The sequence below is a fragment of the Affinundibacterium baiyunense genome, assembly GCF_018139645.1.
Taxonomy (GTDB): Bacteria; Pseudomonadota; Gammaproteobacteria; order Burkholderiales; family Burkholderiaceae_D; genus Undibacterium; species Undibacterium baiyunense.
On record NZ_JAGSPM010000008.1, the window covers coordinates 173,015 to 223,832 of the forward strand.

The window sequence follows — 50,818 nt, forward strand, 5'->3', positions numbered from 1 at the left end:
GGAAAAAACGCGTGTATTCCACTCTGCTGATCGTGGTCAGACATGGACCTTCGCGGAGACCGCAGTAGCCGCAGGTGCGCCACCGAAAGGCTTATTTTCGGTAGCATTTAATCAGCATGGATTGGGATTTGCGGTTGGTGGTGATTACCAAAAAGCCAAAGGCGAAGGTTTGAACGCGGTGATTAGTCGCGATAAAGCAAAAACTTGGAACGCTGCTCCCGCATTACCATCGGGCTTCTTGTCGGTTGTAGTTGCCGTGCCAGCACAGGCGAAAACCTTCGTGGTTGGTGGCCTCGCTGGATCGGGTGTCACGCGTAATGCGGGGCTGTCATGGGAAGTCTTGAGTGATACTCCTTTGAATGCAATTGGATTTGCTGACCCCTTGCATGGTTGGGCAGTTGGCCCCAAAGGTTTGGTGATGAAATACGCGGGGAAACGCTTAGTTGACGAGTAATTTTGCTGGCTAAGTTTAGACGCTCTAGCGCATTGGCGCTCGATGCTGAATTCGATTCGTACGGTTTGTCAGGCGAGTTAGCGTTCGCGCTGACGTTTTGATCGCTCACGTTCGGATCAACTATTTTCCATGCTTTATCTTTATCTCCATGAATAAACCAGTCAACGCAGGGCAATCAAATAAGCATCCGCAATCGAAACAAGTGCGACTTAAGCCGAATGAAGATTCACTTTATGCTGATCCTGAATTTTCTGCGGAACTAATTGCTTGGCAAAAGCAGCATGGTCGTCATCGATTGCCTTGGCAAAATACCGGTGATGCGTATCGGGTATGGTTATCTGAAATCATGCTGCAACAAACGCAAGTGACGGCGGTGATTCCTTACTATTTACGGTTTTTAGAAAAATTTCCAAGCGTACAGGATTTAGCTGCTGCACCTGTGGAAGAAGTGATGGCCTTGTGGGCTGGACTGGGTTACTACACCCGCGCTCGGAATTTGCATCAATGCGCCAAGCAAGTTGTCGCCCAATATCAAGGTGTCTTTCCAAGCGATCCGTCTCTGTTGAATGCCTTGCCAGGGATTGGGCGATCGACCGCCGCTGCGGTCGCTGCATTTTCTTATGGCACCATCGCGGCAATTCTGGATGGCAATGTGAAGCGCGTATTTGCGCGTGTATTTGGGATTGATGCCTATCCCGGCATTAAGTCCGTGGAAGATGATTTATGGTTGCGCGCGGAAGCTTTGTTACCGCAAACTGAGATTGCTGCATATACCCAAGGCTTGATGGATTTGGGCGCGACACTATGCACGCGAAGTAAACCCGATTGTGCGCGCTGCCCATTTCAACATCGTTGCGTCGCGTTTGCCGAAGGTCGAACTGCCGAGTTACCAGTGCGCAAGCCTAAGAGCAAGCAAAAAGAAAAGCAGACCACTATGTTGTTGCTAGAACATGATGGTGCGGTTTTGCTAGAACAGCGTTCGATGACTGGAATTTGGGGCGGCTTACTGTCTTTGCCTGAGCTTGATGGGATGACAGAGCTAGAGGTGATGCCTGGTGATAAGTCTGATTCAAGCAGAATTTTTGAACAGATTTCAGCGACCGATCAAACTCGTGCGACAGACATTGTGAATCGTTTCGGTGATATTCAATCAGCGAATAGGCTGGCACCATTTACACATACTTTTACGCATTTCAAATTGCATATTCATGTAATTCATTTCATAATTTCGCGCAAGTTTGAATTTGTTGGTGAGGATAATTTACGTTGGACGGATCTTGAGCAAGTTGAGCAACTTGCGCTACCTGCACCAATAAAAATGCTCTTGCAAACTTTGAGTTCTCGATTGATTTAGGTCATTCGATCATGATGAAATTTCATCCGCGTTGATTCGTGTTTCGTCGCGGCGCATCGGTTTTTCATCACATCGCGGTTTACATCGTTTCTGATGCGAGCCACACTCACTTCATCATCAGTTTTCACAGTCAGTTGTTGTTGCCATGATGTCGCCGATTTTGTGTCGGTGGAGATTGTGGGTGTACATAAATCTAATGAAAGGAGTTCATTTTGATTCGTCCTACTCTCGTTCGTCTGCTTGGAATTGCGGCTTTTAGTATGCCGGCAATTGCTCTTGCGGATACCAAACCCTGTCGTATCGCCAGCTTTCCACAAGAGGTGAAGTGTGGTCAGATTCAAAGAGCGCTCGATCCTGCCAAACCAGATGGCAAAAAAATTGATGTGCATTACGTGATTCTTCCATCGAAAGATAGAAATAAATTACCTGATGCGGTTTTCTTATTGGCTGGTGGCCCTGGGCAAAGTGCGGTAGAAGCTGCCGGATTTGGTGATTCGATTTTAGGCAAACTGAATCGTCGTCGCGATCTGGTTTTTGTCGATCAACGCGGTACCGGAAAAAGTGCTTCATTAAAATGTGATGAACTCGAGATCAATGACAAGATTCTCGATAATGAAGGTGCTTATAAGGCGACTGCCGACTGTATGCAGAGTTTGCAGAAATTACCGCACGGTGATTTGAAATTCTATAGCACCAGCATTGTTGTTCAAGATTTAGAGGCAATACGGATCGCGCAAAACTATAGCGCAGTGAATTTGGTCGGTGTTTCGTATGGAACGCGGGTTGGCTTGGAATATTTACGTCAATATCCACAATCAGTGCGTCGCTTGGTGATTGATGGTGTTGTTCCGCCTGACCTAAGCTTGCTTGGAACAAATGCACAAGCAGCGTTAGAAGGCGTATTTGCTGATTGTGCAAAAAATACTCGTTGTAACACTGCGTATCCTGATTTGGCAGGTACTTGGAAACGCCTGTTAGATAGCACCCCACGTCAATTTACCTATACCAATTCACGCCTGTTAACGAGTGTGACTACCAAGATCGCTCGTGAAGACATGATCGGCATGATCTTGAAGGCTTTGTATTCGCCAGCAATGACTTCTGTGTTGCCGTATGCGATCACGCAAGCAGATAAAGGTAAGTTAGATGCCTTGTTGACGATGACGGGAAGTTTTAATCAACCTGGCCCAGGTGGTTTGACCTTAGGTATGCATTACTCAGTGTGGTGTGGTGAAGCTTATACCAATCCGCGTCCAGCCAACGCGATTACTGATCAGTTCACAGCGCGAAGTGCTGAGATGTACGACAGAATTTGCGCGACTTGGCCGCGTGCTGATATTCCTAAAGAGTTTTATACCGTGCCTACAGCGAAATCTCCGGTCTTATTGCTCAGTGGTGGGATTGATCCTGTAACGCCGATTCGTAATGGTGATCAAGTTGCCAAAGCCTTGGGTACAAAAGCGCGTCATATTACGATCGAAAATGTTGGTCATGGTGTGTTAGGTCAGGGCTGTGTGCGTGATTTAGTCAATAAATTCCTCGCCGCGAAGACTGATGATGAGGCATTGGCCTTAGATGTGAGTTGCGTACGTCAAATTCCACGTCCTTTGGTATGGCTACCACCGATCAAGAATACGGATGTGACTGCGACAGCAAACTCGAAGAAAGCAGGAGAATAAGATGATTATTGTTGAAGACCTACATAAAGAATTTGTCAAACTAGGCAAGCCGAAATTTGGTATCGGAATGCGCAAGGCTGAAAAAGTAAAAGCGGTGAATGGCGTCAGTTTTACGGCGCAAGACGGTGCGATTTTGGGTTTGCTTGGTGCCAATGGCGCTGGTAAAACAACCAGTTTGCGTATGGTCGCATCGATGCTGAAGATGGATAGTGGTTCGATCAAAATTGATGGCGTGGAAGTGAAAGAAGGTCAAACTACTACTCAAGCGCACTTGGGCATTTTGTCCGATGCGCGTGGATTGTATCCACGTTTGACCTCGCGTGAAAATATTCAATACTACGGAAAACTACATGGCATGGATAAAGCCAAGATTGAACAACGTATCGATCAATTAGCGCACTGGTTAGAAATCCAAAAATTATTGGATCGTCGCACCGAGGGGTTTAGTCAAGGTGAGCGTATGAAAATTGCCTTAGCACGTGCCTTAATTCACGATCCCAAAAATATTATTTTGGATGAGCCGACTAATGGTTTAGACGTGGTGGCAACCCGCGCATTGCGTGAGTTTTTACGATGGTTGCGTAGCCCTGAAGGTGGCGGCAAGTGCATCGTTTTTTCCACACACATTATGCAAGAAGTGGAACGCCTTTGCGATACCGTAGTCATTGTTGCGCAGGGTCGTACTGTCGCCAAAGGTAGTGTTGCTGAGCTAATGCAACAAGCACAAGAGTCTGACTTTGAAGACGCGTTTGTGAAGCTGGCATTTTTGGATAAGAGCAGCATGTTAGATCACCGTCATCACTCAACATTGAATCAAGGGAGTGTCGCATGAGAGAAGTATTGGCAATTTATTGGAAAGAAATTTCAGATGCGATGCGCGATCGTCGTACCTTATTGATGGTCTTAGCTAGTTCGCTGCTGTTGGTTCCGGTTTTGTTGTTTGTGTTTTCGACCGTGATGTCGCAGGTCGAATCACAAGCGGTGGATCGCAGCGTGATGGCGGTTAACATTAAAGACGCGCCTAGTTTGGAAAACTATATTCTGCGTCAGGGTTACGAGATAAAAACTGCGCCAGCAGATTATGAAGAAAAATCACGCAGCAAAGAATTGATTAAACCTGTCCTGTTAGTACCTGAAAATTTTGAACAAGATTTGCAGTCTGCTAAGCGAGTCGAATTAGAAATTGCTTACGACACCTCGAATCGTCAGGCTGAAATGGGATTGGGGCCATTGCGTCAATTATTGAATGGCTATGCACGTGAAAGATCGAGTTTAGAATTGATGATGCGCGGTGTTTCACCAGATTTGTTGCAGTCGATTTCTGTGAAAGAGCGCCATATCAGCCGCCCTGATGAACGTCGCGTTACGATTACCGCTGCCTTACCGATGGTTTTAATTATGGCGATTGTAATGGGCGGTATGTTTGCTGCAATTGACAGCACTGCTGGTGAACGCGAACGCGGTTCTTTAGAACCATTGATGATGAACCCGGTTTCGGGTTTCCAGTTAGCGATAGGGAAAACGGCGGCGGTTGCTACGGTGAGTGTACTGATTGTGATTTTGACCGTGAGTAGCTTTTTCCCCGCTCAATTACTGATTGCGAATGAGGCTTTACGTGCAGAATTTCAGTTCGGAATTAAAGATGCGCTTGCTTTCATGATTGTCTTGATTCCTTTGGCTGCCGCTCTGTCTTCTTTACAAGTTGCCTTGTCATTGACTTGTAAGTCATTCAAAGAAGCGAACGTACGTAATCAATTATTGAGCTTAGCCGTGTCGTTTATGCCGATGTTCTTTATCGTTAATCCCGGGAAAGAGCCGGCGTGGCTGGGATGGGTTCCTGTCATGGCGCAAACGCAAATGATGAATCAAGTGCTTAAAGGTGAGTTGGTTGCACTCAATGCGATTGGACTTGCGCTACTGGTTTGCTCTGTGATCGTTGCTGGAAGCTTACTGTTTGTTTCTCGTAAGATGCGTGAAGTTGTCATGGAATAATCCCATAAACAAATTTAAGCTTGAAAATCGCCCCACGTTGGGGCGATTTTTTTATTTGAAAGCTTTATTGGCGTGCCTGTGTCAACAATTCTTGCACCAAAGCCCACAGAATAATTTACAGCAGCAAAAGTTTGCATTGTCTATTTTATTTGTAATTTTAATTACAGTAGTAGTTGTTAATACCTTTGGTGATATTTAACAAAGCTTTCTTTGCCTAGCTGGAATCCTTTTCTGCGATGAATAGTATGCCCACGTTTTCTCTTCCGGTGACGACTGGGTGAGAGGGCGTGTCATTTCAAACTCACTACATCATCGCATCGAGGATCAAAGATATGCAACACAACTTAAAGCTCCCTTTTCTCTATTTACTCATTTTTTTGTTGACCGCATGTGGCGGAGAGCAGTGGGAGAAGAAAAGAACATCAAACTCCGCAAACTCGGCAATGGATAGCGCTAAATTGGCGCAAATTGATCAATATGTTCAGGCGCAGATGCGCAGACAAAGTATCCCCGGCTTATCGTTAGCGGTAAATCTGGATGGTAAGTCCGTATTGCAGAAAGCGTACGGGACGAGGGATGTTGGGACCAAGGCATTGGTTACACCCCACACGATTTTTCAAATCGGCTCGGTAACAAAACAGTTTACCGCCGCTTCGATCATGTTATTGGTGCAAGACGGGCGACTTAACTTGGATCAGTCGATAAAAATATTTTTCCCAGAGTTACCGACAGAATGGGCGGGGATCACAGTTCGGCATTTATTGCAGCACACAGCCGGACTATATCGGGGTGAAGAACATCTTGAGGTATTTGACGCAGAAAAAAATTATAGTGCGAATGAGTTGGTTCTTGCGATCAGTAAAATTCCTTTAAGAGCTGCGCCTGGAGTTTCTTTTGAATACAGTAACATTGGTTATATGGTGCTGGGAGCGTTGATAGAGAAGCTTAGTGGGAAACCGTATTTTGTCTTTTTACGTGAGCGCATTTTTACACCATTAAAAATGGATAGTGCTGCTGCAATTTTGAGTTCATCAGCTAACGCCGATATTGCGACGGGCTACACCATGAATGAAGGTTCGTTGATACCTATCGATTATTCACCTACTTTGCGCTTCTGGTTGAGTTTGATTTCTGGTACGGGTGGTCTGCAAATGAGTGCTCCAGATCTAGCTAAATGGGATCTTGCGTTAAATAGTGAGCAAATTTTAAGTAAAGCCAGTTTGACGCAAATGTGGACACCCGCAAAATTGCAAGACGGTAGCAGTGTTCCTTATGGATTTGCGTGGCTATTAGGCGAAATCAATAATCAGGCTTTTGTCTCGCACAATGGCAGTATTTTTGGCTTTACTAGTCATTTTGAAAGACATGCAGCGCAGCGTTTATCTGTGATCGTGTTAGTGAATGGTGAAGTTCAGTCTTTGGATAAATTGACGGCAAAGATCGCCGCGATTATTGATCCAAGTTTGGACTGGGTTCCTGCCAATGATTCAAATACGCAAAGAGGCGTGTTAGTGCGCCAATTGATGGATGAATTGGTACTTGGTAAATTGCTGGTTGATCATCGCTTCACCGCAGAAATGCAGGCGATCTTGGATCAGGAGACGGTAAGCACATTCAATGAACGCTTTAAAACGTTTGGAAAAGTTGAGCGATTTTTTTATGTAAAACAAACCAAGATAGGTGAGATGGATCTGGCGATTTATCTGGCTGAATCTGCATTCGATCGCGTGATGCTGGTTGCACAAGTAGATGCGAATGGAAAAATTAGTTTTCTGGGTATTAACTAAGGCGCCATTGGAATCTACCTGAAGCAACTTGACGCTACTCACTCAAAAATCGGCGCTACTGTAACGCGTGCTTGTAGTAGGAACTAAATCTGTTGGACGCAATGCTTAAGTTCTGCGTGAGTGAGTTGTTTCGAGTGAGGACTTCATACTGAACAAGTGGACGCGCAATTGCATGTGACTGCATGTGGTCGCCATATGATTGCGCGTTCCAACAAAACTCAAAGTGACTTAATGATTTTGCCGATGGCGAATCAACACACGTTCTTGTTGCTGAAAATGTTTGGCTAGTTTTTCGACCATATAAACGGAACGATGTTGTCCGCCAGTACAACCGATACCAATCGTTAGGTAGCTACGATTATCTCGCTTGAATGATGGTAGCCATTTGTCGATAAAATTTTTAATATCATCAAATAGTTCGAGTGCCATCGCTTGTGCCTCGAGAAAATCCACAACGGCTTGATCTCGTCCAGTTAAAGGGCGTAGGGCATGGTCGTAGTGTGGGTTAGGTAGGATGCGCACGTCAAACACAAAATCGACATCAAGCGGTACACCGACTTTAAATGCAAATGACTCAAACATTAAAATCAACGAAGCATGTTCAACTGCAATTTCATCTTTAATCCAATTGCGCAAATGGTTTGCACTCAGATTGGAGGTATCTATGACGTGCCCAAGAAATTGCAATGGAGCGAGCAATTCGCGTTCTGCTTGTATGCATTCGGTGAGACTTAGTGTGCAATCGGAAATGCGCTCTGCTTGTAGATGATGCGATAGCGGATGACTGCGTCGTGTTTCTGAAAAGCGTGCGATTAATGTTTCTGAGCTCGCGGTTAGAAATAAGACTTTTACTTCGTGTCCCAATGCACGTAATTGATCAATGGTGGGAGCAACACTTTGTAGTTGATGCGCGCTGCGTGAATCGATAGCCAAAGCTGCGTTCTTGACGCCCTCGAGTTCTAGTGTTTTGACTAGCTCAAGCAATAAACTGGGTGGCAAATTATCGACGCAATAGTAACCTGCATCTTCGATTACATTAAGGGCGACCGATTTACCTGAGCCTGAAATACCTGATATGAGTAGAATCCGCATGATGTCTTATCCCAGCGTTTCATCCATTGCACAGCGCTGTCTTTCCATGAATTCTTCTAAGGTATTGATGCCGCGTAGTTGTAAGATAGTATTGCGTACCGCTGCTTCCAATAGCACCGCAATATTGCGACCCGCTGCCACTGGAATCACTACCTTTTTGATTTGCAAACCTAATACGTCTTCCGATTGAGAATCGATGGGTAGACGTTCGTAGTTTTCTTCCAAAGTACTACGGCGCACCAAATGCACAATTAACTTCAAACGCATTTTGCGGCGCACAGAGGTTTCGCCAAAGATGGCTTTGATATCGAGTAGACCAAGACCACGGACTTCTAATAAATTTTGCAAAATCGGTGGGCATCGACCTTCGATCATATTTGGCGCGATACGCGAAAATTCGACCGCATCGTCAGCCACCAAGCCATGACTACGTGAAATCAATTCCAAACCAAGCTCACTTTTTCCTAAGCCAGATTCACCAGTAATTAAAACCCCAACCCCAAGTACATCCATAAAGACACCATGCATCGTGACTTGTGGCGCTAGTTTTTTGGACAGGTAAACGCGCAAGTAATCAATGACTTGCGCTGCTGGTAATGGAGTAGAAAAAAGAGGGATGTTATTGTCATCGCAAACGCTCAAGAAGCTTTGCGGCGATTCTAGACCTTGCGCAACGATTAATGCGGGCGGATTGCCTGCGACTAATTCACGGATCAGATTGGCACGTGAACCCGGTGACAAACGATGGAAATAATCAAGTTCTTGATGCCCTAGGACTTGTATGCGTCCAGGGTGAATTAAGTTAAGATGGCCAACTTGATCGGATGAGGCGGTTGCATCATCGGTAATCTGTTTATCGCCACCAGAAAATCCAGCGAACCAACCAAGCTGCAAGGTGTCGCGATTATCATCAAAAATCTTCTGTATGGTTAATTCTGTGGTCAGCGGCATGAAGGTAGTTCCGATCTTGGTAAGCTAGGAGACAGAAATCTCGCGATCACTGCATTCGATAAGGTCTATCTTAGCGCATTACTGTACAGAATTTAAGTACATGTCTAATCGGTACTACTTACATCTGTATGACCGCAATTAAATAACGGAGGGTTCCCAGCTGGTGAGGTGTTTGTGTACCAGATTGGCATCTGTTTCGATTTGCAGATTGCTACGAAACTCGTCATCAGAAAGCATTTCGGCGATTTCAGACAAAATCTCTAAATGCTGTTGCGTGACATTATCTGGCATTAATAAAAAAATCAGCAGACTAACGGCTTGACCATCTGGCGACTCAAAAGGGATAGCTTCTTGCAAGCGTACGAAGGCTGCAATTGGATTCTTCAATCCTTTAATACGTCCATGTGGAACCGCGACGCCATGTCCAAGGCCGGTTGAACCAAGACGTTCGCGGGCAAATAGATTTTCAGATACGGTGGAGCGGGCAATGCCGCAATTGTTTTCAAACAAAAGTCCTGCTTGTTCGAATGCCCGCTTTTTACTCGATACATCTAAATCTAATAAAACATTTTCTTTGGGCAGAATTTTTGCAATATTGGTCATATGGCGGAAAGGCCTGTGCTCGTTGACTAAATTTCTTACAACAGGGGCTTTTGATACTGAAGTGATGTGCTAGTTCCCTGTTGCGGTCGATCTCAGAGCGCGATTATAGGCTTCTTTTGGCAGCGATGCGAATTTCCGTGTCGCATTGTGTTTATTTCAAAAGATATGCAATTAGTGTAAGGCTTGGCTGATTGCGTGTTGTTTGAGTAATTGTGAGAAATACTCAACTGAAATCGGTTTGCTAAAATAAAATCCCTGAATTTCATCGCATCCAGCGTCTTTCAAGAAATCCATTTGTTCAAGGTTCTCGACACCTTCCGCGGTTACGCTCATGCCAAGTGCGCTAGACATCGCAATAATCGCCTTGGTCAGCACAACGGAATCTTGGTTCTCAGGAATCTCGCGAATAAATGAGCGATCAATCTTCAAATTATCAATCGGGAATCGTTGCAGATACGATAGCGAGGAGAAACCCGTACCAAAATCATCGAGAGAGATACTAATTCCAAGCGTTTTAATCGCGTCAAAAACGGAGCTTAAGTGTTCCGCTTCTACCATCAAAAGACCTTCGGTAATTTCTAACTGTAAGGCATGCGCTGGCAATCCAGATTCCAATAAAACTTCTAAGATAAATTGCGGTAGCTTAGGGTCTTGAAATTGTTTCGGTGAAATATTGACACTGATTTTGAAATCAATATCAAATTCTTGACGCCATCGCTGAGCTTGTTCACAGGCTTTGGCCAAGACCCAGCGACCCATTGGTACGATTAAGCCAATTTCTTCGGCGAATGGAATAAATTCATTTGGCGCAATGATTCCCATTTCTGGCATTTGCCAACGAATCAAGGCTTCCGCGCCAACTATACTACCGTCAATTAAGCTCAGTTTTGGTTGGTAGTAGAGTAAAAACTCATCATCGACCAAGGCACGCCGTAGATTGCGCTCTAAAGTGTAGCGATGCTGTGCGCGAATCATTAGGTCGGATGTAAAGAATTGATAGTTATTTCGTCCCAGTTCTTTTGCTAAATACATCGCAGAATCTGCGCAACGTAATAAGGTTGGGCCATCAGTGCCATCATGTGGAAACACACTAATACCTATCGATGTGCCCAAATGGTATTGATGCTGATCGATCACAAACGGTTCGCGCATTTTGGTCAGAATACGGTCGGCGAGTTCTTTTAAGTGTTGCGCGGTTTCAAATTCTTCGACCACGATCACAAATTCATCTCCGCCCAAACGTGCCAACATATCGGTAGCGCGAATACAAGAGCTCAAGCGTTTTGCTACGTCGCATAGCAAACCATCGCCTGCTGCATGGCCAGCTGTATCGTTCACATTTTTAAAGTGATCGAGATCTAAAAAAATCACTGCCACTTTTTGATCATAAGCTTGCGCCAAGGCACTCGCTAATCGATGTTGTAATTGATGTCGATTGGCGAGGCCCGTTAATGCATCATGTGTTGCAATGTATTGCAATTGACGCTCGGTTTCTCTCACTTCGGTGGTGTCGGTGAATGAAATCAATACAGCTTCGGTTTTACTATGACGCGAGTGTTGAATTGGCTGCACATTGACTAACAACCAGACAGTTGAATTGTCGTGCAATTGCATACCGATCGATAAATTCGAAATTGCCTCACCAGTTCTTAATACGATAGAAGCTGGATCATCACCAATTTGGATTTCACTACTGTCTTCACGGAAAATGCGTTTGAAGTAACGATGACGGCGACCAGTCGCTTCGATATCTTGAATTTTCAAAATACGTTTTGCGCTAGGGTTGCAGGTGAGAATTTTTCCACCCGGTGCAATCACCATAATACCTTCGGTCAAATTATTCACGACGGAGCGATAGCGATCTTCACTAGTCGCTAAGCTATGCTCCATATTTTTCTTGTCAATCGCCAACGCAATCACATGCATTGCATCCATGATCAGCGTTTGTTCATCATCACTAGGATGACGTTGATCACGGTGATATAAATCGACGGTACCTAACAAGGTATTAAATGCGGTTTTGATTGGTACCGACCAACAAGAGTGCATGCCGTAGCGCAAAGGTGTCTGACGGTGTGATTGCCACACATCGCTGTGGGCAATATCCTCAACGACGATGATTTTTTGAGTTTTCAGGGCAACACCGCAGGACCAACTTCCTAGACCAATTTCTAAATGATCCATTTCATTTAGAAATTCTGCTTCCATACTTGGTGCTGCTGCTATCCGTAATTTTTGTGCATCTTGATCGTAAAGCATGATCGCGCAGACCGAGCCATTGTCGAGCAAACGCTCCATCCGATCACACACATCTTGCAATATCTGCGTTAGTGGATTGTCGAGTGCGATCATTTCTAGAATTTCTTTTTCATGATGTAAAGCTTCATGACTAAGACTATTTTTAGGAATGCCGCTATGACTTAACTGCGTTTGAAATGACTTGGCAAAGGCTTGGGTTTGCATGTCGCGCATGCATAAAACATAGGCGGTATTACGCAGTACGGGGAAACTATGCAGTCTGAGCTCAATATTGACCAACTCGCCTTGTCGATTGCGCAGCTGGCAAAACTCGGCAATCGCATTGGGTATTAAACTGCTACCCGCTTGTAAGTGGGTTTTGATTTGATTTGGATGACTAAATTCGAGGAAGGCATTCCATCGTAGCCCACTAATTTCATGCAGATCTTTTGCGCGTAATAAGCTGATCCCCATGTGATTTGCATGAACGATGGTTCCATCAACTAAAACAATGACAGCATCTTGTGCGTGCTGTTCGATGAGCATTTGCCAATTTACAGAATACATAAGGCTAATAAAATTTATACATCAATCCAGCAGTTAGAAGGCAAAAGATCTCAGATAGACTAATTAAAAAAACAAGTAAATGTACTCTATGCAAAGGCACGGGGCAAGCTTGAATTTGTATCTCTATCCAACCGAAATGCACTTGCGGTTTATTTTTGTTAGTGTAGACCCGTGTTTTAATAAAACATTGTTTTATCTCAGTGTTTTTCTGTAATGAAATTAGTAGTCTTCCTCATTGACGCGCATTGCGGTGATTGGAAGGCATTTTCCCAGTCGTAAAATTGCTGCGCCAAGGATTGATGTCTAAACCGCCACGGCGTGTATAGCGCGCATACACCGATAATTTTTGTGGCTTGCAATACTGCATGATGTCGCAAAAAATACGTTCGACACATTGCTCATGAAACTCGTTGTGATTTCGAAAGCTAATCAAATAGCGCAAAAGCGCTTCTTGATCTATCGGCGCACCAATGTACTGAATTTGCACGCTGGCCCAGTCCGGTTGTCCAGTCACTAAGCAGTTGGATTTTAATAAGTGTGAAACCAAAGTTTCTTCAATTGCTGGCTGGTTATGATCCGCATGTAAAATCGTAGGCACAGGCGAGTATTGATCAACTTCGATGTCTAATCTGTCTAATAATTGTCCTTCGAATTCTTGAAAAACTGCTTTGCCGAATTGCTCTTGTGGCGTGAGTGTGATTTGAACTGGCGCGCCAAAACCATTCGACAAATCGGTTTGTAGCAAACTAATCAGTGCATCAGTGCCAGCTAACTTGGTTTGATTAAATGCGTTTAAATAAAGTTTGAATGATTTTGACTCGATGATATTCGGTGAATCCGCTGGCGCAAACACGCTCAAAATCGCAACTTGTGGCTTGCCTCGTAAATTCAACCAAGATACTTCATAAGCGTTCCAAAAATCCATACCGAAAAAAGGCAAATTAACTGCTTTACCATCAACAATCTTGAGTCCAATTTCTGCACGCTTTTCTGCTCTAGGAATTGGGAAAAGCAAGCTAGGATCGTACTCAGTTTGATACGCAGATGTTTTGCCTAATTGTGATTGTTCGGGCGTATTGCTAGAAGTGCTCATAATGTATTTTGCTTTGTTGAAAAATAAAGCTGGATAAGGCTGATCGTGATCGGCCTTGTCCAGCTCGTGTAGCTTAACCTAAGAAAAGTTTATAAACCGGATTATTACTTTCGTCCCAATAGCGATAGCCAAGACCATTTAAAAATTCTTTAAATGCCTTCATCTCTTTTTTCGGTACCTGTAATCCGACCAAGGTGCGACCATAGTCGGCACCGTGGTTACGGTAATGGAATAAACTGATATTCCAATTTGGCGCCATACTATTTAAAAAGCGCATTAATGCACCGGGGCGCTCTGGGAACTCAAAGCGATATAGCAATTCATTCTCTGCCAATTCGCTCTTACCGCCGACTAAATGACGGATGTGCAGTTTGGCTAATTCGTCGTCAGTCAAATCCAAAGTGGGGAAACCATGTTTGACAAAATTCTTTGCAATCTTGCTGGATTCTTCTCGGTTAGCGACTTGAACACCGACAAAAATATGCGCTTCTTTTTTATCGCTAATCCGATAGTTAAATTCAGTCACATTACGTGGGCCTACCAATTCGCAGAAGCGTTTAAAACTGCCTTGGATTTCTGGGATGGTCACCGCAAATACTGCCTCACGCGCTTCACCAACTTCGGCACGTTCTGCGACAAAGCGCAGACGATCAAAGTTCATATTGGCGCCGCAAGCGATGGTCACCATGGTTTCATTTTTTAGCGGCTTCTTGTTCGCTTTTGCGCGTTCGATATAAGCTTTGCAGCCAGCGACCGCGAGCGCACCAGCGGGTTCTAAAATGGAACGCGTATCTTGGAACACATCTTTGATTGCCGCACAGACTGCATCGGTATCGACTAAGATGACTTCATCAACATATTGCTTGGCTAAGCGAAAGGTTTCTTCCCCGACCAATTTGACAGCGGTACCATCGGAGAATAAACCAACATCGGATAAGGTCACGCGCTTGCCTGCTTTCAAGCTGCGATACATGCCATCGGAATCGACTGTTTGTACACCGATAATTTTGATATCAGGGCGCACCGCTTTGACATAGGCAGAGACGCCTGCAATCAAACCACCACCACCAATAGCGACAAAGATCGCATGAATCGGCCCCGCATGCTGACGCAAAATTTCCATGCCGACCGTGCCTTGCCCCGCGATCACATCAGGATCATCGAATGGATGAACGAAAGTGAGTTTGCGTTTTTTTTCTAAGGTTAACGCATGGTCGTAGGCATCACTATATGATTCACCATGTAAGACGATCTCGACCGCATCTCCACCATGGGCACGAACAGCATCAATTTTGACGGGTGGAGTGGTAGTTGGCATTACGATCACGGCCTTACATCCTACCCGTTTAGCACTCAATGCCACGCCTTGTGCATGATTGCCAGCTGATGCACAAATCACGCCGTGCTTAAGTTGGCTTGGCGTTAAGTGGGCAATTTTGTTATAGGCGCCACGTAGTTTGAAACTAAACACGCTCTGCATGTCTTCACGTTTAAAGTGAATTTGATTGTCCATGCGCTTGGAAAGCGTTGGAGCCAGTTCTAGTGGAGTTTCAAATGCCACGTCATAGACGCGTGCGGTCAGGATTTTTTTCAGATAATCGGTAGCCATGGATGCAATCTTTTCAAAATACAAAAGTTAAATGCGGACATCATGCAAGTCCCATGGTGTGTGGGATGGCGTCATTCTGAACGGATGGATTCAGAATCGACCTCGATACCGGCGCGGTGGCGCTGGTTTTGTTTCGTATTTCATGTTGCAGGCACGGGTAATGCCTAGTGAATACAATGAAATAAGTGCAAAATATTTAAGTCCTGTCTCAAGCATTATAATGTATCCCTTCCTGACCTTTACGAAAAAGCCATGATAGAAGCGGCTATTGCTTGGTTGTTTAGTGTTTTCGCTATTTCTGAAATTGGTTTGACAGCGGTGTTTGTCATTAGCTTTGTTTCGGCAACTTTATTGCCTATGGGATCTGAGCCAGCAGTATTCGCCATGATCAAGGCCAATCCCGAATCGTTTTGGCTGACCATTCTGATTGCGACGACAGGCAACACTTTGGGCGGGATGCTCAATTATTTCATCGGCTATGAAGCCAAGCAGACTTTCGCCAAAGAGCGTGAAAGTCGCTGGTTCGGCTGGTTGGAACGCTACGGTGCAAAGACGATGCTATTAGCGTGGCTGCCGGTGATAGGCGACCCGATTTGCGCCTTGGGTGGCTGGCTCAAGCTACCAGCCCTGCCTTGCATGATGTATATGGCAATCGGTAAATTGTTGCGTTATCTCACCATGACGTATTTGCTTCTCAGGGTTCCAGATGGATTTTGGCATGGGGTTTCTGCTTGGTTTCGCTGAGGTGCTTGAGCTGAGGCGTTTTAGCTTACAGCGCGATTGTTATGTCGTGTAGGAATTCGGTGAGCTACAAATGGAAATCGCGTCGCATGAAGTTGCGGATTGCCAGTGTTAAAGCATTTGAAGTTGCATGTAGATTTTGCCTGTCGTTGAAAATATGCGACTTAAATTCAAAGTTAGGTTCTGAGCACTCAGCTAATTAAGCAAATGCATTGTTTAGTATTCGACTTTTGACGTAGGATGCTGAGAGTGTATTTCTTAACTTGGCAAATGGCTTTGTTGGTCAATTTTAAATTGGAGTCCTAACGATGTATTCCCGTCTTTTTTCTCTGTCTACTTTGTTGTACGTATTAACTGCGCCGGTTTGTCCAAACAGTGTTGCTGCTCCCGCAGTCCCCGCAGCCGTCGGCAAACAAGGCTTTCATGCGGTACGCTTGCCAGCTAGCTTTTTTGCGGAAAATCGCGCTCGTTTGCTGAGCGAACTGAAAAAAATGGGGCCCGGCACAATCGCTGTGATCAAGTCGATGCCAGAACAGCATCGCAATGGCGATAGTACGCACATGTATCGACAAGACTCCGATTTCTACTATTTAACAGGTGTCGAAGAAGCCGAATCGGTGGCGGTATTGGATGCGGATAGTAATCAAGCCTACACCTTGTATGTACGCAAACGCGACCAACGTCGCGAAGCCTATGATGGCGCGCGACTCGGCGTCGAAGGTGCATTAAAACTTGGTGCTGACAAAGCAGAAGCCTTTCCCGCGGCGGAAGACAGTTTAAAAAAACTTGTGAACAAAGCGCAGCGGGTTGTGCTGGTATCCAATTTTGATGAAGACTTCCGTAGAAAGATACTCGATTGGATTTACCCTCTTGGCAGCGACAATAATCATTCTTCTCATAAGCGTATTTTGGTTGATGGTCGTCATCTCGTTGCGGAAATGCGCCTGATCAAACAGGCTGCAGAAATCGATATGCTACAACGCGCAGTTGACGTCACCATTGCCGGGCATTTGGCCGCAATGAAAGCGTCTCTCACTGCGACGAATGAGGGTGAAGTAGCAGGCGGATTTCAAGGCACCGTACGCAGCTTGGGCGCTCGATTTACTGGCTACGATACGATTGCTGGCGCGGGGCGAAATAGCTGTGTTCTACATTATTTGACCAACGATCACGATATCGAAACAGGGTCATTGATGCTGTTAGATGCCGGTGCGGAAGTCGGTTATTACACCGCTGATGTCACGCGTACATGGCCGGTGTCGGGGCAGTTTTCTAAGGAACAAAAAGCCATCTACGAATTAGTGTTGAAAGCGCAAAATGCGGCAATCGATTTAGTCAAACCTGGTCGCGTTCATCATGAAGGCTTCGACGCCGCGATGCGCATCTTGAGCGACGGCCTAGTCGATCTTGGCTTACTCAAAGGCGATAAAGACAGCGTCTTCAAAAGCGGTGCCTATAGCCGTTTCACTATGCACGGCATTAGCCATTGGATCGGTCTCGACGTGCATGATACCGGCGACTATCAGATGGAAGCCGGCAAACGTGGAGGTCAGCGTGTTTTGGTACCCGGAATGGCCTTGACGGTCGAGCCTGGCATTTATATTCCCAAAGATGCCAATGATGTAGACGCTAAATGGCGCGGCATCGGTGTGCGGATCGAAGACGTGATTCTGGTAACACCGGAAGGCAATCGCAACATGAGTAGCAAGTTGCCACGCACGGTGAAAGATGTGGAAGCGTTGTTGAAGAAGTTAAATTGAAATTGGTAGGTTAGGCTATCGCATCCTGCCAATAGGATGCGATAGCTTAAAAAGCATACTTCGGTGTGTAAAAAATGAATTTGATACGCTACCTTCAGGGCCCTGAACTTGCTTGATAAATCTGTGTTGCGAAAACCCCATTTGCTGGAGCTGATGCAGATAACTAAGAATCATCGGTAAGGTTCGCTGTGATAATCCAACGTTCAATATCTGGCAAATGCAACACATTTCATACTAAACATTCAATGTTTTTGAAGAAATACGGAATTTCCTCAGGCTTTTTCACAATATATCAAAAGATACCCGCAAAAAAGTAAAGGCTGATCCAGCATGGTGCAGCGCAATAGGCTAGAATGAGTTTTTAATATCCGTCTAACCATTTGCAGATGAATGCTCCAGCCCACCATTTAGGACTACCACCGCATCACGACAACGATGCCCAAGCTAGCGCAGCGCCTGTGCGTTTGCGCGAAATTCCTTATAACTACACTTCATTTTCAGACCGTGAAATCGTGATTCGCTTGCTAGGCGAAGATGCATGGAGTTTGCTCGATAGTTTGCGCGGCAAACGGCAGACGGGGCGATCTGCGCGTATGTTGTACGAAGTGCTGGGTGATATTTGGGTGGTGCGCCGCAATCCTTATTTGCAAGACGATATGCTGGAAAATCCCAAGCGTCGACAGGCTTTGATCGACGCTTTGAATCATCGTTTGCACGAAGTAGAAAAACGTCGTGTCGCCACCGACTCCATTAATGCCGAAGATGCGGATCGCAGTAATTCGGTGGAAATTTTGGTGAACGCAGCGCGCAAGGCGGTGGCCGATTTTTCTAAAGAATTTCGTGATACCTACGATCTGCGAAAAAAGGCGAGTAAGTTATTAGCCAAACATACGGCCAAAGACAATATCAAATTTGACGGTTTGAGCCGCGTTTCGCACGTGACGGATGCGACCGACTGGCGGGTGGAATATCCATTTGTCGTGTTAACGCCAGATACCGAAGATGAAATGGCGGGCTTAGTTAAATCCTGTATCACGCTAGGTTTGACGATCATTCCACGCGGCGGTGGCACGGGCTACACCGGTGGCGCGATTCCTTTGACGCCGATGTCAGCAGTGATTAACACCGAAAAACTTGAACAACTCGGCGCTGTAGAAATGCTGCGCTTGCCGGGCGCGGATCGTGATTACGCTGTCATTTATTCTGGTGCTGGTGTGGTTACCAAGCGCGTGTCAGATGCGGCAGACAAAGCGGGCTTTGTGTTCGCGGTTGATCCGACCTCGGCTGAAGCGTCCTGCATAGGCGGCAATGTTGCCATGAATGCCGGTGGCAAGAAGGCAGTGTTGTGGGGCACTGCGCTCGACAATTTGGCGTCATGGCGCATGGTCGATCCGAATGGCGATTGGTTGGAAGTCACGCGCCTTGAGCACAATTTCGGCAAGATCCATGATGTGGAAGTGGCGAAGTTCCAATTGGAATGGACCCATCCAGGCGAAAAGACACCATTCAAAACAGAGCTGTTGAATATTCCCGGACGCACTTTCCGTAAAGAAGGTTTGGGCAAGGACGTGACCGATAAATTCCTCGCGGGTTTGCCGGGGGTACAAAAAGAAGGCTGCGATGGTTTAATTACCTCTGCACGTTGGATTTTGCATCGCATGCCAAAATTTGCCCGCACGGTTTGTTTGGAATTTTTCGGACAAGCACGCGATGCCATTCCTAGCATCGTTGAGATTAAAGATTACCTCGATGGCGAAACCAAAAAAGGCGGTGCGATACTCGCGGGCTTGGAACATCTCGATGAACGCTATTTGAAGGCGGTTGGCTACACCACCAAATCCAAACGCGGCGTGATTCCTAAGATGGCATTGTTCGGTGATATCGTCGGTGATGATGAAAACGCCGTCGCGCAAGCTGCTTCCGAAGTCATCCGCATGGCGAACGCCCGCGTCGGTGAAGGCTTTGTCGCAGTGAGCCCGGAAGCGCGTAAAAAATTCTGGTTAGATCGCGCCAAAACCGCAGCGATTTCTAAGCATACCAATGCGTTCAAGATCAACGAAGACGTGGTGATTCCGCTCGATCGCATGGGCGAATATACCGACGGCATCGAACGCATCAATATCGAACTCTCGATACAAAATAAACTCGCCTGTATCGCCGAATTAAAAGAGTTTGTTCTGCGCGGCAATCTCCCTTTGGGTAAAAGCGAAGATGCCGATGGTGACGATATTCCTGCAGCAGAATTGCTCGAAGATCGCGTCTCACAAGCGGATCAATTGCTGAGTGATATTGCAGCGCGTTGGACCTACTTGTTGACGCAACTCGATCAACCCTTGCGCGACGCGCGTGTGGAGTTGAATAAATTAGGTTTAGACAAACTCGATTTCGTATTTGAACAACGCTTGCAAAAGCAGCCAGATGCGCGTTTGTTTGATGTGGTACAAGACCGCACGGTAAGGATCTCTTGGAAGACTGAAGTGCGCGCGCCTTTGCGTCAAATATTTAACGGCGCTGCGTTCAAATTGATCTTGGATGAATGCACGACGATTCATAAAAAAGTCTTGCGTAGCCGAGTCTTTGTCGCCTTGCACATGCATGCGGGTGACGGCAACGTGCACACTAATTTACCGGTTAATTCCGATGATTACGACATGCTGCAAGTGGCGCATCATGCGGTTGCGCGCATCATGGTATTGGCACGTTCTTTGAACGGTGTTATTTCAGGCGAACACGGTATTGGCATTACAAAGTTAGAGTTTTTGACGGAAGACGAGATCAAAGATTTCCGTGCGTACAAATTGCGCATCGATCCAGAAGGTCGCTTCAATAAAGGCAAATTGTTGAATCTGCCTGATTTTGCTGCCGATTTGCGTAATGCTTACACACCTTCGTTTGGCTTGATGGGACACGAGTCTTTAATCATGCAACAAAGCGATATTGGCGCGATAGCGAATAGCGTGAAAGATTGTTTGCGTTGCGGTAAATGCAAGCCGGTTTGTTCAACGCATGTGCCGCGCGCGAATCTTTTGTATTCACCACGTAATAAGATTTTAGCGACGTCTTTGTTGGTTGAAGCTTTCCTGTATGAAGAGCAAACACGTCGTGGTATTTCGATTAAACATTGGGATGAATTTTCTGACGTGGCGGATCACTGCACGGTTTGCCACAAGTGCGTGAATCCTTGCCCTGTCGATATTGATTTCGGCGATGTGTCGATGAACATGCGTAATCTCCTGCGCAAAATGGGACAAAAGAAATTCAATCCCGGCACTGCGGCATCAATGTTCTTCTTGAATGCGACCGATCCAGCAACCATCAATGCGACGCGTCAACTGATGATAGGCTGGGGTTATAAAGCCCAACGCTTTGGCCACGAGTTCTTTAAAAAGTTCGCCAAGTCACAAACCAAAACGCCACCGGCGACGGTCGGTAAGGCGCCGATTAAAGAACAAGTGATTCACTTCATCAACAAAAAAATGCCGGGCAATTTGCCGAAAAAGACGGCACGTGCTTTGCTTGATATTGAAGACGATAAAATCGTACCAATTATCCGTAACCCACAAACCACCACGGCAGACACGGAAGCAGTGTTTTATTTCCCTGGCTGTGGTTCGGAGCGTTTGTTCTCGCAAGTGGGTTTAGCGACGCAAGCGATGTTGTGGAATGTTGGTGTACAAACCGTGTTACCGCCGGGCTATCTGTGCTGTGGTTATCCGCAACGTGGTTCTGGGCAGTTTGATAAAGCTGAAAAAATGATGACGGATAATCGCGTGCTGTTCCATCGCATGGCGAATACGCTAAATTATCTCGATATTAAAACGGTCGTCGTTTCTTGCGGCACTTGCTACGATCAACTCGCGACCTATGAATTCGATAAGATTTTCCCCGGTTGTCGCATCGTCGATATCCACGAATTCTTGATGGAGAAAAACGTCAAACTAGAAGGTGTCACGGGCACGCGTTATATGTATCACGAGCCTTGCCACAATCCTATGAAATTGCAAGAGTCAGGCAAAACCATCAATAGCCTGATTACGACGGTCGATAATGTGAAGATCGAAAAGAACGAACGCTGCTGCGGTGAGTCTGGCACTTTCGCGGTAAGTCGTCCTGATATCTCGACGCAAGTACGCTTCCGTAAAGAAGAAGAGATGACAAAAGGCGCAGATAAATTGCGTAACGATGGTTTCAAGGGCGATGTGAAAATTTTGACTTCTTGCCCATCGTGCTTACAAGGCCTATCACGCTACAACGACGATAGCGGCACCCAAGCTGATTACATCGTAGTTGAAATGGCGCGCCATATTCTTGGTGAAGAATGGATGCCAGAGTATGTTGCCAAAGCGAACAACGGCGGTATTGAACGCGTCCTGGTATAAGGTGAGATCCATGCAATGTGAATTATGTGAAGTAGATGGCGGCGAGCTGATCGTGAAGACCGAAAAATTTCGCGTCGTCTTAATCGACGACGCGAACTACCCCGGATTTTGTCGGGTGATCTGGAATGCGCATGTGAAAGAAATGACAGACTTAGCTATCCCTGATCGCTCCGTCATGATGCAAGCGGTGTGCAAAGTTGAACAGGCGATTCGTGATGTGATGCAGCCGCATAAAATCAATTTGGCTAGCTTAGGCAATATGGTGCCGCATCTGCACTGGCATGTGATTCCACGCTATCTTGATGATGCGCATTTTCCGAATCCTGTGTGGGCGGCGACGGATAGAACTTCCGCCGAAGTAGAGGCCAAACGAGCTTTGCTACCCGCATTGCGTGATGTTATACGACGCGAATTTGCGACTTAATTAATATTGGAAAAATATTAGGTGTCGCTCCTGCGAAGGCAGGAGCCCAGTGGCGTAGCTTGATTAACTCAAGACACTGGATTCCCGCTAAAAGCATGCGGGAATGACAGTAATCGCGCCTGCAGTCGACTAAAACAATTCCCTATCGAATAAAAAACATGAACCAACTGCCTCCACCCATCTCCCACAAAGTCCAACCCACCGCACTTAACGCCAGAACGGTCTCACGTTTGCTAGAAATCGAATTCGATGACGGCAAGCGTTTTGAATTGCCATTTGAATTGATGCGAGTGTATTCGCCATCTGCTGAAGTACGTGGCCATGGTGAAGGACAAGAGGTTTTACAAATCGGTAAGCGCTTGGTCAGTATCACCGGCATAGAGCCAGTCGGCAATTACGCGATTAAGCCAATTTTTACTGATGATCACAGTACGGGTATCTTTACCTGGGAATACCTGTATTGGCTAGGCACACATCAATCAGTATTGTGGCAAGACTATTTGGCACGCCTACAAGCTGCTGGTTTTGCGGGTGAAACAGGGCGTGACGCGCTTCCCGCACCTAAAACTGGACCGAAATGCGGTTCATAGGTAATTTTTCGAAATTTCTACCGCAGAAATATTGACCTAAGTCCGAGTCGGATTCCCGATTCGGCTCTATAATCCCGCCTGTCGATTTCTAGTAACGCCGTTTCAGTCTCGTCGACAAGTCTGAAGCAAGGCGTAGAAATCCTAATCTTTCATTCTCTGCAGAGTACCAAGATGAGCGAGCAAGTAAATAAAACGGATGGGACGACTACCCATTTCGGTTACACCACGGTGGCTGAAGAAGAAAAAGTCCATAAAGTAGCGGAAGTTTTTCATTCGGTCGCTGCCAAATATGATGTGATGAATGACTTGATGTCCGCCGGTTTGCACCGTATTTGGAAAATTTTTACGATTGCCCAAGCAGGCGTACGTCCTGGATTTAGAGTTTTGGACATCGCTGGTGGAACTGGCGACTTGGCCAAAGAATTTGTTAAGCAAGCCGGTAAAACGGGCGAAGTTTGGCATACCGATATCAATGAGTCGATGTTGCGCGTTGGTCGTGATCGTCTCTTGAATAAAGGTTTGATTACCCCAACTTTGTTGTGCGATGCGGAGAAGTTACCGTTTCCAGATAATTATTTTGATCGCGTCAGTGTCGCCTTTGGTTTGCGCAATATGACGCATAAAGATCAGGCTTTGGCTGAAATGCGTCGCGTATTAAAACCGGGTGGAAAATTGCTGGTGCTGGAGTTTTCTAAAGTGCCGGAAGTTCTGCAAAAGCCGTATGACTTGTATTCGTTTAAAGTTTTACCTTGGTTAGGACAAAAAATTGCGAATGATGCAGATAGTTATCGTTATTTAGCAGAATCGATACGCATGCATCCTGATCAAGAAACACTTAAAGGCATGATGCAAGATGCTGGTTTGGAACGCGTGCAATATTTTAATTTGACCGCGGGTGTGGCGGCGTTACACACAGGGATTAAGCTATGAGCAGTCAATTCTAAGGAGTTGGATGTTTAGATTAGAGAATTTGAAGTAATAAGATTGCTTGAGCTTAGCTCAGCTCATTGCAGTTCATATGAAGGCAGTTTGTATTTTGTTTGCAGTATAAAAGGAGATTTGCATGAAACATATTTTATTGAGTATCGCATTGCTATTCGGTACGACAACCATGATCGTTGCCGACGCTGAAGCACAGCGTATGGGTAAAAAAGGTTCATTTGGTCGTCAATCAAATAACGTGACACAAAAAGCGCCAGCAGCAAATACTGCCAATCCTGCACAAGCAGCAAAACCTGGTGCCCCAAATGCAGCAACTCCAGCTGTTCCACCTAAGCCATCAATGCCTTGGAAAGGTATTATTGGCGGTTTGATTGGTGGCGCGTTGTTGGCTGGTTTGTTCTCGTCTTTAGGCATGGGCGGCGCATTGGCAAGTGCTTTAGGTTCTATTTTGACTTTTGCGGCGATCGGCTTTTTGGTTTTCATGGCGTACCGCTTCTTCACGCGTAAAAAAGCAGGGAATACAGCTGCTTCTGCGCCTAGTATGTTTAATCAACAACCTGCATATGCTGGTGTGCCGAACAATAATGCTTTGCCAGAAATTGGTTCACGTATTGATCCAGTGCAGCAACACGCACCAGCGACCGCATATACATCGACTACACCAGCTGGTACAGCAAATTTGAACACTACAGGTTCTGCACCAGCGGCAAATCAAGGCAACTGGACAATTCCAGCTGATTTTGATGTGACAGGCTTTTTGCGTCATGCAAAATCTAACTATATTCGTTTGCAAGCGGCATGGGATCGTGGCGATATTAACGACATTCGTGAATTTACTTCACCAGAAATGTTTGCAGAAATGAAGTTAGAGTTACAAGACCGTGGCAACGCAAAAAATGAAACCGATGTGGTGACATTGGATGCTGAGTTGTTAGGTATTGAGACACAAGCTTATGATTATGTTGCTAGCGTCAAGTTCTCTGGCATGATCAAAGAAGGTGGTGCGACGAATCCAGAAGCGTTTGCTGAAGTTTGGAATTTGGCAAAACCGATTAATGGCCAATCTGGTTGGTTGTTGGCGGGTATTCAGCAGTTGAATTAATTTTATTGTTGATTTTATCGATTATCGGTACTGCCTTGCCTTCGGACAAACTTGTATCGGATTACAGCTTCTCAAATGCGCTAGATTGAAGGTCTTTTGAGGGTTTGCTGTTAAACTAAGAGCCGCGCATGATGTCATGCGCGGTTTTTTATTTGATGCTTATGATTGCCACTCCTTTTATTCTGTTTGTTAATCACTTGTTGGCGCAAGAGCCCTGGGCTGCGGCACGCTTACAAAAGCACGCCGGCAAGACAGCCTGTATTGACGTTGAACTTTTTCAGCTGCGCGTAACAATTGGCGTTGATGGCTTATTGCAATCGGCTGAAGCCGCTAGTTCGTCATCGGTAGATCAAGTAGTGTTACGAATCAAACCCGCTGATTTGGCTTTGATCGCGCAGAATCGTGAGCGTGCTGTGTCATACGTAAAAATCGAGGGCGATGCCGATTTTGCCAATACCTTGTCCCAATTAAGCCAAGATCTGCGCTGGGAAGTGGAAGATGATTTGAGTAAATTATTCGGCGACGTCGCTGCGGTACGGTTGGTGGCAGCAGGTAAAGGCGTCGTTGAAAGTGCGAAACGCACCCATCAACATTTGCAAGAAAATTTTGCAGAATATTTTTTAGAAGAAAATCCCATGTTGGTTAGACCGCAAGCAGTGCGTGCGTTTGGCGAGCAAGTGAACAAAACGCGTGATGATGTAGAGCGTATGATGAAGCGCTTAGAAAGATTAGAAAAAATGAAGGTAACCAAGCAATGATTTTAAATTCTTTACGCTTGTTTAAAATTATTCGCATCGTATTGAAATACGGTATCGACGAAATTGCGATGTCGGGGTTACGTATTCCACGTACGGCAAAACTGATTAAGACATTGCTTTTCTGGCGCGATTTGTCGGCACCTCGTGGCGAACGTTTGCGTAAATCCTTAGAGGAACTTGGTCCAATTTTTGTGAAGTTTGGTCAGGTGCTGTCAACGCGGCGTGACTTAATGCCACCTGATATCGCGAATGAATTGGCCTTGTTACAAGATCGCGTTCCATCCTTTGATCCAGATTTGGCAGTGGCGCAAATTACTAAATCTTTGGGCGCACATCCTGATCAATTATTTGCCAGTTTTGAACGTGTGCCAGTGGCTTCCGCTTCGATCGCGCAAGTGCATTTTGCGACGCTCAAAGATGGTCGCGAAGCCGCGGTCAAAGTCTTGCGTCCAGGGATGAAGGACACGATAGATCGCGACGTCGCTTTGATGAAAATTGCCGCCGGTTGGTTAGAGTTTTTGTGGGCAGATGGAAAGCGCTTGAAAGCCAAAGAGGTAGTTGGTGAATTCGATAAATATCTTCACGATGAATTGGATTTGATGCGTGAAGCAGCGAATGGTAGTCAGTTGCGTCGTAATTTTGCTGATTCTGATTTGTTGATCGTACCTGAAATGTATTGGGATTATTGCTCACCATCGGTGATTGTGATGGAGCGAATGAAAGGTATTCCGATTTCGCAAACCGATAAGCTGTTGGAAGCAGGTGTAGATTTAGCGAAATTGTCACGTGATGGTGTGACGATATTTTTCACACAAATTTTCCGCGATGGTTTTTTTCACGCTGACATGCATCCGGGGAATATCTTGGTATCTGTCGAGTCTGCTACTTTAGGACGTTATATTGCGCTTGATTTTGGTATTGTTGGTACGCTCAATGATTATGATAAAGATTATCTCTCACAGAACTTTTTAGCATTCTTCCGACGTGATTACAAACGTGTCGCGGAAGCGCATATTGAGTCTGGCTGGGCACCTAAAGAAACGCGTGTTGACGAACTGGAAGCCGCGGTGCGTGCTTGTTGTGAGCCTATCTTTGATCGACCGCTCAAAGATATCTCGTTTGGTCAGGTCTTATTGCGTTTGTTCCAAACTTCTCGTCGTTTCAATGTCGAGGTTCAACCTCAGTTAGTTCTGCTACAAAAGACTTTATTGAATATTGAGGGTTTAGGCCGTCAACTCGATCCCGATCTTGATCTTTGGAAAACCGCAAAGCCATATCTTGAACGCTGGATGAGTGAGCAAGTTGGTTGGCGTGGATTAGTAGATAAACTGCGCGCTGAAGCACCACGTTACAGTCATATCTTTCCACAGCTGCCACGTCTTGCACACCAAGCTTTAACTCGTGCAGCAGAGGGTGGGAATAACGACGCATTGTTGGCGAGTTTGATCGCCGAACAACGTGCGACGAACTCATTGTTGCGTGCGATTATTTATATTGGTGTGGGCATATTGGTCGGTGTGGTTTTAGCGTTTTCTTATATTAATTTCTTTATGATTCCGGTGGTATGACGGCGCAATTTTCTAGTCGAGATCCGAATCATCCAACCTTTTGGGATGAGCGTTTTGCGCAAGGATTTACACCATGGAATTTTGCAGCAGTACCTCAGGCATTACGTGATTTTGTCGGTGCCTTTCAGCGAACGGAGAGTTCAACGCCAAACTGTTTGATCCCCGGTTGTGGACATGCCAATGAGTTAGGTTTTTTGTGTGAGTCCGGTTGGCAAGTTACGGCGATAGATTTTTCTGCTGCCGCAGTGCAAGCTGCGAAATCGCAAGTAGAACCGTGGTCTGCGCAGGTGCAACAAGCTGATTTTTTTGAATTTACACCGGCAGGACCTTTGGATTTGATTTATGAGCGTGCGTTTTTCTGTGCTTTGCCGCCAGCGATACGTGAAGCGGTAGTGCGGCGCTGGGCAGAATTGTTACCGTCGGGCGCAAAATTGATAGGCTACTTTTTGTTAGATGAGACGGAGAGCATTAGTAAAAAAGGACCACCGTTTCTTACCTCGGTTAAAGAGTTTGCTGGTTTAATGTCGCCTTATTTTGAGTGCATAGAGAATGTCAAAGTTAGTGACTCTTTGGCTGTTTTCGAGGGCAAAGAGCATTGGCAGGTTTGGCGACGAATTTGATTTCGTGTTGATAGTAAAATAAAAAAGCGGATAAATTTATCCGCTTTCTTCTTTAAGATAGCGCCAAGTTTAATTGGCGCTTATCAGAACATACGAATCGGAATATGCTTACCAGACTCGAATACGCTTGTCCGGTGCCACATACATCTTATCGCCTTCTTTCACATCAAATGCTTGATAGAACTCAGGCATATTGGTCAAAGGGCCATTTGCACGGAACATACCTGGCGCATGCGAATCGGTCGCCAGCAAACGAATGGTTTCTTTGTCGCGCGCTTTGCCACGCCACACTTGCGCCCAACCCATAAAGACACGTTGATTACCAGTGTAACCGTCAATCACAGGCGGCTTCTTACCCTTTAACGACAATTGATATGCTTTATAAGCGATAGACAAGCCCGCGTTATCGCCAATATTTTCACCCAAAGTCAATTTACCATTTACCTTATGACCTTCTATAGGGCTGTAGTTACCGTACTGTGCAACCAAGGCATCGGTTACTTTTCCAAAGTTGGCTTTGTCTTCGGCAGTCCACCAATCGCGTAAGTTACCATCGCCATCGGATTGGCTACCAGAGTCGTCGAAACCGTGGCCAATTTCATGACCGATGACTGCACCAATACCACCATAGTTAACCGCGTCATCCGCCTCAGGGTTGAAGAATGGTGGCATCAAGATCGCTGCAGGGAAGACGATTTCATTTTGACGTGAGTTGTAATAGGCATTCACCGTTTGTGGACTCATACCCCATTCGCTACGATCAACTGGTTTGCCGAGCTTGTCGACTTGACGTTGATACGCAAATGCACGACCAGCTTTGATATTGCCGATTAAATCGCCTTTAACTATCGTCAATTTACTGTAATCGCGCCATTTATCTGGGTAACCAATTTTTGGCGTGAATTTAGATAATTTTGTCAGCGCCTCTTTCTTAGTTGCTTCGCCCATCCACGGTAAGGTCTCGATACTTTGCTTATAGGCGATCAGCAAATTGTTGACGAGCACTTGCATACGCGCTTTGTTTTCAGCAGGGAAGTGTTTTGCAACATAGAGTTGACCCAAGGCCTCGGACAGGCTTTCTTCTACGCGGCTAACACCACGCTTCCAGCGTGGTTGGTTTTGCGGGATGCCGCGCAATGTGCCGTTTGAGAAAGCAAAATCTTGATCAACAAAGCGCCTACTCAAGTAAGGAGCGTAGGCATTGAGTACACGCCAGTTAAAGTAAGCTTGCCAGGTTTCCACTGGAGTATCTTGAATCAGTTTGCTTAAGCCTGTTAAATAGCTTGGTTGGCGCACGATCACAGAATCTGTTTTGCCACCTGTACCCATATTGGCAAAATATTGGTTCCAATCGAATCCTGATAACAAGTCGCCGAGTTTGGCGATCTCTACTTTGTTATAGGTTTTTACTGGATTACGATTTTCTACATTGCTCCATTGGATTTTTGCGATTTCTGTTTCAAATGCCAAAATGGCCGCGGCAGCTTGTTGCGCATTGTTGATGCCCGCCATCGTCAGCATTTTTTCGACGTGCGCAACATAAGCATCTCTTATCGATTTAAATTTAGCATCGTCTTGTTTAAGGTAGTAATCACGATCCGGCAGACTTAAACCGCCTTGATTGACTGTCACAGTGTACTTTGAAGAATCTTTCGCATCTTGCGTAACACCCGATCCAATCGGGGTCCCAACGCTAATTCTCGCTAAGTATGCAAGCATCGGTGCTAGATCTGCTTTATCTTTGAATTGTTGAATACGCGCAAAGTCAGCTTGCAATGGTTTGATATCTAGCGTTTCTAAGTGCGCTTCATCCATGAAGCTATTGTAAAGATCAGCAATTTTTTGTTCATTGCTACCAGGCTTTAATTCAGTTTGTGTCGCCAAATTTTGAATGATGGTAGCCGATTGTTTTGCAGACATTTCTGCTAATTGGTCAAAGGCACCGTAACGGCCGCGATCTGCTGGAATTTCTACCGTGTCCAACCATTTTCCTGACATAAAGCGGAAAAAGTCGTCTTGTGGACGTACGCTTTTATCTATCCATTGTAGGTCGATACCAGATTGTAATTTTTTCGCAGATGCTTTGTTTTTGCTTGCTTGATTTTGTACTTTTTTTGTTTCTGTTGGCATGGCTTGGGAGCCAGTTTGTGCATATACCGAAGATGCAAATAAGCTTGAAATAATGGCGACTAAGATACGATTTCGCATGGGTTCCTCTTTCTTTGTTTTAGTAAGTGTCGAAGTCATCGCTATTCATCAAGGAATGAACGATGCTCTTGAAATGTGACGCAATTCAGACCGAATGGCTCGCTCATAGTTCCCATTTTCTTATGCTATTTGGGTGATATATCGCTGTCTGAACCATGGTCTTGATGATTGCAATGATAGACGCCAAAAATGCAAAAGCCCCAGAATAAATCTGGGGCTTTTGCGTGTTGCTACTTCAGTTTTTTGATTCGTTAGATTAGAACTTCAAGTTGCCAACTACGTAGAATTGACGACCCAATGGATCTGTGTAACGACCATCGTAACCTAATTGGTTACCACCACCTTCAATACGTTGAGAGAATGGAGGATCTTGGTTAAGCAAGTTTTTGATACCGCCAGTGATCGTCAAGTTTTTGCTGAAGATAACTTTTGATTGCAGATCTAATGTGTAGTAAGCCTTCACATTACGTGTCACGCCTGTGTAGTCTCCCGGCGTACCGTCAGCATTCAAGAAGCGAACTGCGCCGTCATCAGCAGTAATGACTGAATCTTTGTAGCCTGAGCGATAGCCAATCGTTGCGGTATGTGTGTAACGATCTGATGGTTTCCAGTTTGCTGCCAAACGTGAAATCACACGGAAAGTAACATCATTGTACTTGTTGAACTTGCCAACACCTTTTTCGATTGGATCACCTTTTACACCAGAATCCAAATCCGCTTTCAACATGTAAGTACCTGTCCAGTTGAAGGACAATTTACCGTAGCCAGCAGGGATCGCTGCGCGATATGTGTGATCCCAATCAATACCTTGGAATTGTGCTTTAGCCAAGTTGAATGGTGTCAAGGTTGCTGCAATAACGTCTTGCTTTTGAATTGGATCAGCATATGCAGAGAACAATGCTGCATATTTTACTGGGTTCAAGAACACTTCGCTTTGTGACAATGTCTTGATCTGATCTTTCAACTGAACATTCCAGAAGTCGAAGCCCATAGACAAGCTTTGTACTGGTTCAACACGGAAGCCCAAAGTCCATTGAGTTGATTTCTCTGGTTTCAATGCAGTTGAACCTGTGCTTGAGTTACCACCTGTTAACAAGTTGTACTCTGCTGTACCTGTGCACAGTGGCAACAATGGGCCAGATGTAATTGGGCATGGGAAGAAGTTAGATGAACCACCGTTTGCAATCGGTTGAGTGATATTCAACATTGTCGGTGCTTTGAAGCCAGTACCATAAGATGCACGTAACAAAACGGAATCTGTTGGACGGAACGCAGCAGCTAATTTATAAGTTGCGGAACTTTGTTTTGTACCTTGAGTTGCTGGTGACAACAAATTGCCTTGATCATCAAAGTTCTTTGCGTTTTTGACTGCATCATAGCTGTCGTAACGTGCTGCAGCTGTCAAATCAAAGTTTTTCGCAACAGGCAAGAACATTTCTGCGAACGCACCCCAGCTGTTACGTGAGCTGTCAACTGGTAAAGCACCAGTGCCGCCACCAACGTTAACGTCTGTCCAATTTGGTTGTTGCTTGTTAGGACCTTGTGCAATTGCACTTGGATTAGAAACAAAAGTTTGTTTCATGAAGTCTGTACCCAAGCCTAAACTTGCACCGCCACCTGCTAATGTAAATAAGTCTGTTTTGGATGCGCGCAAATTAACTACGTTAATTTGTGAAGTTGAAACATCTAAAACTTGTTTTAACACTGCAGGAGCTAATGCTGCTTTTGATGCTGCTGTTGGTGCAGTAAATGGATTCCATGCCCCAGATTTAATTAAGGCATCCAGCTTTTCACCACTTGTGTAGCCAGCATATGCAGAGTCAATTGCTTTGTTTTCGGAGAATACGTAAGAAGCTGTGTAATCCCAGTTCTTAAATGTGCCTTCGAAACCGGTTGCTAAATGTTTGGATTCTGTTTTCCAGTCATCAGTACGACGACCTGCATCAACCAAACGCAAAGTCATTGATGCGCGTGTCACTTTAGTTGGATCACCACCTTGTTTGATCAAAGCTGGTGCAACAGTGTTTTTCCACAGTGCGCTGTTCAGATCAATACCCAATGGTTGTGCTGGAGGTGCGTAAGCAGCGCGACTAGTGAACTTAGTCATCATACCTTCAGCGAAGAATTTCAAATTGTCATTGATATTGACATTGACGTTCGCCAAAAAGTTATCGCGTTTTAACTCTGGCAATAACTGTACAGTTGCACCGTAGTTAAACAAGCAGCGTGTACCAACTTTAAAAGTATTTTCTGCTGGGCATGTGCCATTCGTCGCCAAATACGGGTTGAAGTTGGCAACGGTACCGCCAGTTAAGTTCACATTACCTGGGATGGAGTTACTACTCAACATGTACATTGTGTAGTCTTTGCCATTGTGTTTAAACGGTGTCACACCACCTTTTGCGGAGAATGCGCGATCAGATGCATTCAATTCGGCTTGTTCGTCATGGCTATATGCTAACAAGATATTGTAGCCATCAGTATTCAAGTCACCCCATCCTTTGGATAAGGCGAAGTTCGTTGTTTTACCTTTGGAGGATTCTTGCGGTGTGCTGTAAGTGAATTCGATGTTGTAATCTTTTTGGTTTTTCTTCAAAACGAAGTTAACCACACCAGCAATCGCATCTGAACCGTACAACGCAGACGCACCGTCAGTTAGAATCTCAACGCGCTCAACTGCTGACAACGGAATATTTGCCAAGTTGACTGTAGAACCTGTAGTAAATGGCGCAACGCGGCGACCATTTAATAAAACCAAAGTATAGCCATCGCCAATACCGTGGATAGATGCTGTTTGTGTTCCACCACCACCACCGTTAATAGATGTAGAGGAAGTAACGAAACCTTGCATGGAAGGTAAAGACGCGATCAAATCTGCAGCAGTATTTGCACCAGATTGTTCGATTTGTGCTTTAGACAAAGTTTGAATTGGCAATGCGCCTTCAACAGCAATACGCTTAATTGAAGAACCAGTAATTTCGATACGCTGTGGTGTCGCATCTTGTGCGAATGCTGGTTGTGCAAGCATACCAGCTCCCATTGCGACGCCACCAATAAACATCAGGCGTACAGAACGGGATAAGATCTTTTCTACCATGTTAACTTCCTCCAGTTAATGAACAACAAAACGAGTTTTTGAAACTTTTCTTGGGTGTAGGACTTGTTTGAAATGCATCTCGTGCTGAATGTTGAATTAAAAAGCAAGGTTTTCGTTGTGCATTTGATAAAATCCCATTAGTTTTTATTTTTATCAAATCACTACGTACACAACTCGAACTATTTCTATTTAATTAACATGAGAAAAACATTCATTTGCGATGAGACCATTCCACACGCTTGAGTGTCAAGCTGGCAAATTCATCAATATTTTTAGATCTGGATTGTTTAGATGCAGTCCAATTCCATACCAATCGTGATGGAAGTAGGAAATTTTATTTTTATTAAATTAACATCTTGATCGCATTACGTTGTTTAATTTTCTGGTGGATTTATCGCTTTTTAGGCGGATTTTCGTGTTTTCAGACTTGTATAGACGTGTTCCGAGCATCTAAATTGCTTTGTGCCAACTCAATTTCTTGCATGAAATCGAATGTGAATCGCAACTCTATCTACCAAATATTCTTAAATATATTTACCCAGAAAATCTTATTGAAACATCTGTGCAGTGCGGCATTTTTGCAACATTGAAGCATGCTTAAATATATTAATCGAGCCCAGCCTGGCTTTTGCGGCAACTGTCTATTGCCAATAATTAATCGCAAAAATTCGATTAATGTGTACTGATTCACATTGAATTGATGATTTTTTGGATGGAAGGAGTGAGAGGATATTGCTAGCAATGATAAAGCTAGTAACAATGACTAAAGATAGAACGAAGCTAGATTATTAACTAAGCTTCGTTCTATCTTTATTTAGTCTTTGGGGTTTCTTAGCTAAATGAGAAGAAATGCGGCTTTATAGTTCGGTTCGTATCGAGAACAGCTCTGGAAACAACACGACATCAAGCATTTTGCGCAAATAGCTGACACCAGCGGTACCGCCTGTGCCAGTTTTAAATCCAATGATACGTTCCACCGTCGTGACATGGCGGAAGCGCCAAATGCGGAAGGAGGTTTCCATATCCACCAGTTTTTCCGCTAGTTCATAAAATGCCCAGTGCTGCTCGGGCGCTTGATAGACTTGTTGCCAAGCTAGTTTAACCGAATCATTGGCAACCACAGTCTTGGTCCAGTCTAGCTGCAAGCGCGCGGGATCGATTTGAAAACCGTTACGTGCCATGTACATAATGGTTTCATCATAAATCGACGGTGAATTTAAGGCCGCTTCTAAGCTAGCATGTGCTTCTGGTGCTTTTTCATGCACTTGCAGCAAGGTCGCATTTTTATTTCCCAGCAAATATTCTAGTTCGCGGTATTGATGTGATTGAAAACCCGATGAATTGCCAAGGTAGGGGCGAATCGCAGTGTATTCGCTTGGTGTCATGGTTGCCAGCACGTCCCATGCATGAACTAGCTGATCCATGATACGCGCTACGCGTGACAGCATTTTGAATGCAGGCGGCAGCTCACCTAGACGGATTTGTTGTCGTACAGCGTGCAATTCATGCAGCATCAATTTGATCCATAACTCACTCGTTTGATGCTGGATGATGAAAAGCATTTCATTGTGGTTTGGTGATAAGGGATGTTGCGCTGATAGGATTTGATTGAGGCCGAGATAATCTCCATAGCTCATATCTTTGCTGAAATCGAGTTTGGCACCATGCCAAGACATCGGACATTTGTTCTCATTTTGTGTGTGATCTGTCGTCATAAATATCTCTTGATTGTTTGGATGATTGCTTGGTGATTCACTTAATTAAGGCACTAAAATGAGTCACTAGATTAAGTCACCGCATTACGTTGTATGTTGGTGTTATAACTGCGTGAGTCGAGAATGTCGCGCAGAATTTCGACTGCGATCCAAACGTCTGTATAACTGGTGTAAAGCGGAGTAAAGCCAAAGCGCATAATGCCTGGCTCACGATAATCGCCAACAACACCGCGTTCAATTAGCGCTTGAATCACCGCGTAAGCATGTTGATGTGTAAAACTGACATGGCTGCCGCGTTGTGCATGTTCACGCGGCGTTACCAATTCGAGTTGATGTTGCGCACAGCGTGTTTCTACTAATTGAATAAATAAATCGGTTAATGCCAAGGATTTTTGGCGCACGCTTGCCATCGATGTCTTGGCGAACACTTGCAAACCAGATTCGATCATTGCGAGGGACACGATAGGCTGTGTGCCACAAAGTGCGCGGCGTATGTCTGGCGTGACGGTAAATGATGGGAGCATCGCAAATGGTGCAGCATGTCCCCACCAACCCGTTAGCGGATGATGAAAATCAGCTTGATGTCGTTTCGGTACCCAAATAAAAGCCGGCGCACCTGGACCTCCATTTAAATATTTGTAACAACAGCCCACCGCGAAATCAGCGTTTGCTTGTTGTAGATTGACCTCAACTGCGCCTGCCGAATGGGCGAGATCCCACAAACATAGTGCGCCATGTGCGTGTGCCATCGCCGTGACTGCCGCCATATCATGTAAGGCGCCACTACGATAATTCACATGCGTAAGCATGACTAAGGCGGTATCTTGGTTGATGGCCTTGCTCAATTCTTCAGCTGAGTCGATTAAATGCAGGCGATAGCCACGATCTAACCATTGCGTTAATCCCTCTGCCATATAGATATCGGTCGGAAAATTGCTGCGCTCTGTGACGATAACTTTGCGTGTGTTGGCATCCGCTTTCTTGGACTGTATGTTCAAAACTGCGGCGATCGCTTTAAATAGATTAATTGAGGTCGAGTCGGTTATCACCACTTCATCTGCATCCGCACCGATGAGCGGTGCAAGCAAGTTGCCCAAGCGCGAAGGCAGATCAAACCAGCCCGCCTTGTTCCAACTCTTGATCAGGTCGTTGCCCCATTCTTCTTGAATTACTTGCTGTGCTCGTTGAAAGGCGACTTTCGGTTGTGCACCGAGCGAATTACCATCAAGGTAGATCATGCCCGCGGGAAGATTAAATTCCTCACGTAATGCAGCCAGTGGATCGTTTTGGTCAAGCGTTTTGCAATATAGTTGGTCAATGCTAGTCATAGGGTTTTATATGAATAATGAATGGGCTAAGGCAACGATAGGAAATACAGTAGAGCTTAGTCGATATGTTTGAAATGTCTATTTGCTTGTGTATTTTCAGAAGTAGTTGATCGAATTAGACGGCATATTTTATGTCGAAATTCTTGATGCGTTCTTGCAAAATTCTTCGGGTTTTATCGATAAATTAGAATAATATGTTGCTTTATGCTTGATAAGTGACGTAAAAATTCAATGAATCTCGATCCTACCGATTTAAAGATCCTGCAGCTATTGCAAGCAGATGGGCGTATTAGCAACCAAGATTTAGCGGAGCGGGTATTCCTCTCGCCTTCGTCATGTTTGCGCCGTGTGCGCGCACTCGAAGAGAGTGGTGTGATCAGTCACTATCGCGCGGTGCTCGATACCAATGTATTGGGTTTGGAAGTGGATGCATTTGTACAGGTCACAATGCGACGTGATGTTGAACAATGGCATGAGAACTTTTCAAAAGCGCTGCTAAGCTGGCCAGAGGTTGTCGGTTCTTACATCATCACCGGCGATGCGAACTATCTATTGCGTGTACGTGCTCGCAATTTAAAACACTATTCCGCTTTCGTTCTTGAGCGCTTATACAAAACCACTGGCGTGCTCGATATCCGATCAAATATTGTGTTGCAAACCTTAAAAGAGAGTACCGAACTCGCGGGTGAATTATTGCGAGAATAAATTGGTCAGTGATTAAACAAATCTAAATGAGATCGATAATTTATCTCGATGTTCTTGATAATCAGAATTGGTTACACTGCGACTGGTGAATCGGCTTCTCTATAGTTGCGGTTGAAGCAGGGTTAAATTGATTCATTTGATGTATTCGATTCATTTATTGCTGTGATTGTTTTGGTTGTTTAGGTTTTTATATGCACATATCAGACTACTTTAAAGAACTTCCATTGATTGCGATTTTACGTGGTATTCATCCGCATGAAAGCGTAGAAATTGGCCGCGTACTTGTGCAGTCGGGATTTCGTTGTATCGAAGTGCCGATGAATTCACCTAATGCGATTGACAGTATTTCTTTGTTGGTGCAAGACTTACCTTCCAATTGTTTAATTGGCGCAGGCACTGTCATGAATGAAGAACAGCTAGATCAATTACACCAAGTTGGTGGGCGCTTGGTTGTGATGCCGCACGCTGATATCAAACTTATCAAAGCTGCGAAACAACGCGGCATGATTTGTACTCCTGGTGTTGCAACGCTCACGGAAGCCTTTGCAGCATTGGAGCATGGGGCTGACGCACTAAAATTATTTCCTGCAGAAAGTGTTCCTCCATCGGTTTTAAAAGCATGGCGCTCAGTGTTGCCAAAGTCTTGCTTATGTTTGCCTGTTGGTGGCGTGCGGCCTGAAGGGATGTCAACTTATGTTCAGGCAGGCGCAAATGGATTTGGCCTTGGTTCCAATTTATATCAAGCTGATGATGCCGCCGCACAAGTGAAAGAACGCGCTGATGCATATATCAATGCGTGGAAATCATTGTATACATAAATTGATGATTGAAACTTTGCTGCGATTTATTCTCTGAAAAATCGATTGCTGCTGGTGTCGATTTTCTTCGACATTCATACGCTTTAACGCACGCTCTTTTTTGATTAATTTCTTTTCGCAAATGCGCATTGTAATGATGACGTCGTCATGAATCGTGTGCGCAAATTCACGCGCTTCGTATTTTGAATTGCTTCGGATTCTCTCGAAGATCGCTCGCCATTTTTCGCGATTATTTTCATAAAATTTTACTTGATGTGCGCTTAATTATTTGTCGCTGTTGGCTTTTTCTATTCCCATTTATTCTTTGACTTGTCGGCATTTTATCCATGCTTGCCGCCGTATATGCACCGAGGTGCTATCTGCAATCGGATGATGCATTTGAATCATTGATGATGAGATGACTTAACCAAAAATAGGAGATACCAATGAGATTGACTAAGATTGCCGCAGCAATGCTCGCGATAGGATTTGCTTCTAGTAGCTTTGCCGCGGAAGATGAAGATAAGAAGCAAGAAAAAGTACAGAAGGTAGAAGTGACAGGGTCGAGCATCAAACGCGTGAATGCGGAGACTGCGTCGCCCGTGCAAATTATCGATGCCAAAGAAATTGAGAGCATGGGCGCACGTACCTTAATGCAAGTGCTCGATAACTTGCCAGCAGCACGTCCAGCGCAGCAAGATTTTCGCTCGATGTTTACTGGCTCTGATGGTGCCTCACAAGCGAACTTACGGGGCTTGGGCGCGCAGGGAACTTTGATTTTATTGAACGGTCGTCGCTTGTCTTTCTATGGCGCACCAGAGGGATTTCAAACGCAATTCGTCAATATCGATGCGATTCCAGCAGCTGCGATTGAAAGAATGGAAGTGTTAACCGACGGTGCTTCTGCGGTGTATGGATCGGATGCTGTTGCTGGCGTCATCAACATCATTACAAAGAAGTCGTATAGTGGTTTGCAAGCGAGTGCGACGATTGATAGTTCGCGTGATGTTAAATCCTATGGTGAGCGTCAAGCCAGTGCATTATTTGGATATGGTGATTTGGCGAAAGATAATTACAACGTCTATGCGTCGGTGAATTTGTATAAACGTGATCGTATCGCTTTAGAAGATACGTATCTGAAACGCCCAGCACAGTTCTACAAAAACAATCCAACTTACATTAGCAATTTCCGGATTACCGAAGGTAGCCAACCGGGAGTATTAAACACAGGAACCTTATTTGTATTCGATAAAAACGCGAATAACAAACGCTATCAACAGGCAGCTCCTGGTTGCTCGACTTTCATTACTGAAGGATCAGGCACGCGTTGTGTATGGAATACTTTGCCGTATGCATTAGACACTGGACCGACCTCAGATCGTGCCACTATTTTTGTCAGCGGACGCATGAATCTCTCCCCAGATTGGGAAGGATTTGCTGAAGTGGCTTATACAGATATTGATATGCGTGGTGAAAATGGCCCGCGTTCATTTAGTAGTGGTGGTGGCACAGCGAACTGGTATTCACGCAATACAGGTACCACATTGAATACTTTCACATATCCCTACCTAGGACCGAACAATGTCTACCTAAAAAATATGAGTCAAGAACTCAAAGATAAAATGGGAGGCGCTGCAGGTTTGACGTATTTAATGCAAGATGCGAAAGGGCATTTCGGCCAACAAAATACCGATAAAACGTATCGTGCAATGGCGGGTGTACGCGGCTCTATTGGTCAGTGGGATTTTGAATCTGCTTTAGCGGTCGCAGGCAGTCACTCAACTTTGTATCAAACGATTAATGTCAACAAAGATGGATTTGAAAAAGCTTTTGGTCCTTTCACTGTTGATCCTGTAACCAAACGTACGTATATCGCGGACAATCCAGCGTATCAGTTTGGCGTGATTAGTGACAAGAATGCTGAATTATTACGTCAAGCCTATCCAACTTTTGATATTCAATCTTGGACAAAACTAATTACATGGGATGCGAAATTAGAAGGCAGCTTATTTAAGATGTCTGGTGGAGATGCACGAGCAGCCATTGGTGTGAATCTGATGCGCGAAGAGTTTGAAACGCCAGGTAATCAAGATGCTGCAAACGGTAAAATCACTCAACAAGGCGGCTCATGGTTTGATGGTTCACGTACGATTTCTGCAGTGTTTGGTGAAGCAATTTTTCCACTTGCAAAAAATCTTGAAGTGAACACTGCTGCACGTATTGATAAGTATCCAAACTTCTCCGCAAATATCGCACCGAAGATTGGAGTTACTTATCGTCCAGTCAGCGATCTCTTGGTACGTAGCACGTACTCGCAAGGATTCCGTGCACCGAATTTGGCAGAGTCTGGCGTTGGTGGCGTATATGCACAGCGTGGCGGCATGCGCGACAAAGTGCGCTGTGACGAAACAAATGCGATCGCTAATTTGTTGATTAAATCAGTGACACCGACAGATCAAGAACTAGGCAAGTCATTGCTGAACTCAAATTGCAGTATCAATATCGGCGGATTGACGCCTCCAAATCCGAACTTACAGCCAGAAAAAGCCAAGATTAGTACGCTCGGGTTGGTCTATCAAGCCAGCAAGCAATTCGATATCTCACTTGACTACTGGTTTGTTTATCGTCGCAATGAAATCGTGCGTCAAGACTTTACCGAAGTATATGATCAAGCGGTTGAAAAATATGGTCCTGCCTTGATCGGTGCACCAAATGCAGTGCGCGCACCGATCACTGATTTTGATAAGGCAAATATGGCGGCCGTAGCGAGTATGTGTGCTAATCCGGCAAACGCGAGTGCTTGCGCCGGTGGCGTGCCGAAGTATTCGGTTGGGATTTTGGCGGGGCTGACGAACAAGTACATGAATCGTGGGCGCACTATGATTGATGGCTTCGATGTGGATGCCCATGCTCGCTTTGATCTTGGAATTTACGGCAAGCTGAATTTGGGTTCATCCGCAACGATTATGAATCGTAATGCTTACAACGGCGATGATGGATATGGTTTTTCACAAAACTATATTGGCTACTATGGCAATCCAAAATTGCGTGCAAATTTGAACTTAAGTTGGCAGTATGGTGATTTTACAAGTAGCTTATTTGTGAATTACACCGGAGGTACCAAGTGGGCTTATGACAAGAATGATGCTTTGAATAATAATCCTCAAACTTGTAAAGCAGCTGGCGTTGCGGTAGAGCCTACGCATTGTGGCGGCGCGCCTGCATTCAAGACCGTGAATCTGAGTTTGGGTTGGACGCCGATTAAGGACTTGCGTTTGGGGATGAACATCAAGAATGTACTCAATACCAAACCATTCTATGATCCTTATGGTTGGGAAGGATACAACCACGCTCTAAATTTATTTGGTCGCGTCGTGAGTGTCTCTGCTAGTTATAAATTTAAATAAGTCATTGTTGGATTTCAGTGCTATCGTTTAATATCGAAATCCAATTGAAAAAACCGCTACGCATCACAATGCGTAGCGGTTTTTTTATTAACTTACTTCTTATCGTTCAAAAGGGGGTAATTCCAACTTGCATTAGGTATTGCAATTATTTCTTAGGCACCCAACCAAGGTAAATTTGCTGAACACCACCCACCTAGCGTTTTGCGATGACCGTGTGTATCTTTATCGCCTTCAAATCCTTGCAGGATGTCGAAGCATGCGGTGTATCCATGTTCGCTTGCCAACTGAGCACCATGACGTGATCGCACGCCAGAACGGCATAGAAACAGAATCACGCTATTAGTGTCAGGAACGGCGTCTTGTAATTGCTTCATGAAGTCTGGATTAGGTGCGCCGCCAGGGTACAAACTCCACTGGACGGCTTTGTGTTGTGACTCTGGGATGTGCACGCGACCAACCCAATCTCTTTCAGCATTGGTGCGTACATCAACCAAAACTACGCTTTGATCTTGTTGTATCAAACTAAATGCTTCTTCCGGTGTTACCGCGCCGGCGTAAGCCAAGTTTTGTTCTTGGCCGCGTTGTCTTGCTTTTTGAATTAGGTCGTTCATCAGAAATGTTCCTTGTTGAGACTGAATTTGGCTGAATATGATTGCGTAAGACTAAGTAAGCTTGGATAAAGTGGAGAAATTGGTGTCTTGTTTTTCTCTATCTCGATTCTTTAGATTGCTGATGAGGCGATGCTAATTTTCGATTATGGATAGCAGTACATTATCCTTATGTAAAAGAACAAATCAAGTCGAATAGATGTCGTCTGTTGACCCCAAATTCAAGCCGCACTATATCAGGGCGAAAAAAATGCACTAAAGAGGTGCAAATTAAATTGCTTGCACTGTTTTAGTGCAAACGGTTTTCGTGCTAAAGTGGTGCAACAAAAGTGAATTTAAATTTCCTTTGTAAAACAAAGACTTAATTCAAGCAGTTTAATTGTCGAGTTTGGCTTGTACATGGCACGCTTTCTGCTAATATCCTCGGCATGTTCTTCAATCTCTGTGCATGGTGATGGTGCAAAAAGTACTTCCACTCAGCGTACTGAGAATACAGAAATCACATAATAGTGCGTTTCTTAGCGTGTTTTGATTTGGTATTTTAGTTTGATATAGCAGTTCCTAATCTTATTTTTGAGCGATAGAAGGAGTTTCAAATGGCAATGACCCCAGCAGACGTGTTGAAAATGGCGAAAGATAACGAAGTGAAATTCGTTGATTTCCGTTTTGCAGATACACGTGGTAAAGAGCAGCACGTAACTGTGCCTATTTCTCACTTCGATATCGATAAATTCGAGTCTGGTCATGCATTTGACGGTTCATCTATCGCAGGTTGGAAAGGCATCGAAGCGTCTGATATGTTGTTGATGCCAGATCCAAATACAGCAAATATCGATCCATTCATGGAAGAAACCACATTGTTCATGCAATGTGACGTGATCGAGCCAGCGGATGGCAAGGGTTACGACCGCGATCCACGTTCTATCGCAAAACGCGCAGAAGCTTATTTGAAATCCTCCGGCATCGGTGATACAGCGTACTTCGGCCCAGAACCAGAATTCTTCATTTTCGATAGCGTACGTTGGAAAGTCGATATGTCTGGTTGTTTCGTGAAGATTGATTCTGATGAAGCATCTTGGACAACAGGCAAAGAAATGGAAGGCGGCAATCCTGGGCACCGTCCTACAGTTAAAGGCGGTTACTTCCCAGTTCCACCAGTTGATAGCTTCCAAGATATGCGTTCTGAAATGTGCCTGATCTTGGAATCTTTGGGAATTCCAGTGGAAGTTCATCACCATGAAGTTGCTGGTGCGGGCCAAAACGAAATCGGTACGAAATTCTCTACCTTGGTAGAACGTGCTGACTGGACACAAAACTTGAAATACGTCGTATGGAATGTAGCGCACACTTACGGCAAGACAGCGACATTCATGCCTAAGCCTATCGTTGGTGACAACGGTTCTGGTATGCACGTGCATCAATCGATCTGGAAAGATGGCAAAAACTTGTTCGCAGGAGACGGTTACGCTGGTTTGTCTGATTTCGCTTTGTACTACATCGGCGGTATCATCAAGCATGCTAAAGCATTGAATGCGATTACCAATCCAGGTACAAACTCCTACAAGCGTTTAGTGCCAGGTTATGAAGCGCCAGTTAAATTGGCTTACTCTGCGAAAAATCGTTCAGCTTCTATCCGTATCCCATACGTGGCAAATCCAAAAGCACGTCGTGTTGAAGCGCGTTTCCCAGACCCACTGGCGAATCCATACTTGTGCTTCTCCGCATTGATGATGGCTGGTTTAGATGGTGTACAAAACAAGATTCACCCAGGTGAAGCAGCATCAAAAGATTTGTACCATTTGCCACCAGAAGAAGACGCATTGATCCCAACAGTATGTGCCTCTTTAGAAGAAGCTTTGGACGCATTGAACAAAGATCGCGAATTCTTGACACGTGGCGGCGTATTCAGTGACAGCATGATCGACGCTTACATCGAATTGAAGATGCAAGAAGTTCAGCGTATGCGTATGACGACGCACCCAGTTGAATTCGATATGTACTATTCACTGTAATAAAGTCGTAAAAAAGCGGGGCATGCCCCGCTTTTTTATTCGATCTACGATGGGTAATTGTGCAAAATCAAGGCTTGGCATACACTTAGCTCTTATTGACTATTTTACTTACCCAATATGAAGCAATATCTGATTGGTCTTGGTTTGTGTTTTTTGTACGCTGGTCCGACATTAGCGCAGTCTGATGTCTATTTGTGTGTGGATGCAAATGGAAAGAAAGAGTATAAAAATACAGGTATTACGAAAGGCTGTAAGTTAGTTGATTTGCCTCATGTAAATACTGTTCCAGCACCAGCAAAAAAGGCAACGACTACTTCTACTGCGAAGCCAGTTGCAACGCCGGGTAATTTTCCAAAGGTAGATGATAGTACCCAAAAAGCGCGAGACTCAGATCGTAAGCAAATTTTGATGGATGAGCTCAAAGTTGAAGAGCAAAAATTGGCAGCAATTAAGAAAGAATATAACGGTGGTGAGGTTGAGCGTCGTGCTGATGAGCGTCAGCCATCAAAATATGTAGAGCGGGTGAATAATTTGAAGAATGATTTAGCGCGTACAGAGAAAAACATCGAAGCGTTAAAACGTGAAATTAGCAACCTAAAGTAAGATCTGCGTTGCAGATATCTCAGAAAAGGTCGCAATCGCGGCCTTTTTTAATTTAATTTTGAGTCTCTGAAATATTCATGAATAAATTTGCGGGATTAGAGCTATTGGCGTCAGCGGTGTTGGTTATGGATCCCCATGGCTGCATTGTTTATGCCAATCCAGCAGCTGAAAATTTACTAGAGCGTCCTTTTAAGTTACTTCACAAACTACAACTTAAAGATTTATTTTTGAATGGCGATGAACTGTTAAGTGGTTTTGAGCAAGCGATTGCTCAGCAGTTTGCGGATCGTCGTCAAGATATGATCTTGGAGAGAACTGGGCGAGACCCGCTGCATGTGCATAGTATCGTCACCGCACTCGATCATGCGGAAACTCCCGTCTTAATTGAGCTGCGAGAGAATGTGCAGCAACTCAAGCTGGACCGAGAAGAGCGGATGCAGGATCAGAATAAAGAGAACAAAGAGTTGATCCGAAATCTGGCGCATGAGATTAAAAATCCGCTAGGCGGCATCCGCGGCGCGGCGCAGTTGTTGGAGTTAGAGTTACCAGAGCGAGATGCCAAGGAATTACGCGAGTATACGCAAGTCATTATCAAAGAGGCGGATCGGCTTCAGGTGTTGGTAGACCGTTTGTTGGCTCCAAATCGTTTGCCGCAAGTGATCGCGGACGTTAATATTCACGAGGTTTGTGAGCGTGTTCGTAGTTTGATTATGGCTGAATTTCCGAAAGGCTTGGTGATTAAACGCGATTACGATTTATCGATTCCTGAGTTTCGCGGTGATCAGCAGCAGCTGATTCAAGCCGTGTTAAATATCGCACATAATGCCGCACAAGCGCTGCGCGTGCGCATGGCGGATGGCGATGCAGAGATCATTTTTAAGACACGCGTGGTGCGCCAAATTACCCTTGCGAAAATACGCTACAGGCTGGCATTAGATTTGCATATCATCGATAACGGACCGGGCATTCCACCGAATATTCGGGATCGGATTTTCTATCCGCTGGTTTCTGGGCGAGATGGTGGTAGTGGATTGGGACTAACATTGGCACAAGCTTTTATTACGCAGCATGCTGGTGTCATTGATTGCGAAAGTCGTCCTGGATGTACGGATTTTCGAATCTTGATTCCATTGCCGTGAACCATAATCGCGCATGAATCACTTCGCTGTGTGCGCTCAAACGGTGCGTGCGGCAAGAAAACTTAATTTAAGAGATGCTGATCAATGAAGAAAAACATTTGGATTGTAGATGACGATGATTCTATTCGCTGGGTGCTAGAAAAAGCGTTGGCAAGAGAAGGCTTTGTTACGCGTAGTTTTATGAATCCCGATGATGTATTGACCGCGCTCGACGAAGAATCCCCACAAGTCTTGGTTTCAGATATTCGCATGAACGGCGCATCAGGATTGGACTTGTTGCAAACGATCAAGCAGCGCTTGCCAAGTTTGCCGGTCATTATTATGACGGCGTTTTCTGATCTCGATTCTGCGGTTGCTGCCTTTAAAGGTGGTGCCTTTGAATACTTGGCAAAGCCGTTTGATTTGTCTAAAGCCGTGGAATTAATTCGGCGTGCGCTAGAAGAAAGTGCACGTGAAGCGACAATTGAATTAGTCGCTGATGTTGAAACAGAGATCCTAGGACATGCCGCAGCGATGCAAGAAGTATTTCGTGCAATTGGTCGTTTGTCGCAATCGAGTGTAACCGTGTTGATTACGGGTGAGTCTGGCAGCGGTAAAGAGCTGGTGGCGCGCGCATTACATAAACATAGTCCACGCGTGAATCAGCCTTTTATCGCACTAAACACGGCGGCAATTCCTAAAGATTTGCTTGAGTCAGAGTTGTTTGGACATGAACGAGGTGCCTTCACTGGTGCGCAATCCGCTCGCCGCGGTCGATTCGAGCAAGCGGAAGGTGGCACCTTGTTTTTAGATGAAATCGGTGACATGCCGTTTGATCTGCAGACGCGTCTGCTGCGCGTACTCTCTGATGGACATTTTTACCGTGTGGGTGGACATCAACCATTAAAAGCGAATGTACGATTGATCGCGGCGACTCACCAACATTTAGAAGAACGCGTGAAAGAGGGTGTGTTTCGAGAAGACTTGTTCCATCGACTCAATGTAATTCGCTTGCGTGTTCCTAGCTTGCGCGAACGGCGTGAGGATATTCCTTTATTAGCTAAGCATTTCTTGATTCAAAGTGCAAAGCAATTGGGCGTTGATGCAAAACGATTGTCTGATTCCGCATTGACGTATATCTCTGGCTTAGAATTTCCGGGTAATGTTAGGCAGTTAGAAAATTTATGTAATTGGATTACTGTGATGGCGCCAGGGCAGGTGGTCGAGGTCGTTGACTTGCCGAGTGAATTATTGCCGATAACCACGAGTAATGCGGCCGTTGAAGTCGGTGTGCGATTACCTAATCACGCAGCGATCTCGATGCAAACTGAGAATTTCTGGCTTAGCTCTTTGGAGCATGAGGCAGAACGTTTGCTGCAACAAGGTGGGCAAGAGATTATGTCAAAGTTGAGTCGTGATTTTGAGAGTGTTGTTATTAAAGCTGCCTTGAGACATACACATGGACGTAAAAATGAGGCAGCGATTCGTTTAGGAATCGGACGAAATACGATTAGCAGAAAAATTCAGGAACTGTGCATAGATGGCGTGAGAGATGAATAAGCTGTCGTTTTTTCTCATAGCTTCTATGATAAATATTCTCCTTATCCACTTATCGGAGTATTATTTCTTTGCGTAAATTGATGTTGAATCACAAACATAATAGACATCGATAATAAAAAAATTTACGTCAGAAATGAACTGGCATGAATCTGTTTGATTGATGCTGGCTTCGAATGGTCTTTGATGCTGTAAAAATTGGGAGATATCTATGAATTTCGACGCGCTATTTCAGCAACAAACAGCTTTACCAACGATTCCCAAAGTTGTCCAAGAAGTGATTGATAGCTTTAATGACGACAATGTGTCAATCGATGATATTTCTCGTAAGTTAGCCGCAGATCAAGTGTTGAGTGCAAAGATACTGCGTTTGGCAAATTCTTCTTATTACCATTCATCTCGTAGTGTTGGAACTGTGGATGATGCCGTACTAATGCTGGGGTTTATGACAGTTCGTACCTTGGTTATTAGTAGTGGTTTGACAGGTGGATTCAAAGCGATGCCTGGCGTGGATCTGAAGCAGTTTTGGCGTTACAGCATGCACACGGCGGTCATCGCTAAATGTCTGGCAAAGAAAATTAACGGCAATTCAGACTTTGCCTTTACTGTCGGTTTGATGCATGCGATTGGTCAGCTAGTGATGCATGCTGCAATGCCTGAACAAGCTATGCAAATCGATAAAATTGCTGGTTTATTGGATGCGCGTCGTCTAGACGTAGAGCGCACATCCTTCGGCTATGATTTTTCTGATGTTGGTGCAGAATTGGCTAAGCGCTGGCGTTTTCCTGATAATTTTTCTGCGGTAATCAAAGGATTCCCTCAACCATTGGTCGCGCAAGGTTTTGAACCGATGGCAGGTGTCGTGCATGTAGCGGTATGGCGATCACGTGTAGAAGAAAATAAGTATTCCAAAGAAGAAATGGAGGCAACTATTCCGCACGAGGTACTTGCTAAGCTAGGTATTTCAGTAGACTATATATTGAATGAAATGCCACCAATCTCGGAATTGGCAGCAGGCCTTGAGGAATTAGTGAGTTAATTTGATGCGTTTATGCGCTCATACGTTTAAATAGTTTTATAAAACCGGGTTCTCAGTCGACCCGGTTTTTTCTATGCATATTTACGCATGCTTGCGATTAATGCTCAGAGCGACTGCTTCGGCTACTTTAATACCGTCAATCGCGGCCGATAAAATGCCACCCGCATAGCCAGCTCCTTCGCCTGCTGGATAAAAGCCTTCGGTGTTGATGCTTTGCAGGTCATCATCTTTGCGTTTGATTCTAATTGGCGATGAAGTGCGAGTTTCCACTCCCGTCAATACCGCATCTTTCAGTGCAAAACCTTTAATTTGCCTATCAAACTCAGGAATGGCCTCGCGAATCGCATCAATCGCGAATGCTGGTAATACATCGGCGAGGTTGCACAGGCTGATGCCTGGTTTGTACGAGGGAATGACTTCCCCTAATTCTGAGGACGGGCGATTTGCTAAGAAGTCGCCGATTAGTTGGCCCGGTGCATTGTAGTTTCTGCCACCGACTTCAAATGCTTTGCTTTCTAATTGACGTTGAAAATCGATGCCAGCAAGTGGATGCCCTGGATAGTCGATTTCAGGTGAAATTCCAACCACAATGGCACTGTTCGCATTTCGTTCGTTGCGTGAATATTGGCTCATGCCATTGGTCACTACGCGACCAGTTTCGGATGTCGCTGCAACTACTGTTCCCCCTGGACACATGCAAAAGCTATAGACCGACCGATTGTTTTTGGCATGGTGGACTAACTTGTAATCTGCGGCGCCAAGAATTTTATTGCCTGCATTCGGGCCGAAACGTGCTTTATCAATAATCGACTGAGGATGTTCAATGCGGAAGCCCACCGAAAAAGGTTTTGCTTCAACATAAATGCCTTTGTCGTAAATTAGCTGAAATGTATCGCGCGCGCTATGACCGACTGCAACCACAACATGATCTGCTTCAAGCTTTTCATGATCATTAATAGTCAGGCCTACAATTTGACCATCTTGAATGTCAAAGTCGGTTACCTTCTGCTCGAAACGGATCTCGCCACCTAGTTCAATAATGTTGCTACGCATTTCTTCAATCATCTTTACCAGCCGGAAAGTTCCTATATGCGGCTTGCTGACATACATAATTTCTTCAGGTGCGCCAGATTTAACGAACTCCGTTAATACTTTGCGACCATAGTGTTTGGGATCTTTAATTTGGCTATACAGTTTTCCGTCAGAGAATGTGCCAGCTCCACCCTCGCCAAATTGAACGTTGGATTCAGGCTGTAATTCACGCTTTCTCCATAGGCCCCAAGTATCTTTGGTTCGCTCTCTGACAGCTTTACCACGTTCAAGCACAATAGGCTTGTATCCCATTTGTGCCAATATAAGTGCAGCGAACAAGCCGCAAGGGCCGAAGCCTATGACTACCGGACGCTTAAATGGTTTCGTGCTAGCGTGAGTTACAAATTTGTAGCTGGTATCTGGAGTTCTAGTGACTTTCGCTTGGCCTTGTGTATTTCTTATTTTATGCAGTAAGTTTTCATCATTCGAAGTGGTCACGTCTACGGTGTAAATTAACACGATCGCGGTTTTCTTGCGGGCATCGTAGCTACGTTTGAATACTTCAAAGCTGATTAAATCTGCGGCTTCAATATTTAAGCGTTTCAATACCGCTTGTTTTAAATCGCTCTCGGCGTGGTCTAGCGGGAGTTGTATGTCGGTCAGACGTAACATAATTATTAATGCACTCAATAAATCAAAGGCGTATTTTAACTGTTACTTATTCAATGCCCCAAACAATCTAATTTTCCCTTGCGCAACTCGCTGAAACTTTGCTATAGTTCGCCTCCCGCAGAAATGCGGGTGTGAAATAAGAGTGATGCAAGTAGTAAGACGTTGATTTTCCTGGTGTTTAAATCGATTAGTAAGAAACGATTTAAGCGAAATAAAAAAACAGGGGGTTGACGAGAAGTTAGAAGTGCTGCATAATCTCGTTTCTCTGCTGCTGACGAACACAACGCTTCGAAGCAAAAGCAGAAAAGAATTGAAGATCTTTAACAATTAACAGTCAATAAATGTGGGCACTTGATAGTGATAGCGACTAGCTGCTTAGGTAGCTAGGAAACTTAAAATATATCAAATGTTCACAAGAAATAACAAAGCAAGACGGTTTTCAGAGATGAAAATCGAACTGTCAGTATTTTGAGTGAGCGACGCCATCTACGGATGGAAGCAGAAATGCTAAAAACAGAGATTGAACTGAAGAGTTTGATCCTGGCTCAGATTGAACGCTGGCGGCATGCCTTACACATGCAAGTCGAACGGCAGCACGGACTTCGGTCTGGTGGCGA

At 44.9% G+C, this 50,818-nt stretch carries 37 protein-coding genes and 1 rRNA gene (1 of these 38 only partly in view); 25 read left to right on the forward strand and 13 right to left on the reverse strand.

Going from position 1 to position 50,818, the window contains the following annotated elements; genetic code table 11:
* The 5 genes from KDM92_RS13970 to KDM92_RS13990 all read left to right on the forward strand — a co-directional run.
* Window positions 1-454, forward strand: the final stretch of a protein-coding gene (locus KDM92_RS13970) for a beta propeller repeat protein (RefSeq protein WP_212685063.1). The gene continues 647 nt to the left of window position 1, outside the view; only the last 454 of its 1,101 coding nucleotides appear in the window; its start codon lies beyond the left edge, outside the window; it ends in the stop codon at window positions 452-454.
* Window positions 455-602: 148 nt separating this feature from the next.
* A complete protein-coding gene (gene mutY / locus KDM92_RS13975; protein WP_212685064.1) occupies window positions 603-1,808 on the forward strand; it encodes an A/G-specific adenine glycosylase in 1,206 nt (401 codons plus the stop codon).
* A gap of 212 nt (window positions 1,809-2,020) precedes the next feature.
* The gene (locus KDM92_RS13980) at window positions 2,021-3,487 is read left to right on the forward strand and encodes an alpha/beta hydrolase (RefSeq protein ID WP_212685065.1); all 1,467 of its coding nucleotides are present in this window, start codon (window positions 2,021-2,023) and stop codon (window positions 3,485-3,487) included.
* Window position 3,488: 1 nt separating this feature from the next.
* On the forward strand, window positions 3,489-4,319 hold the full coding sequence (locus KDM92_RS13985) for an ABC transporter ATP-binding protein (protein ID WP_189347440.1): 831 nt from the start codon (window positions 3,489-3,491) through the stop codon (window positions 4,317-4,319).
* Window positions 4,316-5,479, forward strand: coding sequence for an ABC transporter permease (locus KDM92_RS13990; protein WP_212685066.1), 1,164 nt, complete (start codon window positions 4,316-4,318; stop codon window positions 5,477-5,479). The genes KDM92_RS13985 and KDM92_RS13990 overlap by 4 nt, the downstream gene beginning before the upstream one ends.
* Window positions 5,480-5,493: 14 nt before the next feature.
* Here the strand turns inward: KDM92_RS13990 and KDM92_RS18750 are convergent, their stop codons facing one another.
* A complete protein-coding gene (locus KDM92_RS18750) occupies window positions 5,494-5,616 on the reverse strand; it encodes a hypothetical protein (RefSeq protein ID WP_268973337.1) in 123 nt (40 codons plus the stop codon).
* A gap of 195 nt (window positions 5,617-5,811) precedes the next feature.
* Here KDM92_RS18750 and KDM92_RS13995 point away from each other — a divergent pair, with 195 nt between their 5' ends.
* Complete coding sequence (locus KDM92_RS13995; protein WP_212685067.1) at window positions 5,812-7,266, forward strand: serine hydrolase domain-containing protein; 1,455 nt, start codon at window positions 5,812-5,814, stop codon at window positions 7,264-7,266.
* A 228-nt stretch (window positions 7,267-7,494) separates the two neighbouring features.
* On the opposite strand, the gene rapZ is transcribed toward KDM92_RS13995, so the two are convergent.
* From rapZ to ilvA, 6 genes are all read right to left on the reverse strand, one after another.
* Complete coding sequence (gene rapZ / locus KDM92_RS14000; RefSeq protein ID WP_212685068.1) at window positions 7,495-8,358, reverse strand: RNase adapter RapZ; 864 nt, start codon at window positions 8,356-8,358, stop codon at window positions 7,495-7,497.
* 6 nt (window positions 8,359-8,364) lie between these two features.
* Window positions 8,365-9,309, reverse strand: coding sequence for an HPr(Ser) kinase/phosphatase (gene hprK / locus KDM92_RS14005; RefSeq protein ID WP_212685069.1), 945 nt, complete (start codon window positions 9,307-9,309; stop codon window positions 8,365-8,367).
* A 138-nt stretch (window positions 9,310-9,447) separates the two neighbouring features.
* Window positions 9,448-9,912: a PTS sugar transporter subunit IIA gene (locus tag KDM92_RS14010; RefSeq protein ID WP_212685070.1), complete on the reverse strand. Its 465-nt coding sequence runs from the start codon at window positions 9,910-9,912 to the stop codon at window positions 9,448-9,450.
* A 171-nt stretch (window positions 9,913-10,083) separates the two neighbouring features.
* Complete coding sequence (locus KDM92_RS14015; RefSeq protein ID WP_212685071.1) at window positions 10,084-12,696, reverse strand: EAL domain-containing protein; 2,613 nt, start codon at window positions 12,694-12,696, stop codon at window positions 10,084-10,086.
* Between the two features lie 253 nt (window positions 12,697-12,949).
* Window positions 12,950-13,810, reverse strand: a complete 861-nt coding sequence (queF, locus tag KDM92_RS14020; RefSeq protein WP_212685072.1) for an NADPH-dependent 7-cyano-7-deazaguanine reductase QueF — start codon at window positions 13,808-13,810, stop codon at window positions 12,950-12,952.
* Between the two features lie 73 nt (window positions 13,811-13,883).
* Window positions 13,884-15,419, reverse strand: a complete 1,536-nt coding sequence (gene ilvA, locus KDM92_RS14025) for a threonine ammonia-lyase, biosynthetic (RefSeq protein WP_212685073.1) — start codon at window positions 15,417-15,419, stop codon at window positions 13,884-13,886.
* Between the two features lie 252 nt (window positions 15,420-15,671).
* Between ilvA and KDM92_RS14030 the strand changes: the two genes are divergently transcribed.
* From KDM92_RS14030 to KDM92_RS14075, 10 genes are all read left to right on the forward strand, one after another.
* Window positions 15,672-16,163: a YqaA family protein gene (locus KDM92_RS14030; protein ID WP_212685074.1), complete on the forward strand. Its 492-nt coding sequence runs from the start codon at window positions 15,672-15,674 to the stop codon at window positions 16,161-16,163.
* Window positions 16,164-16,468: 305 nt separating this feature from the next.
* The gene (locus KDM92_RS14035) at window positions 16,469-17,920 is read left to right on the forward strand and encodes an aminopeptidase P N-terminal domain-containing protein (protein WP_212685075.1); all 1,452 of its coding nucleotides are present in this window, start codon (window positions 16,469-16,471) and stop codon (window positions 17,918-17,920) included.
* A gap of 386 nt (window positions 17,921-18,306) precedes the next feature.
* Entirely contained in the window at window positions 18,307-22,299 is a 3,993-nt protein-coding gene (locus KDM92_RS14040) for a DUF3683 domain-containing protein (RefSeq protein WP_212685076.1), read from the forward strand.
* Window positions 22,300-22,309: 10 nt separating this feature from the next.
* Window positions 22,310-22,723, forward strand: a complete 414-nt coding sequence (locus KDM92_RS14045) for an HIT family protein (RefSeq protein WP_212685077.1) — start codon at window positions 22,310-22,312, stop codon at window positions 22,721-22,723.
* A gap of 158 nt (window positions 22,724-22,881) precedes the next feature.
* Window positions 22,882-23,313, forward strand: a complete 432-nt coding sequence (locus tag KDM92_RS14050) for a gamma-butyrobetaine hydroxylase family protein (protein ID WP_212685078.1) — start codon at window positions 22,882-22,884, stop codon at window positions 23,311-23,313.
* Between the two features lie 171 nt (window positions 23,314-23,484).
* Entirely contained in the window at window positions 23,485-24,243 is a 759-nt protein-coding gene (ubiE, locus tag KDM92_RS14055) for a bifunctional demethylmenaquinone methyltransferase/2-methoxy-6-polyprenyl-1,4-benzoquinol methylase UbiE (protein ID WP_212685079.1), read from the forward strand.
* A 133-nt stretch (window positions 24,244-24,376) separates the two neighbouring features.
* Window positions 24,377-25,357: a Tim44 domain-containing protein gene (locus KDM92_RS14060; protein ID WP_212685080.1), complete on the forward strand. Its 981-nt coding sequence runs from the start codon at window positions 24,377-24,379 to the stop codon at window positions 25,355-25,357.
* Between the two features lie 161 nt (window positions 25,358-25,518).
* Window positions 25,519-26,115: a ubiquinone biosynthesis accessory factor UbiJ gene (locus KDM92_RS14065; RefSeq protein ID WP_212685081.1), complete on the forward strand. Its 597-nt coding sequence runs from the start codon at window positions 25,519-25,521 to the stop codon at window positions 26,113-26,115.
* Entirely contained in the window at window positions 26,112-27,683 is a 1,572-nt protein-coding gene (gene ubiB / locus KDM92_RS14070; RefSeq protein WP_212685082.1) for a ubiquinone biosynthesis regulatory protein kinase UbiB, read from the forward strand. The genes KDM92_RS14065 and ubiB overlap by 4 nt, the downstream gene beginning before the upstream one ends.
* The gene (locus KDM92_RS14075) at window positions 27,680-28,303 is read left to right on the forward strand and encodes a methyltransferase domain-containing protein (protein ID WP_212685083.1); all 624 of its coding nucleotides are present in this window, start codon (window positions 27,680-27,682) and stop codon (window positions 28,301-28,303) included. The genes ubiB and KDM92_RS14075 overlap by 4 nt, the downstream gene beginning before the upstream one ends.
* 108 nt (window positions 28,304-28,411) lie before the next feature.
* On the opposite strand, the gene KDM92_RS14080 is transcribed toward KDM92_RS14075, so the two are convergent.
* From KDM92_RS14080 to kynU, 4 genes are all read right to left on the reverse strand, one after another.
* On the reverse strand, window positions 28,412-30,511 hold the full coding sequence (locus KDM92_RS14080; RefSeq protein WP_212685084.1) for a M13 family metallopeptidase: 2,100 nt from the start codon (window positions 30,509-30,511) through the stop codon (window positions 28,412-28,414).
* Window positions 30,512-30,767: 256 nt separating this feature from the next.
* Window positions 30,768-33,608: a TonB-dependent receptor plug domain-containing protein gene (locus KDM92_RS14085; protein WP_212685085.1), complete on the reverse strand. Its 2,841-nt coding sequence runs from the start codon at window positions 33,606-33,608 to the stop codon at window positions 30,768-30,770.
* Between the two features lie 857 nt (window positions 33,609-34,465).
* Entirely contained in the window at window positions 34,466-35,323 is an 858-nt protein-coding gene (kynA, locus tag KDM92_RS14090; RefSeq protein WP_212685086.1) for a tryptophan 2,3-dioxygenase, read from the reverse strand.
* A gap of 71 nt (window positions 35,324-35,394) precedes the next feature.
* On the reverse strand, window positions 35,395-36,651 hold the full coding sequence (kynU, locus tag KDM92_RS14095; protein ID WP_212685087.1) for a kynureninase: 1,257 nt from the start codon (window positions 36,649-36,651) through the stop codon (window positions 35,395-35,397).
* A 231-nt stretch (window positions 36,652-36,882) separates the two neighbouring features.
* On the opposite strand from kynU, the gene KDM92_RS14100 reads away from it, so the two are divergent.
* The 3 genes from KDM92_RS14100 (at window position 36,883) to KDM92_RS14110 (ending at window position 41,560) form a co-directional block, all read left to right on the forward strand.
* Window positions 36,883-37,356 (forward strand): Lrp/AsnC family transcriptional regulator, encoded by a 474-nt coding sequence (locus KDM92_RS14100; RefSeq protein ID WP_212685088.1) that lies wholly within the window; start codon window positions 36,883-36,885, stop codon window positions 37,354-37,356.
* Between the two features lie 191 nt (window positions 37,357-37,547).
* Window positions 37,548-38,174, forward strand: coding sequence for a 2-dehydro-3-deoxy-6-phosphogalactonate aldolase (locus KDM92_RS14105; RefSeq protein WP_212685089.1), 627 nt, complete (start codon window positions 37,548-37,550; stop codon window positions 38,172-38,174).
* Window positions 38,175-38,599: 425 nt separating this feature from the next.
* Window positions 38,600-41,560 carry a TonB-dependent receptor plug domain-containing protein gene (locus tag KDM92_RS14110; RefSeq protein WP_212685090.1) on the forward strand — a complete coding sequence of 987 codons (2,961 nt, stop codon included), beginning with the start codon at window positions 38,600-38,602 and terminating at the stop codon, window positions 41,558-41,560.
* Between the two features lie 152 nt (window positions 41,561-41,712).
* Here KDM92_RS14110 and KDM92_RS14115 read toward each other — a convergent pair whose 3' ends face one another.
* Window positions 41,713-42,171 (reverse strand): rhodanese-like domain-containing protein, encoded by a 459-nt coding sequence (locus KDM92_RS14115; RefSeq protein WP_212685091.1) that lies wholly within the window; start codon window positions 42,169-42,171, stop codon window positions 41,713-41,715.
* A gap of 593 nt (window positions 42,172-42,764) precedes the next feature.
* Here KDM92_RS14115 and glnA point away from each other — a divergent pair.
* The 5 genes from glnA (at window position 42,765) to KDM92_RS14140 (ending at window position 48,497) form a co-directional block, all read left to right on the forward strand.
* Window positions 42,765-44,180: a type I glutamate--ammonia ligase gene (gene glnA, locus KDM92_RS14120; RefSeq protein ID WP_212685092.1), complete on the forward strand. Its 1,416-nt coding sequence runs from the start codon at window positions 42,765-42,767 to the stop codon at window positions 44,178-44,180.
* A 117-nt stretch (window positions 44,181-44,297) separates the two neighbouring features.
* On the forward strand, window positions 44,298-44,783 hold the full coding sequence (locus tag KDM92_RS14125) for a DUF4124 domain-containing protein (RefSeq protein WP_212685093.1): 486 nt from the start codon (window positions 44,298-44,300) through the stop codon (window positions 44,781-44,783).
* Window positions 44,784-44,860: 77 nt separating this feature from the next.
* The gene (gene glnL / locus KDM92_RS14130; protein WP_212685094.1) at window positions 44,861-45,922 is read left to right on the forward strand and encodes a nitrogen regulation protein NR(II); all 1,062 of its coding nucleotides are present in this window, start codon (window positions 44,861-44,863) and stop codon (window positions 45,920-45,922) included.
* Between the two features lie 84 nt (window positions 45,923-46,006).
* Entirely contained in the window at window positions 46,007-47,461 is a 1,455-nt protein-coding gene (gene ntrC / locus KDM92_RS14135) for a nitrogen regulation protein NR(I) (RefSeq protein ID WP_212685095.1), read from the forward strand.
* Between the two features lie 208 nt (window positions 47,462-47,669).
* On the forward strand, window positions 47,670-48,497 hold the full coding sequence (locus KDM92_RS14140; RefSeq protein WP_212685096.1) for an HDOD domain-containing protein: 828 nt from the start codon (window positions 47,670-47,672) through the stop codon (window positions 48,495-48,497).
* An 81-nt stretch (window positions 48,498-48,578) separates the two neighbouring features.
* Here the strand turns inward: KDM92_RS14140 and KDM92_RS14145 are convergent, their stop codons facing one another.
* Window positions 48,579-50,201 carry an NAD(P)/FAD-dependent oxidoreductase gene (locus tag KDM92_RS14145; protein ID WP_212685097.1) on the reverse strand — a complete coding sequence of 541 codons (1,623 nt, stop codon included), beginning with the start codon at window positions 50,199-50,201 and terminating at the stop codon, window positions 48,579-48,581.
* 522 nt (window positions 50,202-50,723) lie between these two features.
* Between KDM92_RS14145 and KDM92_RS14150 the strand changes: the two genes are divergently transcribed.
* Window positions 50,724-50,818: ribosomal RNA gene (locus KDM92_RS14150) — 16S ribosomal RNA — on the forward strand; the annotation flags it as partial.

Excerpts from the sequence above, each read along its gene's own strand:
- KDM92_RS14080 (WP_212685084.1), bottom strand. The coding sequence starts at position 30,511 with ATGCGAAATCGTATCTTAGTCGCCATTATTTCAAGCTTATTTGCATCT.
- KDM92_RS14100 (WP_212685088.1), top strand. The coding sequence starts at position 36,883 with ATGAATCTCGATCCTACCGATTTAAAGATCCTGCAGCTATTGCAAGCA.
- glnA (WP_212685092.1), top strand. The coding sequence starts at position 42,765 with ATGGCAATGACCCCAGCAGACGTGTTGAAAATGGCGAAAGATAACGAA.
- KDM92_RS14105 (WP_212685089.1), top strand. The coding sequence starts at position 37,548 with ATGCACATATCAGACTACTTTAAAGAACTTCCATTGATTGCGATTTTA.
- KDM92_RS14115 (WP_212685091.1), bottom strand. The coding sequence starts at position 42,171 with ATGAACGACCTAATTCAAAAAGCAAGACAACGCGGCCAAGAACAAAAC.
- KDM92_RS14065 (WP_212685081.1), top strand. The coding sequence starts at position 25,519 with ATGATTGCCACTCCTTTTATTCTGTTTGTTAATCACTTGTTGGCGCAA.
- kynA (WP_212685086.1), bottom strand. The coding sequence starts at position 35,323 with ATGACGACAGATCACACACAAAATGAGAACAAATGTCCGATGTCTTGG.
- KDM92_RS13985 (WP_189347440.1), top strand. The coding sequence starts at position 3,489 with ATGATTATTGTTGAAGACCTACATAAAGAATTTGTCAAACTAGGCAAG.
- ubiB (WP_212685082.1), top strand. The coding sequence starts at position 26,112 with ATGATTTTAAATTCTTTACGCTTGTTTAAAATTATTCGCATCGTATTG.
- KDM92_RS13990 (WP_212685066.1), top strand. The coding sequence starts at position 4,316 with ATGAGAGAAGTATTGGCAATTTATTGGAAAGAAATTTCAGATGCGATG.
- KDM92_RS14040 (WP_212685076.1), top strand. The coding sequence starts at position 18,307 with ATGAATGCTCCAGCCCACCATTTAGGACTACCACCGCATCACGACAAC.
- KDM92_RS18750 (WP_268973337.1), bottom strand. The coding sequence starts at position 5,616 with ATGCAAACTTTTGCTGCTGTAAATTATTCTGTGGGCTTTGGTGCAAGA.
- KDM92_RS14045 (WP_212685077.1), top strand. The coding sequence starts at position 22,310 with ATGCAATGTGAATTATGTGAAGTAGATGGCGGCGAGCTGATCGTGAAG.
- ntrC (WP_212685095.1), top strand. The coding sequence starts at position 46,007 with ATGAAGAAAAACATTTGGATTGTAGATGACGATGATTCTATTCGCTGG.
- KDM92_RS14060 (WP_212685080.1), top strand. The coding sequence starts at position 24,377 with ATGAAACATATTTTATTGAGTATCGCATTGCTATTCGGTACGACAACC.
- rapZ (WP_212685068.1), bottom strand. The coding sequence starts at position 8,358 with ATGCGGATTCTACTCATATCAGGTATTTCAGGCTCAGGTAAATCGGTC.
- queF (WP_212685072.1), bottom strand. The coding sequence starts at position 13,810 with ATGAGCACTTCTAGCAATACGCCCGAACAATCACAATTAGGCAAAACA.
- KDM92_RS14145 (WP_212685097.1), bottom strand. The coding sequence starts at position 50,201 with ATGTTACGTCTGACCGACATACAACTCCCGCTAGACCACGCCGAGAGC.
- mutY (WP_212685064.1), top strand. The coding sequence starts at position 603 with ATGAATAAACCAGTCAACGCAGGGCAATCAAATAAGCATCCGCAATCG.
- ubiE (WP_212685079.1), top strand. The coding sequence starts at position 23,485 with ATGAGCGAGCAAGTAAATAAAACGGATGGGACGACTACCCATTTCGGT.
- kynU (WP_212685087.1), bottom strand. The coding sequence starts at position 36,651 with ATGACTAGCATTGACCAACTATATTGCAAAACGCTTGACCAAAACGAT.
- KDM92_RS14035 (WP_212685075.1), top strand. The coding sequence starts at position 16,469 with ATGTATTCCCGTCTTTTTTCTCTGTCTACTTTGTTGTACGTATTAACT.
- KDM92_RS14125 (WP_212685093.1), top strand. The coding sequence starts at position 44,298 with ATGAAGCAATATCTGATTGGTCTTGGTTTGTGTTTTTTGTACGCTGGT.
- KDM92_RS14015 (WP_212685071.1), bottom strand. The coding sequence starts at position 12,696 with ATGCTCATCGAACAGCACGCACAAGATGCTGTCATTGTTTTAGTTGAT.
- KDM92_RS13995 (WP_212685067.1), top strand. The coding sequence starts at position 5,812 with ATGCAACACAACTTAAAGCTCCCTTTTCTCTATTTACTCATTTTTTTG.
- KDM92_RS14050 (WP_212685078.1), top strand. The coding sequence starts at position 22,882 with ATGAACCAACTGCCTCCACCCATCTCCCACAAAGTCCAACCCACCGCA.
- hprK (WP_212685069.1), bottom strand. The coding sequence starts at position 9,309 with ATGCCGCTGACCACAGAATTAACCATACAGAAGATTTTTGATGATAAT.
- KDM92_RS14140 (WP_212685096.1), top strand. The coding sequence starts at position 47,670 with ATGAATTTCGACGCGCTATTTCAGCAACAAACAGCTTTACCAACGATT.
- KDM92_RS14075 (WP_212685083.1), top strand. The coding sequence starts at position 27,680 with ATGACGGCGCAATTTTCTAGTCGAGATCCGAATCATCCAACCTTTTGG.
- KDM92_RS14110 (WP_212685090.1), top strand. The coding sequence starts at position 38,600 with ATGAGATTGACTAAGATTGCCGCAGCAATGCTCGCGATAGGATTTGCT.
- KDM92_RS14085 (WP_212685085.1), bottom strand. The coding sequence starts at position 33,608 with ATGGTAGAAAAGATCTTATCCCGTTCTGTACGCCTGATGTTTATTGGT.
- ilvA (WP_212685073.1), bottom strand. The coding sequence starts at position 15,419 with ATGGCTACCGATTATCTGAAAAAAATCCTGACCGCACGCGTCTATGAC.
- KDM92_RS14030 (WP_212685074.1), top strand. The coding sequence starts at position 15,672 with ATGATAGAAGCGGCTATTGCTTGGTTGTTTAGTGTTTTCGCTATTTCT.
- KDM92_RS14010 (WP_212685070.1), bottom strand. The coding sequence starts at position 9,912 with ATGACCAATATTGCAAAAATTCTGCCCAAAGAAAATGTTTTATTAGAT.
- glnL (WP_212685094.1), top strand. The coding sequence starts at position 44,861 with ATGAATAAATTTGCGGGATTAGAGCTATTGGCGTCAGCGGTGTTGGTT.